Source organism: Vibrio sp. 10N.239.312.C11, assembly GCF_041466065.1.
GTDB lineage: Bacteria > Pseudomonadota > Gammaproteobacteria > Enterobacterales > Vibrionaceae > Vibrio > Vibrio tasmaniensis_A.
The window spans coordinates 1-57671 of record NZ_JBFSRZ010000004.1; the positions used below are offsets into that span (position 1 = coordinate 1).

Sequence of the window (57671 nt, forward strand, 5' to 3'; positions counted from 1 at the left end):
TCGCAATCCGCGAAGGTGGCCGTACAGTTGGTGCTGGTGTTGTAGCTAAAATCTTTGCATAAGATTTGACGAACCACTAGTAAAAAGGGCATCATTTGATGCCCTTTTTCTGCGCTGAAAAAAGAGTTGGGTGTTTTGACATCAATTTTAACTCTTAGCAAAGAATTAAACGGTCTTTTTAACTAAAATGACTGTTAGATGTGTTGTTTTGCAACGCAAAGGAATGTGCCCTGCAACAGCGGGGTTATTGTCGTCTATATTTAAGACTTATCACAGGTTGGTTTTATGAAAGCAAACGCTGAAACTCCTGATAGCTCAGGTGCAGCAGATACAATGAAGTGGGTAGTCGCTTTTGTACTGTTGGCTGCTGCTGTTGTGGGTAATTACCTGTATGGTGAATTGTCTGTTGTAATTCGCGCTGCAGGTGTAGTTGTGCTGATTGCTGCCGCACTAGGCGTTGCAGCAACAACAACTAAAGGTAAAGCTGCGATCGATTTTGCAAAAGAATCTCGTATGGAGATTCGTAAAGTTGTTTGGCCTACTCGCCAAGAAACTATGCAAACTACATTGATCGTTTTAGCTGTATGTATTGTTATGTCTCTAGTGCTTTGGGGAATTGACGGCATTATGGTCCGTTTAGTTTCTCTAGCAACTGGAGTGTAGAGGGTTCTGATTCATGAGTGAAGCTCCAAAAAAACGTTGGTATGTAGTTCAAGCCTTTTCTGGCTATGAAGGTCGTGTATCTCAATCGTTACGCGAACATATTAAAATGCACGACATGGAAGAATTCTTTGGTGACGTTTTAGTACCTACTGAAGAAGTAGTGGAAATGCGTGCAGGTCAACGCCGTAAAAGCGAACGTAAGTTCTTCCCTGGCTACGTATTAGTGCAAATGATCATGAATGATGAATCATGGCACTTAGTACGCAGCATTCCTCGTGTTATGGGCTTCATTGGTGGTACCTCTGATCGTCCTGCACCAATCACTGACAAAGAAGCTGATGCTATCTTGAACCGTCTAGAGAAAGCGAGCGAGTCTCCACGTCCTAAGACAATGTTCGAAGCGGGTGAAGTGGTTCGTGTGAACGATGGTCCGTTTGCTGATTTCAACGGTACAGTTGAAGAAGTAGATTACGAGAAAAGCCGCATTAAGGTATCTGTATCGATCTTTGGTCGTGCAACACCGGTTGAGCTTGAATTTGGTCAAGTTGAAAAGCTGGACTAAAACTCTAACTTTTGAACAAGCTGTGGATAAATACTTCATAAGTTGTTCAAAATAAAAGAGTATAAAAAACCATCTTTTTAGGGTTGTTAAAGGCGCGAATTATGATTATAATTTCGCGCCTTTTTACTTCTATCGAAGTAAGAAAGAGTTAATTGAAATTAAGGGGAGCTTGCCTCAGGGCTAGCGCATGTACCCAAAAATTAGGAAATATCATGGCTAAGAAAGTTGAAGCTTATATCAAACTGCAAGTTGCAGCTGGTATGGCAAACCCAAGTCCACCGGTTGGTCCTGCTCTAGGTCAACACGGCGTGAACATCATGGAATTCTGTAAAGCGTTCAACGCAAAAACAGAATCTGTTGAGAAAGGTCTACCTACTCCAGTAGTAATTACTGTTTACAACGACCGTTCTTTCACGTTCGTAACTAAGACTCCACCTGCTGCTGTTCTTCTTAAGAAAGCTGCTGGCGTTAAGTCTGGTTCAGGTCGTCCAAACACTGAGAAAGTTGGTACTGTAACTGACGCTCAAGTTCAGGAAATCGCAGAAACTAAAGCTGCTGATATGACTGGTGCTGACATCGAAGCAATGAAGCGTTCTATTGCTGGTACTGCTCGTTCAATGGGCCTAGTGGTAGAGGGATAAGATCATGGCAAAACTTACTAAGCGTATGCGCGTAATCCGCGACAAAGTTGAAGTAACTAAAGAATACGAAATCAACGAAGCTGTTGCTCTTCTTAAAGAACTAGCTACTGCTAAATTCGTTGAGTCTGTAGATGTTGCTGTTAACCTAGGCATCGATGCTCGTAAATCTGACCAAAACGTACGTGGCGCAACTGTGCTACCTCACGGTACTGGCCGTGACATCCGCGTTGCTGTGTTCACTCAAGGTGCAAACGCAGAAGCAGCTAAAGCAGCTGGCGCAGATATCGTTGGTATGGAAGATCTTGCTGAGCAAGTGAAAAAAGGCGAAATGAACTTCGACGTTGTTGTTGCTTCTCCTGATGCAATGCGTGTTGTTGGTCAACTAGGTACAATCCTAGGTCCACGCGGCCTTATGCCAAACCCTAAAGTTGGTACTGTAACTCCTAACGTTGCTGAAGCGGTTAAGAACGCTAAAGCTGGTCAGGTTCGTTACCGTAACGACAAGAACGGTATCATCCACACTACTATCGGCAAAGCATCTTTCGAAGCTAACCAGCTTCAAGAGAACCTAGAAGCACTTCTAGTAGCTCTTAAGAAAGCTAAGCCTTCTTCAGCGAAAGGTACTTTCCTGAAGAAAGTAAGCATCTCTACTACAATGGGTGCTGGTGTTACTGTTGATCAAGCTAGTCTTGACACTCAAGCAAACTAATTTGCTTCGGCGCAGATTTAGTGTATACTTCTGCGCCTAATATTTGTGGTTGGGTGATTTTTGAAGCAATTCAGGTCATCCGTCCCAAGACCGTAGGCGCTGTACTCTTCGGAGGTATGGCTTAATAAAACCTACGTAGGCGATGTTGTGGTTTGAAGTGAATTTATTCATTTTTAAATAACATCGTAAACGCTCATTACATTTTGTATGAGTGCTGTAATCACAACCAGAGGTTAATCCAAATGGCTTTAAATCTTCAAGACAAAAAAGCAATTGTTGCTGAAGTCAACGAAGCTGCCAGTGGTGCACTTTCTGCAGTTGTAGCTGATTCTCGTGGCGTTACTGTTGGCGCAATGACTTCTCTACGTAAACAAGCTCGCGAAGCGGGTGTTTACATGAGAGTTGTTCGTAACACACTAGCACGCCGTGCGATTCAGGGTACAGACTACGAGTGTCTAACTGACACTTTCACTGGTCCAACTCTGATCGCATTCTCTAATGAGCACCCAGGTGCTGCAGCGCGTCTTTTCAAAGACTTCGCTAAAGAGAATAAAGATTTCGAGATCAAAGCTGCTGCATTTGAAGGCGCAGTTACTGATGCTGAAGTACTAGCGACACTACCAACTTACGACGAAGCTATCGCACGCCTAATGATGTGCATGAAAGAAGCTTCTGCTGGCAAGCTGGTTCGTACTATCGCTGCTGTTCGCGACCAAAAAGAAGAAGCTGCGGCTTAAGCCTTGCTTTTCACTGGTTGCTATTTAAACTTATTGTTGACTTAAAAGAGAATTGTTATGTCTATTACTAACGAGCAAATCCTAGACGCAGTTGCAGAAATGTCTGTAATGCAAGTTGTTGAGCTTATCGAAGCTATGGAAGAGAAATTCGGTGTTACTGCTGCTGCTGCAGTTGTAGCTGGTGGTGCTTCTGCTGAAGCTGCTGCTGAGCAAACTGAATTCGACGTAATCCTAACTGCTGCTGGCGCTAACAAAGTACAAGTTATCAAAGCTGTACGTGGCGCAACTGGCCTAGGTCTTAAAGAAGCTAAAGGTCTTGTAGACTCAGCTCCTGCAGCGCTTAAAGAAGGCGTTGACAAAGCTGAAGCTGAAGCTCTTAAAGCACAGCTAGAAGAAGCTGGCGCTTCTGTTGAAGTTAAGTAATTATTACTTAATTTCTTAGCCGCAAGGCTAATGGCTGGTGGTTTATTAACCACCGGCCTTTTTGCGCTGTAGGGCTATGACGAAATTTCCGCTGTTTAACCGTCATAATCCAAGCAAAAAAACAGTCATTTTTTCGAAATGATTGTTCACTACAGTAAACAGCTGTTTGTCACCGCCCCCTCTGAAGAGTGTTTTGGGTGGTTTGGGTCACTTATCAGCGAGCTGAGGAACCCCATGGTTTACTCTTATACCGAGAAAAAGCGCATCCGTAAGGATTTTGGTACTCGTCCACAAGTTTTGGACATTCCATACCTGTTATCGATCCAGCTTGATTCTTTCGACAAATTCATCGAACAGGATCCTGAAGGTCAATACGGTCTTGAAGCTGCTTTCCGTTCTGTATTTCCAATTCAGAGCTACAACGGCAATTCTGAGCTGCAATACGTTAGCTACCGTCTTGGTGAGCCAGTTTTTGACGTTAAAGAATGTCAAATCCGCGGTGTTACTTACTCAAAGCCACTACGCGTAAAACTACGTCTAGTTATCTTTGATCGAGATGCACCAGCAGGTACTGTAAAAGACATTAAAGAACAAGAAGTCTACATGGGCGAAATTCCGCTTATGACAGACAATGGTACTTTCGTAATTAATGGTACCGAGAGGGTTATCGTATCCCAGCTGCACCGAAGCCCAGGCGTGTTCTTCGACAGTGATAAGGGTAAGACCCACTCATCAGGTAAAGTTCTTTATAACGCACGTGTAATTCCTTACCGTGGCTCATGGTTAGACTTTGAGTTCGATCCTAAGGATAACTTATTCGTACGTATCGACCGTCGTCGTAAGCTACCAGCATCGATTATCCTTCGTGCACTTGGTAAATCGACTGAAGAGATCCTAGATCTGTTCTTCGACAAAGTGAACTTCGAAGTTAAAGACCAAACTCTACTTATGGAGTTGGTTCCTGATCGTCTACGTGGTGAAACTGCGTCATTCGACATCGAAGCAAACGGCAAAACTTACGTTGAGACTGGTCGTCGTGTAACTGCTCGCCATATCCGTCAACTTGAAAAAGATGGCGTTGAGCACATCGAAGTACCAGTAGAGTACATCGTTGAAAAGATTGCTGCGAAAGATTACATCAACGAAGCAACTGGCGAGATCATCGTTGGCGCAAACCAAGAGATTAGCCTAGAAGCACTTGCTAACCTGTCTCAAGCAGGTCACAAGACTCTAGAAGTGCTGTTCACGAATGACCTAGACCATGGTCCATTCATGTCAGACACTCTACGTGCGGATAGCACAGTAGATCGCATCTCTGCATTGGTAGAAATCTACCGCATGATGCGTCCTGGCGAGCCACCAACGAAAGAAGCTGCAGAATCATTGTTCGAAAGCCTATTCTTCTCTGAAGATCGTTACGACCTATCAACTGTAGGCCGTATGAAATTCAACAGCTCTATCGAGCGTGAAGAAGAAGAAGAGCGCGGTACTCTGGATGAATCAGACATCATCGAAGTGATGAAGAAACTGATTGGTATCCGTAACGGCATTGGTGAAGTGGACGATATCGACCACCTTGGCAACCGTCGTATCCGTTCTGTAGGTGAAATGGCAGAAAACCAATTCCGTGTTGGTCTAGTTCGTGTAGAACGTGCCGTTAAAGAACGTCTAAGCCTTGGTGACCTTGATGCAATCATGCCTCAAGACCTTATCAACGCTAAGCCGATCTCTGCTGCAGTTAAAGAATTCTTTGGCTCTTCACAGCTTTCACAGTTTATGGACCAAAACAACCCATTGTCAGAAGTTACGCACAAGCGTCGTATCTCTGCTTTAGGTCCTGGTGGTCTTACTCGTGAGCGCGCAGGCTTCGAAGTACGTGACGTTCACGTAACTCACTACGGTCGTCTATGTCCGATCGAAACGCCTGAAGGTCCAAACATCGGTCTAATTAACTCGCTATCTGCATTTGCACGTTGTAACGATTACGGTTTCCTAGAAACTCCGTACCGTCGTGTAGTAGATGGTGTAGTAACAGAAGAAGTTGATTACCTGTCTGCAATCCAGGAAGGTCAATTCGTAATCGCGCAAGCAAATACCATTCTTACTGAAGAAGGTACTTTTGCAGATGAGCTAATCACAGCTCGTCAAAAAGGTGAATCTGGTCTTCACCCACGCGATCACGTTGACTACATGGACGTTGCGACAAACCAAGTAGTATCTATCGCTGCTTCGCTTATCCCGTTCCTAGAACACGATGATGCGAACCGTGCATTGATGGGTGCCAACATGCAACGTCAAGCTGTACCAACACTTAGAGCTGATAAGCCTCTAGTAGGTACGGGTATCGAACGTAACATCGCAGTTGACTCTGGTGTTACAGCGGTTGCTAAACGTGGTGGTCAAGTTCAGTCTGTTGACGCTTCTCGTATCGTAGTTAAGGTTAACGAAGATGAATTGGTACCTGGCGAAGCTGGTATCGATATCTACAACCTGACTAAGTACACGCGTTCGAACCAAAACACATGTATTAACCAACGTCCAACTGTACTTCCTGGTGAACCAGTTGCACGCGGCGATGTTCTTGCTGACGGTCCTTCAACAGACCTTGGTGAACTAGCTCTTGGCCAAAACATGCGTATCGCATTCATGCCTTGGAACGGTTACAACTTCGAAGACTCGATCTTAGTATCTGAGCGCGTAGTTCAAGAAGACCGTTTCACGACAATCCACATTCAAGAACTATCTTGTGTGGCTCGTGATACTAAGCTGGGTTCTGAAGAGATCACAGCTGATATTCCAAACGTAGGTGAGTCTGCTCTGTCTAAACTAGACGAGTCAGGTATCGTTTACATTGGTGCTGAAGTTAAGGGTGGCGACATCCTAGTTGGTAAAGTAACCCCTAAAGGTGAAACTCAACTGACTCCTGAAGAGAAGCTACTGCGTGCTATCTTCGGTGAGAAAGCATCTGATGTTAAAGATACTTCTCTACGTGTACCAAACTCTGTTTCGGGCACTATCATCGATGTACAAGTCTTCACTCGCGATGGCGTAGAGAAAGACAAACGTGCACTTGAAATCGAACAGATGCAGCTTAAAGAAGCTAAGAAAGATCTAACTGAAGAGTTCCAAATTCTTGAGGGTGGCCTTCTTAACCGTGTTAAAGCTGTACTTCTGTCTGGTGGTTACTCTGAAGCTAAGCTTGATACTATCGGTCGTAAGCAATGGCTAGAGCAAGTTCTAGAAGACGATGCGCTACAAACACAGCTTGAGCAACTTGCTGAGCAGTGGGATGAGCTAAAAGCAGACTTCGATAAGAAGTTTGAAACTAAGCGTCGTAAAATCACTCAAGGTGATGATCTAGCGCCTGGCGTTCTTAAGATTGTTAAAGTTTACCTAGCGGTTAAACGTCGTATCCAGCCTGGCGATAAGATGGCGGGTCGTCACGGTAACAAAGGTGTAATCTCTAAGATTAACCCTGTTGAAGACATGCCATACGATGAAAAAGGTCAGCCTGTAGACATCGTACTTAACCCACTGGGTGTACCATCGCGTATGAACATCGGTCAAATCCTAGAAGTACACTTAGGTTTGGCTGCGAAAGGTATCGGTGACAAGATCAACCAAATGGTTAAGGAACAACAAGAACTGCATAAGTTCCGTGAGTTCCTACAGAAGGTTTACGATCTTGGCGATACTCGTCAGAAAGTTGATATTGCTGAACTGTCTGATGATCAAGTTCGTACACTGATCAAGAACCTACGTGGCGGTCTACCGATTGCTACACCAGTGTTCGACGGTGCTTCTGAGTCTCTAATCAAAGAACTACTTAAACTGGGTGATCTGCCAGAATCTGGTCAGCTTAAACTGTTTGATGGTCGTACTGGTGATTCGTTTGAGCGTCCTGTAACTGTTGGTTACATGTACATGCTGAAACTGAACCACTTGGTTGATGACAAGATGCATGCTCGTTCAACTGGTTCTTACAGCCTAGTAACTCAGCAACCACTTGGTGGTAAAGCTCAGTTCGGTGGTCAGCGTTTCGGTGAGATGGAAGTATGGGCACTAGAAGCATACGGTGCTGCATATACTCTACAAGAAATGCTAACAGTTAAGTCGGATGACGTTAACGGCCGTACTAAGATGTACAAGAACATCGTAGATGGTAACCATAGCATGGAACCTGGCATGCCAGAGTCGTTCAACGTACTGTTGAAAGAGATTCGCTCGCTAGGTATCAACATCGAGCTAGAAGACGAAGAGTAATCCCTCTTTTTTATAAAGAAGATTGGATTACTTGGTAAAGGGGGCTCACTTTAGTCGGTGAGCTCCTTTAACTCCTTACAGGAGCTGAACGTGAAAGACTTATTAAACTTTCTAAAAGCACAGCATAAGACCGAAGAATTTGATGCAATCAAAATCGGTCTATCTTCACCAGACACGATCCGTTCGTGGTCTTTTGGTGAAGTTAAAAAGCCAGAAACAATTAACTATCGTACGTTCAAACCTGAACGTGATGGTCTGTTCTGTGCACGTATTTTTGGTCCAGTTAAAGACTACGAATGTCTTTGTGGCAAATACAAGCGCCTGAAGCACCGTGGTGTTATCTGTGAGAAGTGTGGCGTTGAAGTTACACAAACTAAAGTTCGTCGTGACCGTATGGGTCACATCGAGCTTGCTTCACCAGTTGCTCACATCTGGTTCCTAAAATCACTACCGTCTCGTATCGGTCTACTAATGGATATCCCTCTGCGTGATATCGAACGTGTTCTTTACTTCGAAATGTACGTAGTAACTGAGCCGGGTATGACTGATCTAGAAAAATCTCAGATGCTTACTGAAGAAGAGTATCTGGATCGTCTAGAAGAGTGGGGTGACGAATTCACTGCTAAGATGGGTGCTGAAGCGATCAAAGATCTGCTTTCAACAATGGACCTTCATCAAGAAGTGGAAGAAATGCGCGAAGAGTTGGAAACAACTAACTCTGAAACTAAGCGTAAGAAAGTTACTAAGCGTTTGAAGCTAGTTGAAGCGTTCATTTCGTCAGGCAACAAGCCTGAGTGGATGATCCTAACTGTACTTCCAGTGCTACCGCCAGATCTACGTCCTCTAGTACCACTAGATGGCGGTCGTTTTGCGACATCTGATCTGAACGACCTTTACCGTCGTGTGATCAACCGTAACAACCGTTTGAAGCGTCTTCTAGAGCTAGCGGCTCCAGACATCATCGTACGTAACGAAAAGCGTATGCTGCAAGAGTCTGTTGATGCCCTTCTAGATAACGGTCGTCGCGGTCGTGCGATCACGGGTTCTAACAAGCGTCCTCTGAAATCTCTTGCTGATATGATCAAGGGTAAACAAGGTCGTTTCCGTCAGAACCTTCTAGGTAAACGTGTAGACTACTCTGGCCGTTCTGTAATCACAGTTGGTCCATACCTTCGTCTACATCAGTGTGGTCTTCCTAAGAAGATGGCACTTGAGCTATTTAAGCCGTTCATCTACAGCAAGCTAGAAACTCGTGGCATGGCTACGACAATCAAAGCTGCTAAGAAAATGGTAGAGCGCGAAGAAGCGATCGTTTGGGATATCCTAGACGAAGTGATCCGTGAACACCCAGTACTGCTTAACCGTGCACCTACACTTCACCGTCTAGGTATCCAAGCGTTTGAACCAGTACTAATCGAAGGTAAAGCGATTCAGCTTCACCCACTAGTGTGTGCGGCATACAACGCCGACTTCGATGGTGACCAAATGGCTGTACACGTGCCTCTAACTCTAGAAGCACAGCTTGAAGCTCGTACCCTAATGATGTCGACGAATAACATTCTGTCGCCAGCATCAGGTGATCCAATCATCGTACCTTCTCAGGACGTTGTATTGGGTCTTTACTACATGACACGTGACAAGATCAACGTGAAAGGTGAAGGTATGTACCTTGCTGGCCCTGCTGAGGCTGAAAAGGCATACCGTACTAAGACTGCTGAGCTACACGCTCGCGTTAAAGTACGTATCACTGAAACTGTAGTAGATGAAGACGGCAATAGCACAACGAATACTGGCCTAGTTGATACGACTGTAGGTCGTGCAATGCTATGGCAGATCGTTCCAGCAGGCCTACCGTACAGCATCGTTAACCAAAAGTTAGGTAAGAAGCAGATCTCTACTCTTCTTAACGAGTGTTACCGTAAGCTTGGTCTAAAAGATACAGTAGTATTTGCTGACCAAATCATGTACGCAGGTTTCGCATACGCGGCCCTTTCTGGTGTTTCTGTAGGTATCAACGATATGGTTGTTCCTCAAGCGAAATACGATGAAATTGAATCTGCTGAAGAAGAAGTTCGTGAAATCCAAGAGCAATTCCAATCAGGTCTTGTTACTGCGGGTGAGCGTTACAACAAAGTTATCGATATCTGGGCATCTACGAATGACCGCGTTGCGAAAGCAATGATGGATAACCTATCTTCTGAAACAGTTATCAACCGTGACGGCGAAGAAGAACAGCAAGAATCGTTCAACAGCATCTACATGATGGCCGACTCGGGCGCACGTGGTTCTGCAGCTCAGATTCGTCAGCTAGCAGGTATGCGTGGTCTGATGGCGCGTCCAGATGGTTCAATCATCGAAACGCCGATCACAGCGAACTTTAAAGAAGGTCTAAACGTCCTTCAGTACTTTATCTCAACGCACGGTGCTCGTAAGGGTCTTGCGGATACAGCACTGAAAACAGCAAACTCGGGTTACCTAACTCGTCGTCTAGTAGACGTTGCTCAAGACGTTGTAGTACACGAACATGACTGTGGCACGCATGAAGGTATCGACATGATGCCTCACATCGAAGGTGGTGACGTTAAAGTTGCACTTTCTGAGCTTGCTCTAGGTCGTGTAGTAGCTGAAGACGTTCTTAAGCCTGGTACTGAAGATGTACTGATTCCACGTAATACTCTGATTGATGAGAAGTGGTGTCAAATCATGGAAGACAACTCAGTAGATAGCATGAAAGTGCGCTCTGTTGTTACCTGTGATGCAGACTTCGGTTGTTGTGCACAGTGTTACGGTCGTGACCTAGCACGTGGTCACCTAGTGAACCAAGGTGAAGCAGTTGGTGTTATCGCTGCACAATCTATCGGTGAACCGGGTACACAGCTAACGATGCGTACGTTCCACATCGGTGGTGCGGCATCTACTGCAGCAGCAGAGAACAGCATCCAAGCTAAGACAACTGGTACTGTGAAACTTCACAATGCTAAGTTCGTAGTTAACAAAGATAAGAAACTGGTTATCACTTCTCGTGCATCTGAGATGACGATTATTGATGAATTCGGCCGTACGAAAGAGAAGCACAAACTTCCTTACGGTTCGATGCTAACCAAAGGCGACAACGCAGCAGTTACTGCTGGTGAAGTTGTAGCTAACTGGGAAGCGCATACCATGCCAATCATCACTGAAGTGGCAGGTCGTATCCAATTCGTAGATATGATCGATGGTATTACAGTTTCTCGTCAAACTGACGATCTAACGGGTCTTTCTTCAAGTGAAGTTACAGACGCAGCAGCTCGCCCAGCAGCAGGTAAAGATATGCGACCAGCTATCAAACTTGTTGATGAGCAAGGTAACGATGTAATGATCCCTGGTACTGATATGCCAGCTCACTACTTCCTACCTGGCAAAGCGATTGTAAACATCGAAGATGGCGCTGAAGTTGGCATTGGTGACACACTATCTCGTATCCCTCAAAAATCGAGCGGAAACAAAGATATCACCGGTGGTCTACCACGCGTAGCTGACCTATTCGAAGCTCGTAAGCCTAAAGAGCCTGCGATCCTTGCTGAGCACACAGGTACTGTGTCTTTCGGTAAAGAAACGAAAGGTAAGCGTCGTCTAGTAATCACTCGTGAAGGCGGTGACGCTTACGAAGAGATGATTCCTAAGCATCGTCAATTGAACGTGTTCGAAGGTGAGAAGATTGAACGTGGTGATGTAATCGCCGACGGTCCTGAAACTCCACACGATATCCTGCGTCTACGTGGTATCCACGCAGTAACTCAGTACATCGCGAACGAAGTTCAAGAAGTTTACCGCTTACAAGGCGTAAAGATTAACGATAAGCACATCGAGACTATCGTTCGTCAAATGCTACGTAAGTGTACAATCACTCATTCTGGTGACTCTCCGTTCCTACCTGGCGAACAAGTTGAGTACCACAATGTTAAGATTGCTAACCGTAAGCTAGAAGCTGAAGGTAAAGAACTAGTACGTTTCGAGCGTGACCTACTAGGTATTACTAAAGCATCTCTTGCAACTGAGTCATTCATCTCAGCTGCATCGTTCCAAGAAACGACTCGCGTACTAACAGAAGCTGCGGTTTCTGGTAAGCGTGATGACCTTCGCGGTCTGAAAGAGAACGTAATTGTTGGTCGTCTGATCCCAGCTGGTACTGGTTTCGCATACCACCAAGAGCGTCAAAAGCAACGTGAAGAAGAGCAAGAAGGTCCTTCAGCTGAACAAGCTACTGATAATCTAGCAGCACTTCTAAACGCTGGTTTCTCTTCAGAAGAGTAAGCTCTACGAGTAGTCTCTAAGAGATAAGAAAAAGGCACCTTCGGGTGCCTTTTTTGTATCTGGCGTATTGGTATTTAGCTATGACTTATAAAGTGATAGGTGTGATTATCTAGCTGGTGGGGTTGGATTTATGTCCTGAAGAGTGCTCTTTGAGGCCAGTAAGATAAAGGGTAGAGATGATTAGGCTGATTAGGGCTGTAACCATATGCTTATGGCTAAAGGTCAGGGCGAGCGAGTAAGCTCTGTCTGAAAGGTTCTGGGTAGTTTGGATAACCTTACAGACAAAACAAAAAGCTTGCACAGAGGCAAGCTTATTAAGGATTCAGCTAACTAAGCGCCTGGTGGAATCGCTAAACTGTCTGCAATAAGCTGGATAAGATTATCTTCTACTTCAAAACGTACTTCGAGTAGTTCACCTACTTTTGACATATCTCCTTCGAAGTTAGGCAACTCATCGTCTGCACTTACTTTAACGTACTTATCATTGAACTCTAGAAGCGGCTCGGTTGTAAGTACGATCTTCGCGTAAGTTGTATCAATCTCGTCATTGGTTTTAAAGCCTGTTGCTTGCCATTTTTTCATGACCATATCGTAGATCTTAAAATGACCCTCTGAGATATAATCGACAACATGATCGCAGAATGAGCTTATTTCTTTAGGAGAAGGGAGTTCAACAACGTTTGATTGCCCATTGCTAGCTGGCTGCAAGGCACCTAGCTTACAATACTCAACGATTAGAGACTGTCGAGTTTCGAGCCAATGATCGATGACCTCATTAGAGCCACCCCATTGTTCTTGTATTTGTTTGAATTTATTTAGCATGACCATGTCCTCATGATCTGATCACAACCTTGTGATCAAGTAATTGCCTAAGCAGGGTCCGTTTTATTGGTAGCTACTAAAAGTAATAGCTTGAAATATTCTCTGCTACAACTCTAGTATGAAATTAGATTGCCAGTAAAATGAACGAACTGCAAGCAATGAGGCATAGGGATGTTAAAAAAAAGTGATAACAAAATGACAGATCAAGCTTATTGGTGCGTCGTTTCTGGTAGTGATATTTGGGTTAATGATGATCAGTTTCCTTTTGGCTCTGCTGAAGAGCTAGGACTGAGTGTTGAGCATGCAATCTGTATTGGTCAGCATCAAGGTCGTAAGGTGTATTGGCTCAACGATTGCGATGTGGAGATTGAACTGAGCATGGTCAGCCTCAGAGATTTGCTTCACTGGTCTGAATCAAGTTTTCTGATCGCAAGCAAAGCTATCCAGTATGGGCACATGACACAAAGTATGCGTTTTTGTCCTCAGTGCGGCGGTCGTAATCATCTCAATCATAATCAGGTGGCGATGCAATGTGGAGACTGCCGAACGCTTCATTACCCTCGTATCTTCCCGTGCATCATTGTCGCTGTACGAAACGACAACAAGATATTACTTGCGCAGCACCCAAGGCATAAAACGGGTATGTACACGGTAATAGCGGGCTTCCTAGAGGTTGGAGAAACCCTAGAGCAGTGTGTGACGCGAGAAGTCAAAGAAGAAACGGGTATCGACGTGAGTAACATTCGTTACTTTGGTAGCCAGCCATGGGCGTTTCCATCGAGTATGATGATGGCCTTTCTTGCTGACTATGCTGGTGGAACGCTCAAACCTGATTACAGTGAACTGTCGGATGCCCAATGGTTTGACGTAACAAGCCTACCTGATGTTGCTCCAGTCGGAACGATTGCAAGACAATTGATTGAGAATACAGTCGATGACGTAAGGAAAGACGGCGTCGCGGAGCAAGAACTAGAACATTAAATTACCTGTGATAGTATTTGGCCTATGGGTGGTCAAACACTAAAAAAAACCCTCCACAAGTGGAGGGGGTAAGTAAGATGTCGTTATGAGATGCTGAGTAGTGACTACTCAGTTGTTATAATTGTAATTTTCGCTAGCGAACAAATTTTTAACATGCTCCTGTAATTGGGTGCAAATTAAGCATGGATTTAAAAGTTAATAACTTGATCTAGGTTGCAAAGCACACAGCTTTTACCCTTCAATCAGTGTTAGAATACTTGCCATCAAAACTAGACAAGATTGAATTGGAATTTAACGGAATGACCGAATTAAAAAACGATCGCTATTTACGCGCACTTTTAAAACAGCCTGTTGATTACACACCGGTATGGATGATGCGCCAAGCTGGCCGCTATCTTCCAGAGTACAAAGCAACGCGCGCTGAAGCGGGCGATTTCATGTCTTTGTGCAAAAACGCTGAACTAGCATCAGAAGTAACACTTCAACCTTTACGTCGTTTCCCGCTTGATGCGGCAATCTTGTTCTCTGACATCCTAACTATCCCAGATGCGATGGGGTTAGGTTTGTACTTCGAAACAGGTGAAGGCCCTAAGTTTGAACGCCCTATCACATGTAAAGCTGACGTAGAAAAGATTGGCCTACCGGATCCTGAAGGTGAACTTCAATACGTAATGAATGCCGTTCGTCAGATCCGTAAAGACCTGAAAGGCGAAGTACCACTGATTGGTTTCTCTGGTAGCCCTTGGACATTGGCGACTTACATGGTTGAAGGCAGCAGCTCGAAGGCGTTTACTAAAATCAAGAAGATGATGTATGCAGAGCCACAAACGCTGCATTTACTTCTAGATAAGCTGGCTGACACTGTTATTGAATACCTGAACGCGCAAATTAAAGCGGGTGCACAATCGGTAATGGTGTTCGACACATGGGGTGGTGTACTTACTCCGCGTGACTACAACCTGTTCTCACTGCAGTACATGCACAAAATTGTCGATGGCCTAATTCGTGAAAATGAAGGTCGCCGTGTACCGGTTACTCTGTTCACTAAGAACGGTGGCATGTGGCTAGAATCTATCGCAGCGACTGGCTGTGATGCAGTTGGGCTAGACTGGACAATCAATATTGCTGATGCAAAAGCACGTATTGGCGATAAAGTGGCTCTACAAGGCAACATGGACCCATCAGTACTTTACGCACAACCTGAGCGTATTCGTGAAGAAGTCGGCACTATCCTTGAAGGTTTTGGTGACGGCGGTACTGGCCACGTATTTAACCTTGGCCATGGTATTCACCTAGATGTGCCACCAGAAAATGCTGGTGTATTTGTGGACGCAGTTCACGACCTATCTAAGCCATACCATAAGTAATTCAGTATGTGTTTTTAGAAAAAGCGCTGTCGAGAAATCGGCAGCGCTTTTTTATTATCTTTCTATCCGCACTCAATATCGGCTAAATCATCGTTGATGTGCAGCTAATTAGGCATTTGGGTCATGGCAGGCCAAATGCTCTGATACGTGCTTCCTGATATAGGGAATGACTTCACTTTCGAACCATGGGTTTTTCTTGAGCCAGATATTATTACGTGGTGAAGGGTGGGGAAGTGGCAAAAATTCTGGAGCCCAAGCCTGCCAGTTACGTACCGTTTCAGTGAGTGTGCTGGTGGCTTTATCTTTTAGATAATAGTTTTGCGCATACTGACCAATCAGTAAGGTCATTTGGATGTTGGGCAGTGATTGCAGTACTTTTTGGTGCCATAGCGCAGCGCACTCCTTTCGAGGCGGTAGATCGCCACTTTTTCCCTTTCCTGGATAGCAAAAGCCCATCGGGACAATCGCGACTTTTTGTTCGTCATAAAACGTATCGCTATCTATCCCTAACCATTCTCTTAATCGTTCGCCACTGGCATCATTCCAAGGGATCGATGACTCATGAACCTTAATACCAGGCGCCTGCCCAATGATAAGCAAGCGCGCGTTTGGATGCGCTTGAATTACCGGGTTAGCACCGTGTGATAGGTGAGGCTCACAAGCTCGGCATTGTCGAACCTCTTTGAGTAACGATGAGGACATCAGTAACCTTTATCAAAATCGATGACATGGTTCAGTTTAAAGCCATCTCGCCATTGTTGGTAATTCTCGGCGAAGATCTTTACCACCTGCCTTGGCTCACTCAGCGCTGCAATGTGCGGGGTGATGGTCACTTGCGGTAATGTCCAGAAAGGGTGCTCCTGCGAGAGGGGCTCACTTTCAAACACATCCAAGAAAGCATGCTCAACCCACTTATTCTTAATCGCAAGCAGCAAGGCTTTTTTATCTAAGCTCTCTCCTCTGCCAACATTGAACAGCAGTACATTCGAGCAGTAACTTAAGGTCGTTTGATTGAGTAATTGATAGGTTTCAGCTGTTGATGGCAAGGTGTTGACCACAATATCCGCTTGCTTAAGGGCAGCCTCTATCTCATTGATGTGGAAAGTGTCTTTGAAGGTTTCTTGCTTTGATGGGATACCTGTCCGGTTGACACCTATGGTGTGAATACCAAAAGCAGCAGCGGTTTTAGCTAAATGACTGCCAATTGACCCCGTTCCTAAAATCACCATGGTTTTGTCAGTTAGGCTGGTATAAAGCTGCGGCTGCCAGTTTCGTTGTACTTGTTGCTGGTGGTAGTGAGGAAAGTGTCTACAGTGGCTGATCGTGTAACCCAACACGTATTCAGCAATCGCAGGGCCGAAGATGCCTTTGACGTTGGTCAGCGTATAATCTTGGCGAAGATCCGGCTGAGTGAGTTTATTGATTCCAGCATAGGTACTTTGCACCCAGTCTAGCTTTTTAAACTCATTAAGTCGCTCCACTATTAAAGGAGGAGCAGCCAGTACGATCTCAGCTAATTCGGGGTTTTGAGTGATTTCGAGGTCAGGTAACCCTTGGTTTAGAATCAGTTGCGTATAGGTATCGTCATGCTCGGTAAGAATATAGAGCTTATTCGTAAAATTGTTCATCGGCTTACCTTTTCCCCCCAGGGTTTATCAAGTACACTTTCGCTGTCTTTTTCTGCAATTATTGAGTGACTATGCTTCAGAATCCACTGCAGGTTCGTCTTGAAAAGTTAGAACCTTGGCAACAAATTACTTTTATGGCGTGTCTATGTGAGCGTATGTATCCTAACTATGCCATGTTTTGTGAGAATACAGAATTTGCGGAAGCTCGAATCTACCGTGATGTTTTGGATAGCATTTGGGAAATCCTAACCGTTAAAACGGCAAAGGTGAACTTTGAGCGTCAACTTGAGAAAGTAGAAGAGCTATTCCCTAGCGCAGATGATTTTGATTTCTATGGTGTTTACCCTGCAATGGACGCATGCCAAGGCTTAGCAACATTAATCCATGGTCTACTTGATCGTGAGCATATGTTGGAAGCGGTAATTAAAGTGAGTCAACAATCGGTGAAGACGGTTGCTGAGCTTGAGTTTGCTCAAGGCGCTGAAGAAGTGACGAACGAAAACCAGAAAGAAAACGAAGCGGTATGTGAAGAGTGGGACGTTCAGTGGGCCATTTTCCGACCTCTACGTGAAACGACTGAGCGTGACTTAGAGCTGATCAAAGACCTACGCCACGAACTGCGTGAAGACCCAGTGAGCAACATTGGTGTTGCGTTATAACGGATGTTGAGTTGTAGCGAATAGAATAAAAAACAAAGGCTCCCTAGGGAGCCTTTGTTGTATCTGACGCTATCAAATTTAGATTAAGCGTCTTTCTTGTCTTCTTTTTGAACCTTGCTTTCATCCGCTGACTTTGAGTCTGAGGTGTCGTTGTCTGCTAGAGTTTTTTCTTCTAGCTCGTCCTCTTCATCGCGGTTTTCGATAACACCGTGTGTCTCTTTCCACGTTTCCCAGCGTTGGAACGCCAGTTCTTGCATGTCTGTGGTTTTATCTGCTTCGTCGACAATCTCTTCACCCACTAGGTGTTCAAAGATATCTTCTAGGGTGATGATGCCCTGAATTGTGCCGTACTCGTCCACAACTAAAGACAGTTGCAGGCGGTTTGCCATCATTTGGTCAAAGGCCTTAGCTAAGCCCATGTTGTTTAGCAAGACGTGGATAGGGCGCATCACTTCACCCAGAGCCTTCTCACCACAACCCGCTTGCTGCAATCTAAACAGCTCTAAGCGGTGGACAAAACCGATGATATTGTCAGTTTGCTCGCTGTAAACCAGTGGGCGTGAGAATGGCGTGTCTTTGTGTTGTTCTAGGAACGTATTAACACTCATTTCTGCATCAACGCGGAATACAACAGGGCGTGGTGTCATGACTTGAGTCACGGGCACATCTTGAATACCTAACAGATTGCTCAGGATTTTTGATTCACCTTCAGCAAATTCACCGCTCTCTTTTGCCAAAATAGCCATTGCAGATAGCTCATCACGCATTTTTGGTGCCTGGTGGCCGCGAGCTAAACGTTTGGTGATTTGCTCTGAGAACCACACAAATGGTGTTAGGAAAAAGACCATCCAGCGAAGCACATTTGATGATGCTGGAGCAAGTTGACGCCAGTAGGTCGCGCCAATGGTTTTTGGAACAATCTCAGACAGAACTAAAATACCCAGAGTTAATACGGCAGAGAATACGCCTAACCATTGGCTACCAAAAACGACTGCTGCTTGTGCACCCGCTGTCGCTGCACCTATGGTGTGCGCGATGGTGTTGAGCGTTAAAATTGACGCCAGTGGGCGGTCAATATCGGTTTTCAGTTTGTCTAATGACTCTGCTGCAGGGTGCCCATTTTGTTTTAGTTGAGCAATGTAGCTCGGACTAATACTCAAAAGTACAGCTTCCAAAACAGAACAAATGAAAGAAACTCCAATAGCAATGGAGACATAAATAGTTAGCAGCAGCATGTTTGCCCTTAAATTAAATTGTACGCTTTAGCAGCGATTCAGCGTGGATTATAGAGAATAAGTAGTGGCTAGGTCATCATTAATTTTGCTCTCAGCCCCTTTTAAACAAGGGCTTGCTCAGTAAAATCAGTAACAAATTGTGAGTTATTACTCATATTATGGCTAAAACTACGGCATTAGAGCTAAAGATCGACGACAAACCTTTGCCAGATGGGGCATTTATGTTTTAGAGTGAATCGAATTCAAAAATACAAAGAAGGGAAACCTAAAATGAACAAGACTCAATTAATCGACTTTATTGCTGAAAAAGCGGACCTTTCTAAAGCACAAGCTAAAGCTGCTCTAGAAGCGACTCTTGGCGGTGTTACAGATGCTCTTAAAGATGGCGATCAAGTTCAGCTAATTGGTTTTGGTACTTTTAAAGTAAACCACCGTGCAGCTCGCACTGGTCGTAACCCAAAAACTGGTGACGAGATCCAAATCGCTGCTGCAAATGTTCCAGCATTTGTTGCAGGTAAAGCGCTGAAAGATTCAGTGAAATAATCTAAACTGTACCGAGGTAGTCGTATTCCACCTCGGTACAGGTTTTTATGAAAAAAGCATTTCTTCTCGTTTCACTATTATCTACATTTCTCATTGGCTGTTCATCAACCAGCCCTCGCAAAAACCTAGAGCAATTTGAAACTCACACCGGCGGCCAAGTCATGGGCGACGCGACAAGTTTCTACTGGGTTACAAACAAGCTAACACAACCTCATACTTCAGCTGACTACGTCACTGTAGGCGATTACGGCTGGTACCAAACGGACTATGCTTGGTCGGAAGGTATACTTCGTGAATTTATTCGTGAAGGTGAGCAACGTAATTCTTCTAATGAGCTGGTTCCGTATAGTGTCCATGTGCGTTTTAATAAGTCAGGCGAAGCTGTATATCAGCAGTATCGTATTGATAGCAAAATTTTGCCTATCCAAGTTAAGCAACTTGAAAGCTACCAGAAAGAAGCCAAGTCGGTTTTAGAAACTACGATGAAGCAGCATGACGAAGGGCTCAGACTGGTTCAGGGTTACTGGAATGGTCGTTCTTTTGAAACGTGTGCTGGTGGTGAGTTTGATCGCTTTGAATTTAATCAGACCTTGCCAAGCTTCGTGATCGATCGATTGGCGTCTGTGGAAAGCTATGCGGCGTTTCTTGGCAGTGATTCACTAGGTAAGATGAGCGTAGAAGAGTTACTGATGCTGGCTGAAGACAGCCATGATTGTGTCGTTAGGCCGTCATTGTTGAAAGAATAGCGATCAACTAAAGGATTGAGGGTATTTGGCTTGCTGTAGGCCAAGTGCTGATTTGTCTGTACAGGTACAGATTCCTAGAGAAATTGAGTGATAAAAAAGGCGCCTATCGAGGCGCCTTTTCTGTCATTTGCTTACTGTTATTGGAAAGTAAGCGAGTAACAAGATTGATTACTGTTCTTGCTCGCGCGCAATCGCACGGTAACCGATGTCATTGCGGTGGAACATACCATTCCAGCTAACTTGCTTCGTCAACGCGTAAGCGCGCTCCTGAGCTTCAGAAACCGTATTACCCAGTGCCGTTGCACAAAGTACACGGCCACCGTTTGTCACAACGTCGCCAGCTTCGTTATTTGTCGTACCCGCGTGGAAAACCTTTTGGCCTTCAACTTCGCTGGTTGGCAGTGAAATAACGTCACCTTTTGCGTAGTCAGCAGGGTAACCGCCAGCAGCAAGAACAACACCGATAGAAGCGCGTGGGTCCCACTTTGATTCTGCTTCGTCTAGCTTCTCATCGATAGCCATTAGGCAAAGTTCAACAAGGTCTGACTCCATACGCATCATGATAGGTTGCGTTTCAGGGTCGCCAAAGCGGCAGTTGTATTCGATAACCTTAGGCGTGCCGTCAGCATCGATCATTAGTCCTGCGTAAAGGAAACCAGTGTAAGGTGCGCCTTCTGCGTCCATACCACGTACCGTTGGGTAGATAACTTCCTCAAGGATGCGGTTATGGATTTCAGGAGTTACCACTGGAGCTGGAGAGTAAGCACCCATGCCGCCAGTATTAGGGCCAGTGTCTTTGTCGCCAACACGTTTGTGATCTTGGCTGGTGGCCATAGGCAGAACGCTAGAACCGTCAACCATTACGATGAAGCTTGCTTCTTCGCCTTCAAGGAACTCTTCGATAACCACGCGACTGCCTGCTTCGCCAAATGCGTTGCCCGCTAGCATGTCTTTGATTGCGTCTTCAGCTTCTTCAAGTGTCATCGCAACGATAACGCCTTTACCCGCCGCAAGGCCGTCAGCTTTTACTACGATTGGAGCACCTTGCTCGCGAACGTAAGCGATAGCTGGCTCGATCTCAGTGAAGTTTGAGTAGTAACCTGTTGGGATATCGTGACGAGCTAGGAAGTCTTTGGTGAATGCTTTAGAGCCTTCAAGCTGTGCTGCCGCTTGAGTTGGGCCGAAGATTGGTAGGCCAACTTCGCGGAATGCATCAACCACACCAATAACCAATGGTGCTTCAGGGCCCACGATAGTCAGTTCGATTTTCTTTTCTTGAGCAAACGCCACTAAACCAGCGATGTCTTCAACACCGATGTTTACGTTTTCAAGTTTAGGTTCAAGCGCAGTACCTGCGTTACCTGGAGCGATGAATACTGTTTCAACATTTGGGTTTTGTGCCGCTTTCCAACCAAGTGCATGCTCACGACCGCCGGCACCGATAATCAATACATTCATGTTTTAAAATCCTTATAGCTGCTTCAGAGCCTTTATTTCTGTGTCAAACATGCTCACTTATGGTCATAAGCTCCGCGTGTTTTCCTTGAACTAAAGTCACTGACTTGCTCTACGTATTTCAAATATCGGAATATTTAAAAAACAAAATTATAAGTTTTGCTCAAAGTAGTTGGTGATGTGGCTAGGCAGCAATTGAGCCCATCCCCGGAAGCATAGCTCGCTATGTGACCGGGGTGGGCGAAAGCAGCTAACGACGCCACAGTGCCAAATACGAAGAGGAAATTAGTGGCGGAAGTGACGCATGCCCGTAAAGATCATCGCCATGCCGTGTTCGTCTGCTGCTGCGATAACTTCGTCATCACGCATAGAGCCGCCCGGTTGGATAACACACTTGATGCCCGCTTCTGCTGCCGCGTCGATACCGTCACGGAATGGGAAGAATGCATCTGATGCCATTACGCAACCTTCAACCTGTAGACCTTCGTCTGCAGCTTTGATACCTGCGATTTTCGCAGAGTAAACGCGGCTCATTTGGCCTGCGCCTACACCAATAGTCATGTCGCCTTTCGAGTAAACGATAGCGTTAGATTTAACGTACTTCGCTACTTTCCAGCAGAATAGAGCATCTTTCAATTCTTCAGCTGTTGGCTGACGCTTAGAAACCACTTTCAGGTCATCTTCAGACACCATGCCTTGGTCGCGGTCTTGAACTAGCAAACCGCCGTTAACGCGTTTCACGTCAAAACCAGTTGTCTTAGTTGTCCACTCACCGCACTCAAGCAGGCGAAGGTTTTTCTTAGCCGCTACGATTGCTACTGCTTCCGCAGAAACAGATGGTGCAATGATAACTTCAACGAATTGACGCTCAGTGATAGCCGTTGCTGTTGCAGCGTCTAGCTCACGGTTGAAAGCGATGATGCCGCCAAATGCAGACGTTGGGTCTGTTTTGAATGCACGGTCGTAAGCTTCTAGGATGTCTTCACCTAATGCAACACCACATGGGTTAGCGTGCTTAACAATTACACATGCTGGCTGGTCGAACTCTTTCACACACTCAAGTGCTGCGTCAGTGTCAGCGATGTTGTTGTAAGAAAGCGCTTTACCTTGGATTTGGCGAGCAGTAGAAACAGATGCTTCTTCAGGGTTTGCTTCAACGTAGAATGCTGCCGCTTGGTGGCTGTTCTCACCGTAGCGCATGTCTTGTTTCTTCTCGAACTGTTGGTTGAACGTGCGAGGGAATTTAGACTCTTCGTCAGCCTTCTTACCTTCTTCATCAAGTAAAGAGGCACCGTAGCTAGGAACCATAGTACCGAAGTAGTTTGCGATCATGCCGTCGTAAGAAGCTGTGTGCTCGAATGCTGCGATAGCGAGGTCGAAGCGAGTCTCTAGCGTTAGAGATTTCTCGTTCGCGTCCATTTCAGCAACAACGCGCTCGTAGTCGTGTGCGTTAACAACGATAGTTACGTCTTTGTGGTTTTTCGCTGCAGAGCGAACCATTGTAGGACCGCCGATGTCGATGTTCTCAACAGCGTCAGCAAGGGTACAACCTTCTTTAGCAACGGTTTCTGCGAATGGGTATAGGTTTACAACAACCATATCGATAGGGTTGATACCGTGAGTTTCCATCACGTCATCATCTTGGCCACGACGGCCTAGAACACCACCATGAACTTTTGGGTGCAGAGTCTTAACACGGCCATCCATCATTTCTGGGAAACCAGTGTAATCAGATACTTCTGTAACAGAGATGCCTTTTTCAGCAAGCAGGCGAGCAGTGCCACCGGTAGATAGGATATCTACACCACGGTTAGCAAGAGCTTGTGCAAATTCAACGATACCAGTTTTGTCTGATACGCTGATTAGAGCGCGGCGAATTGGACGAGCGTTATTCATGCTTCCATCTTCCTCAAATTCATGGGGTTAAAATAAAGATATTTGCCAAAAAAGAACTTGTTTCTATCTTCTTAGCGTGGATTATCTTAGATACCAGTAAGAGATAAAATATTGGCCAGTTTTGGTAAAGACCTTTTGGGTTTGTCTTATGATTAAGCAATAAGATAACCAACTCCAAATTTGATGGCGCAGATTCTAACTAATTTATTACAAAAAAGCTCGCGCAATCGTTTGGCATCTCAAAATTAATTATGAAAAGTGCCATTTCAGCCTGAAAAGTAACGATAAGGTTAATTGTGGAATGGACGGAACAGTAGGAAAAAACATGTTTCAGATCGGTGAATTAGCGAAAAGATGCGGTGTGACAGCCGATACCTTGCGGTTTTATGAAAAAAGTAACCTGATTGCTCCTGCCAGTCGCAGTGACTCAGGATATCGCTTATATGATGAAAACAATCAAAAACAGGTGACCTTTATTCTTAAATCTAAAGCGTTAGGGCTGAGTTTAGATGAAATTAAGGAATTGCTCGAGATTCGCTTGGAAGCAACGCAGCACAGTTGCTCAGAAGTGAAAGCCATCACAACGGCAAAGCTGACACTTATTGATGAAAAAATCAGTGAACTTGGCAGAATACGCACGGCATTAAAGAAGATTAATGATGCTTGCTGCGGTCATGTAGATGACGATGCGAGCCATTGTTCTATCTTAGGTGCTTTGGCGAGCGAAGATAAACAAAGCTCATGCTGTGCTGCTGATGGTAAATAGCTGAGAAGGTCCCCGTTAGGGAGAGAGGTTTACTACGGTTAATAACCCTAGGAAGCTTGCAGTATTTTGGCTCTTAGTTGAGCGTCAATTTTTAAAGTGGGTAGGTTATTATGGTAAAGCGTGACTTGGTTGCGGCCAGTCTGCTTTGAAGAATACATGGCTCTATCAGCTTGAGCCAATAGTTCTTTTATGGTTTTAAGATGTGGTGTGTATTCAGCAACACCGATGCTGACTGTTGGGTAGATGATGTGGCCGTCTACGGTGCATGGTGTTGATTCAATCGTTTTACGAATCGTCTCTGCAACGTAATAAGCTTCAATGGCACTGGTGTGTGTGAGGATGACACCGAATTCTTCGCCACCCAAGCGACCTAGATAATCATCGCAGTCTATTGACTGTTGGCATAAACTCGCGACTTGAACGATTACCTCATCACCAGAAAGGTGGCCAACTTGATCATTGATCTCTTTGAAGTGGTCTATGTCTATCATCAAACACGTTAAGCTTTGCTTAGGCGATTGACTGAACTCTTTTTCCAACCCAAGTAAAAAGGCACGTCTATTTAAAATCCCAGTTAGCTCATCGATTTCAGCGAGTTCTATCAGCTCAGCTTCACGTTGCTGTGCTTTAGTAATATCTCGCTCTTGCCACAGCACGTATTGCTTTTCTGGCGAGAGATACAATGGCTTTAATGTCGATTCAAAATATCGATCGTCTGATTCTGCAGATTCTTCCCCTTGAGCGAAAAGTTGTTCAATAGAAAGCTGAAGTTGCTGACAGGGCGCAAGAGAGTATTGAATGTATTGAATTTCGCGACTGGAATAAGCTTGCTTTGCCGCCTCTAACAGCTGCTTTTCAACCGCGGGAGGCAACAGTTCTGAAACTGTGTGGTGATTTGGATTGTCAAAGTTTTCAACAATACGTCCGGATGTATCCAACAGAAGATGACGATCAGGCAGTTCACGGATCAGTGTGCTAAGCCATTCTTCCCTTTTCATATCAAGCATGTAGCTTCCAGACGATTAGATTAATGGGTCATTATATCGGTAGTGATTACGTTATCAATCGTTACATCTAATTAATTGATTGATAATTGTTCGCTTGTTGCCATATAAACAAAAAAAAGCCGAGTTCAATAAAGAGCTCGGCTTCTAATTCAATAAATTACGAAAGAACGATTAGTTCATGCCGTATTTTTTAAGTTTCTTGCGAAGAGTACCGCGGTTAATACCCATCATGGTTGCTGCGCGAGTTTGGTTACCGCGAGTGTACTGCATGATAGTGTCTAGTAGTGGCTGTTCAACTTCAGCTAATACTAATTCGTATAACTCGCTGACTTCTTGACCGTTTAATTGAGCAAGGTAATTTTTCAATGATGCTTTAACTGAGTCACGTAGTGGCTTCTGCGTGATTTGGTCTTGTGATGTAACTGTAGTTACTGTCAATGCTTCTGAAGTCAGATTTTGTTCGAACATATTCGGTCTAGCTCTTCTCGTAATTATGGTGCAACGTTATCAAAAAAACCTTCTAGCGCTTCAAGCTGCAGATCACCTGCTTCGAATGCGTTGAAGGTACGGCGAAACTCACTCGCTTGTTCATGCTCTTTTAGATACCAACCCACATGCTTACGAGCGATGCGAGGGCCTAAAAACTCTCCATAAAATTCATGTAGAGCGAGCACATGACCAAGCATGATGTCTTTCACTTCCGAAATCGGGAGTGGGTCCATCGTGGTGCCGTTTTCCAAATAGTGTAGGATTTCGTTAAAAATCCAAGGACGTCCTTGGGCAGGTCGACCTATCATTAAAGCATCAGCGCCGGTGTACTCCAGCACAAACTTCGCTTTTTCCGGACTATCGATATCACCGTTAGCGATAACCGGAATAGATACTGCTTGTTTCGCTGCTTTAATGTGTTGGTATTCTGCCTCACCTTTGTACATACAAGCGCGAGTTCTCCCGTGAAGGGCAAGAGCTTGTATGCCGCAGTCTTCGGCTATTTTCGCGATTTGGACACAGTTTCTATTGCCTGTATCCCAGCCTGTGCGCGTTTTCAACGTTACTGGAACGTCGACAGCATTTACCACAGCCTTCAGAATATCTTCAATGAGTTCTGGATGCTGAAGTAGGGCTGAGCCCGCAAGCTTCTTATTCACTTTTTTGGCTGGACAACCCATGTTGATATCGATGATTTGCGCACCGTTAGCAACATTGAATTGAGCAGCCTCGGCCATAAGCTGTGGATCTGCACCAGCGATTTGTACTGAACGAATGCCCGATTCGCCTTCATGTACCATACGCTGCTGAGATTTTGACGTTTTCCAAACTTTCGGATTGGAGGACATCATTTCACTGACTGCCATCCCCGCACCGTAACGAAGACACAACTCACGGAATGGTCTATCCGTTACGCCAGCCATAGGAGCGACGATTAGATTGTTCTTAAGTTGATAATTTCCGATTTTCAAAAATGTCATCACAGTTCTGTACCAGCAAGGGCGCGCATTTTACGCATTTTTTCGCTGCGTGAAAAGACTAATATTTGAGCATTTACAATTTGTTTTCGTAATTCGTTTAAATTTCAGTCAATTAGCGGCCAAAGTCTTACCTAGCCTTGCTTGCGACCAGAGATTCGACACCATTCTTGTTGTTCAATGATCGGATCAATGTGAAGCTCATCACGATAATAAGTTGCAACATCTTCCGCTTGTGTATCTAAAACACCCGACATTGCTAGTACACCATTTGGCTTTACTAGACCTTTAATGATGCCAGAAAGGTCGCGTAATGGACCGGCAAGAATGTTGGCAACAACAACGTCAGCAAGTAAACCTTCTGGTTGATCTTGTGGCAAGAACACCTCTAGTTGCTCAGCAACACCATTACGTTGTGCGTTGTCTTTTGATGCAAGCAGAGCTTGAGGATCAATGTCGATCCCGACAACTTTTGCCGCGCCAAGTTTGATCGCAGCGATCGCAAGAATGCCAGAACCACAACCGAAATCGATCACGGTTTTACCTGTCAGGTCTAGGCCTTCAAGCCACTCAAGACACAATGCTGTTGTTGGGTGAGTACCGGTACCGAATGCAAGACCGGGATCCAGCATTACGTTTACAGCGTCAGGTTCAGGGATATCGCGCCAGCTAGGACAGATCCATAAACGCTCACCAAACTTCATTGGGTGGAAGTTGTCCATCCATTCACGTTCCCAATCCTTGTCTTCAATTTGCTCTACTTTGTGAGCAAAGTCTGCAGGGAACATGTTGCTTGCTTTAATCTGCGCTAGAACGACACCAGTGTCAGTCTCAGCGTCGTAAAGCGCGAGAATGTCAGTATCACCCCAAAGGCGAGTTTCGCCCGGCAGAGGCTCAAATACAGGGGTATCTTGTGCATCCAGGAAAGTTACAGAAAGAGCACCAGTCTCTTCCATTAACATGTCGCCGATTTGTTCGGCATTTTCATTGGTAGCATTAAGCTTGATTTGAATCCAAGGCATGGCTGCATCTTCTATATGAGAAAAATTGGATGGCGAGTCTAGCAGAAAATATGAGCAAATTCACCAAAACCCCACGGAATATAATGGGGATGATGAATTGATTATTGCGAGTATTTACAAAAAAAATGCTCACCGAAGTGAGCATTTATTACTGTTCTACAGAGAACGAATTACGGAAGGCTAGCGTCTATTGTAGACCAAGCTTCTTCTCAAGGTAGTGGATGTTTGACCCACCGTGTTGGAAGTTTTCGTCGTTCATAATAGACAGTTGAAGCTCAGTATTAACGTTAATACCTTCAACAATCATTTCACCCAATGCGTTCTTCATACGAGCGATAGCAACATCACGGTTCTCACCGTAAGTGATCAGCTTGCCGATCATTGAATCGTAATGCGGTGGCACTGTGTAGCCCGTGTAGATGTGAGATTCCCAACGTACACCCATGCCGCCTGGAGCGTGGAAGCGCGTGATCTTACCCGGAGAAGGTAGGAAGCGAACCGGATCTTCCGCATTGATACGACATTCGATTGAGTGGCCGCGCAGCTTAATATCATCCTGTGTGAATGATAGAGGCTGACCAGCAGCAATGCGAAGTTGCTCTTTCACTAGATCGATACCCGTTACCATTTCAGTAATCGTGTGCTCAACCTGGATACGAGTGTTCATTTCGATGAAGTAGAACTCACCGTTTTCGTATAGGAATTCAAATGTACCTGCACCGCGGTAACCAATCTCAAGACATGCACGAGTACAACGTTCGCCAATGTACTTACGCATCTCTTCAGTGATACCTGGAGCTGGCGCTTCTTCCACAACTTTTTGGTGACGACGCTGCATTGAACAGTCACGCTCACCTAGGTGGATAGCATTACCTTGGCCATCTGCAAGCACTTGTACTTCAATGTGACGTGGGTTTTCTAGGAATTTCTCCATGTAAACCATGTCGTTGTTGAAACATGCTTTTGCTTCAGCACGAGTCATCGCGATAGCTTCTGTTAGTTCTGCTTCAGAACGAACAACACGCATACCACGACCGCCGCCGCCGCCAGATGCTTTGATGATAACTGGGAAGCCAATGCGCTTAGCGTGCGCTTTGTTTTTCGCGTCGTCGTCGTCAAGAGGACCATCAGAACCTGGCACACAAGGTACGCCAGCTTTCTTCATTGACGTGATAGCTGACACTTTGTCACCCATCATGCGAATGGTTTCAGCTTTAGGGCCAACAAAGATAAAGCCACTGCGCTCTACCTGTTCTGCAAAGTCTGCATTTTCAGATAGGAAGCCGTAGCCAGGGTGAACAGCTACTGCACCTGTCACTTCAGCTGCGCTGATGATACGAGGGATGTTTAGGTAGCTATCGATACCACGAGCTGGGCCGATACAAATGGTTTCGTCTGCAAGCAGTACGTGCTTAAGGTCACGGTCAGCAGTTGAGTGAACCGCTACCGTTTTAATGCCAAGCTCTTTACATGCACGCAGAATACGTAGTGCAATCTCACCACGGTTCGCGATTACTAATTTATCTAACATAATGAGTGCTCTCTATTATTCGATAATTACTAGAGCTTGGTCGAATTCTACTGGTTGACCGTCTTCAACTAGGATAGCTGTTACAACACCAGATTTATCAGCTTCGATTTGGTTCATCATCTTCATTGCTTCAACGATACATAGCGTTTCGCCAGCCGTTACAGATTGACCAACTTTAACGAATGGTTTTGCATCTGGGCTTGGAGCGCCGTAGAAAGTACCAACCATTGGAGAAAGAACTTGGTGACCAGCTGGAACTGCAGGAGCCGCAGCTTCTGCTGCTACAGGTGCCGCCGCAGGAGCTGCTGCCGCTACAGGTGCTGGAGCAGCTGCATATTGAACAGGTGCTACAGGTGCAGTGCTGTTACGACTGATTCGTACTGACTCTTCACCTTCAGAGATTTCTAGCTCAGAAATACCAGACTCTTCAACCAATTCGATTAGCTTTTTGATTTTGCGAATATCCATTGTTTCTTTCTCTTTATCTGTTAATTGAACTTACTCTATGACTGAGTAGGTTAGTAATAGTTCGTTGTTTATGTTTACTTTGAGTTGAGCTTGCTGAGCGCAGCGGTCAAAGCAAATTGATAACCTTGGGCACCTAAGCCACAAATCACACCTTCTGCTTTATCAGATAGGTAAGAGTGGTGACGGAATGGTTCACGCGCGTGAACATTCGATAGATGAACCTCAATAAATGGGATGGCAACGCCAAGTAGTGCATCACGCAGTGCCACACTGGTATGTGTAAAGGCTGCTGGGTTGATAATAATAAAATCAACATTTTGATAAGCACTATGGATAGCTTCAATCAGTTCATACTCACGATTTGACTGTAAGTGAGATAGCTCAACATCGTGTGCTTTCGCTTGCTCGGTCAGTGAGCTAACAATCTGGTCAAGTGTTTGAGAACCGTAGTGTGCAGGCTCTCTAAGGCCTAACAGGTTAAGGTTTGGGCCATTTAAAACTAGAATGCGAAACTTTGTAGACATCGTGGGGCTATCTTCCTTTATCGTGTTTACGAACTTGAATGTTGCCATTTTATTGAAAATTTGCGGTTAATTTCTAGTGAGAAAAACCCAAATTTAAAAATTAGAACCAGATTATAGCTAATTCAGCGCAAATCGCAGCAATTTACTGGTCTAATCTCCTATTGATACAGCTTGGAATTGTTACCAACTTAACAAAAAAGCGTCTTAGCCTTAATTTGGGGCGGGATATTTGAGATCAAGATCAGCCATAAAAAAACCGCCACATAGGTGACGGTTTAGAAAGTGCTGTTTTAAACAGTGATTAGTTGCTTATGCCAGTTCGGCTTTCTCGGCAATCAGCTTATCAACCACGCTTGGGTCGGCCAGTGTCGAGGTATCACCTAGGTTACCTGTATCGCCAGTCGCGATTTTACGCAGGATACGACGCATGATTTTACCCGAACGAGTTTTTGGTAGAGAGTCAGTCCAGTGCAGTACATCTGGCGTTGCAATTGGGCCAATCTCTTTACGTACCCAGTCTTTCACTTCTTTATGAAGCTCTGCAGTTGGGAACTCACCATCATTTAGCGTGATGTAAGCGTAAATCGCTTGGCCTTTAATATCATGAGGGATACCCACAATCGCGGCTTCTGCAATCTTATCGAACGCGACTAGAGCCGATTCAATCTCAGCGGTACCCATACGGTGACCTGATACGTTAAGCACGTCATCGACACGACCCGTAATCCAGTAGTAACCGTCTTCATCGCGGCGAGCGCCGTCACTGGTGAAGTACATGCCTTTAAAGGTCGAGAAGTAAGTCTGTTCGAAGCGGTCATGATCGCCATGAACGGTACGCATTTGTCCTGGCCAAGAGTCAAGAATCACTAGGTTGCCGTCTGTTGCGCCCTCAATGATGTTACCCATGTTATCAACCAGCGCCGGTTGCACACCGAAGAATGGACGAGTTGCCGAGCCCGGTTTTAGGTCAGTTGCGCCTGGTAGCGGTGCAATTAAGATACCGCCCGTTTCTGTTTGCCACCATGTGTCAACAATTGGAGACTGCTCATTACCGATTGTTTTGTAGTACCACTCCCACGCCTCTGGGTTGATAGGTTCACCCACTGAGCCCATGATTCTTAGGCTGTCACGAGACGTGCCTTCAACGGCTTCGTTGCCTTTCGCCATCAATGCACGAATAGCCGTTGGCGCAGTATAAAGAATATTAACTTGGTGCTTATCGACCACTTCACTCATGCGGCTGGTGTTCGGGTAATTTGGGACGCCTTCAAACAGAATCGTTTTTGCGCCATTAGCAAGCGGCCCGTAAACAAGGTATGTGTGGCCAGTAATCCAACCCACATCCGCTGTACACCAGAAAGTTTCGCCTTCTTGGTAATCGAATACGTATTTGAAGGTCATCGCTGCATAAACAAGGTAGCCACCTGTGGTGTGCATAACGCCTTTAGGTTTACCTGTTGAGCCTGATGTATAAAGGATGAATAGTGGATCTTCTGCGTTCATCTCTTCTGGTGGGCAATCTGCAGATACATTAGCAATAGCATCGTGCCACCACACATCGCGGTGTTCGTGCCATGCAACCTCACCGCCAGTGCGTTTGAATACCACAACCTTCTCGATGTTTTTCACTTCAGGGTTCGTCAGTGCTTCATCGACATTCTTCTTCAGTGGAACCGCACGGCCGCCACGCACGCCTTCATCGGCAGTGATAACGACTTTAGAATTTGAATCGATAATACGACCAGATAGTGCTTCTGGTGAGAAACCACCGAATACTACCGTGTGAACCGCGCCGATACGGGTACATGCCAGCATGGCTACTGCTGCTTCTGGGACCATTGGCATGTATAAACAAACCACATCACCTTTGCGTACGCCTTGCTCTTTTAGAGCATTTGAAAACAGGCACACTTCTTTATGCAGTTCATTAAAAGTTAGAGTCTTATCATCTGCCGGGTCATCGCCTTCCCAGATGATAGCGACTTCATCACCGCGCTCAGCAAGGTGGCGGTCGATACAGTTAGCCGAAACGTTAAGCGTGCCATCTTCAAACCAGCGAATATCAATGTGGCCAGGGTCGAAAGAGGTGTTTTTTACTTGTGTGAAAGGTTTGATCCAATCAACGATTTTTCCGTGTTCACCCCAAAAGCCTTCAGGGTCAGAAACAGATTGCTGGTACATGGCTAGGTAAGTGTCATTATCCGCGTGTGTGGTTGATTTAATATTTTCTTTTACCGGATAAACGTGGGCTTCACTCATTGCATCTCTCCTTGTGCCTACATTCCTAATGAACTGGCAACTTCCTTTGTGTTCAGTTTCTAGGTCTATTACAGAACCGTCTTTGTGTTATCACTCTCGGCTAGGACGGCGATTTCCACAATTAGACTTTAGGATGAGACGCCGCTTTTCACTTACAAAATAGCGAGTTAAGTTCATTTTTGAGATGTTGCTCTCTATGTAGAAAGCCCGTGGTTGAATTAAGAATAAGAAGAGTTGAAGCGAGGCTGGTCACCGTGCTTTAGGCGTATAAAGATCAGCGCAGCGGAGATAGCATCTTGTAATGCATCATGTTTATTGACCGGTATCGGTAAATCGAGCTGGCGACAGATGGCGTCCATGCTGAGATCAAAATAGGCATTGGGCAGCTGTCTTTCGAGTTTGTCTTGATAGAGTTGGCTCACTTCGACTAATCGGTTAGGTAGTGGAAATCCAAGCTGTTTTAAACAGGCGCGGTCGAGAATTTTTTTATCATAACGGATGTGATAGCCGACTAAAGGACGATTTCCAATGAAGTTCAGTAGCTCGATTAAAGCCTGTTTTTCTTCGATGCCGTGTTTTAGATCTTGATGACGAATGCGGTGGATTTTTATTGAATTGCAATCGAGCGATTGCGGGGCGCGCAACCGGACTTCAAAAGGTTGGCTGGTAATGATTCGGTTACCGATGATCTTGGTCGCGGCAATAGTGACTAATTCTGCCTGATTGGGGTCTAGGCTGGTGGTTTCACAATCGAGCGATACATATTCATGATCAATAGGCGCAGTAAACAGAGGCTGATAGAGAGAGCCTTTGAGCTTGTGATGCCAGTAATAGCGAACCAACCTATTCATCGTTCAATGCCTAATCCCGTATCTGATAGTGGTAGCCGAGCCATTGCTTGAACTTCTTCACCACGTGCAGGCTATGTCGAAGCAGATCCCTGTCTGCTCGTTCCATTAGTTTGACGTTAATCTTGTTGCTGCTGTGCTGCTGAGAAAGCCTTTGGGCTAAACGCCACTTAAAGAATTGCTTGAGTGCTTCACTGAGATTATCGGCAGTAGTTTGCTCTAATACTTTCTTGCTGACCAGCTGCTCAATGCGTTCGAAGGTGTTGTTTACCGTGACACCATGCTCTAGGCAAAGCGCTCTCACACCATGCACGATAGGGAAAATACCGCCTTGTTTGATATCGAGCCCTGACTTGGATTGCTTCACATTACCAAACAGGGTCAGGGGAACTGAGAAGTTAAGGGCAGGGCGGCAGAACTCCGTCAGAATCAATTCTTGTCCGAGCATTAAATCACTGAGGTGCTGCTTTACAGGTTTTAATAACTCTCTATTACCCGCTACTGCGTGTGCATCTGCCATGATCGCAATATCCATCACGGTGTCTGGCGTGGCTTTTTTTACCCAATGGGTAAGGGTTTGTTTCCACTCTTGTTCTGAATGCACCCATTTCGGATTGTTGACCATTACGTTGCCCGGGCACAGTGGGTAACCCAATTGTTGAAGGGTATGAGTGAGGTCGTTCATGGCACTTTGGCATTGATGCCACTCCAAACCATCTTGAATTATTAGCGCGTTGTCTTGATCGGTTTTGAGAATTTGTTCCCCACGGCCTTCGGAACCCAACACGATTAGGCAGCAATGATTATGCAGTGCAGGTGGGATCACCAACTCAAAAGCCTTCTCTATGATCTGTTCGTTGACCGCAGAAATCAGTTCCATGATAAAGCGTGTGCGAATCCCATTACTGAGCAAGCTCTCGACCAGTTGACGTTGTTTGTTGGATGCCATTGCCAATTCTTCAACGCAGGTGGCGCGCGCAATACGCAAAGTAAGAACGTGGGAGTGTGTGGAGAATGCGCTGAGGATCTGTGTCATATCCACCATGCCGACCGCATTTTCACCATCACAAACCATCAACCTTTTTACTCGATTTCTGGTCATGGTAATCATGGCGTTAAATAAGAAATCGCCTTGGTTCACGTGCATCACCGGAAACGTTGCGATCTCACCAACAGGCGCATCCAGTGGGAAATTATCGAGCATCACAGCATGCAATAAATTGGTTCGAGTGACGATTCCATACGGTAAGGAGCATGATGATCCAAAAGCTTTTGGATCATCATGTTCTAAATAAACCAGAGCCGAGTCCAACCCTTGTTCTTTAAGGGTTTGAGTGACTTGGTTGATCGGTTGGTTTGGTTCAAGTATCAGTGGTGGGTGGTAAATAGAGTCATCCACCTTGGTCAATATAAACTCGGCAAGATTCTGTTGCTGCTGGGCGGCTTCTATCAAAGCTTTTCGTGTTGATAGGTTGCTATCAAAGTAGGCTGCGAATTGGCCATTGGCGTGGTAAAGCTCAAGAAAAATATCGGTGGGCAGCAGATAACTTAATGTATCTTCGAGTGCGATATATTGGTGTTTGGTGTGAGGTTCAAACTGGCTACGGACATCAAAAATATCGTCATTGGCATAGTGTGCGTAAATCTCGCCATCACTGCTCGCGCGCTCTTCAACAGCCCCTTTGATCAAAATATGCAGGTGTCGGCTCGGCCTTTCAGCTTCCAGTATCACTTCTTGAGAGCGGTAATACACCACGTCTAATGAAGAGCGAAGCTTCAACTGTTCGGCGTCGGACAGGCTATCGAAGGGTGGGTGCTGCATATTAAATTTGTCAGGCATAAGCATCACAAGAAGAAGTGGGAGTCTTTAATCAGTCTGACAAATTACCAGCGAAGCTCCAGACGACTTTAGTCTAAATGCGAGCATGGGTATTGATGAGCGTGAAATCTCTTGTTGAAATGCGATATTCAGACCCATTGAATATGGGAATACTATCCCAGTAATAATTCCCTTTTTCATCGTATGCGAGATAGGCATAATTGGTGCTGCCTTTTTCCGCACACTTTATAGGTCATTTATGTTTAGCCCTTCACCCTATGGCTGGATCTCTCAGTATTTTCTTGGTTTCTTTTTTGCGTATGGCGTGTATTTGCCATTTTGGGCGTTGTGGTTTGAAGACCAAGGCGTGTCTGCTGGTGATATTGGCGTATTGATTGGTATCGGCTTTGCGACTCGTTGTGTGGCTAACCTAGTGATTACGCCGCGTATCCATAAAGTGGAACACTTGATGCCAGCGCTACGCTGTTTGAGTTTCGCTGCGTTGCTGTTTGTTGGCTTCCACTTCTTCATTGGTGGCAGCTTTCTACTGATGTTGTTGGCAACGATACTGTTTAACCTCTGTTGTGGGCCGATCATTCCTCTTTCTGATGCGATGGCTAACCATTACAGTCGTTTGAAAATGCTCGACTACGGCCGAACTCGCCTTTGGGGTTCAATTGCTTTTATTGCAGGTTCAACCGTGGTGGGTTATTTAGTCGCACAGTTCGGCACTGATATGATTTTGTATACAGCGCTTGCTGGTGTGCTGTTGTCGTTAATGTTAGCGATGAGAAACCCTAACGTGATGCCGGTAACGCAATCTGAGCAACAAGCGCCGCGACCAAAACTAGGTGAACTGCTGCGTGAGTCGTCAGTGGTAAAATTTTTAGCCTTGATGGCGCTGCTGCAAGGCAGTCATGCGGCTTACTACAGTTTTAGTGCGATTTATTGGAAAGAAGCGGGTCACTCAGAAGCGATCATCGGTTACTTGTGGAGCCTAGGTGTTGTTGCTGAGGTGGCCGTATTTGCTCTGAGTAAGCGATTATTCTCAGGCTGGTCACTGCGTACTTTGTTTGTTGTCGCAGCTATTGGGGTGATGGCGCGTTGGGGTATTACCGCATCAACAACGGCGATTTTTGCACTGGTTATGGTGCAGTTGCTGCACGGTGTGACTTTTGCGATGGCACACATCGCCGCGATTCAATACATCCAATCTGAAGAGCAAAACAAGATGGTTGCGCTACAAGCCCTGTATAACGCGATTCCATTGGGTGCCTTTATAGCACTGATGACTACCTTAAGTGGTTGGGGTTATGAGCTTTGGGGCGCAAATATCTTCTGGGGTATGGCTGCAATGGGTGCACTTGCTCTGTTCATTAAGTTGGATGAAAGAAGTTCAGTGGTTGAGATTAATCAATCAGATTCGGAACAGTCAGAATCTCACAGCAAATGCTGATAATTAGAGTCTAAAGCACAGAATTTAAGCGATGCGATTGAGTTAATCACCCATCCTTAGTTAAATGAAACCTCTCCCTTATGGAGAGGTTTTTTTATGGATGAAGAAAGGGTTTTCAATGCAAGGATGGGTAGTAATTCCAGTCTCTTTAGCCTACTTGGGCGTGTTATTTCTGATCGCTTGGTATGGAGACAGGCAGGTTCGTTGGCTATCGCGTTGGCGCCCGTGGATCTATAGCCTTTCGATTGCCGTGTATTGTACCTCTTGGACCTTCTATGGAACGGTCGGGCAGGCGAGCAATAACCCTTGGTCCTTTTTACCCATTTATCTCGCCCCGATTCTGGTCTTTACACTAGGCTGGCGGATCTTGGCGCGGCTGATCCTGATTGCGAAGCGGGAGCACATCACCTCCATTGCCGACTTTATCGCGGCTCGTTATGGAAAATCTCAGGGCTTAGCGGTGGCGGTGACGGTTATCGCCGTAGTCGGTATCCTTCCTTATATCGCTCTGCAGCTGCGTGGTATCACCATGGGGTTGGATATTGTTGCACCCAACCTAGCGGCTGACTTTGGTTATCAGGACTATCACGTCTCTTGGTTCGTGGTCGGTGCTTTGGCTATTTTTACCATGTTGTTTGGTACAAGACACATTGATAACACTGAACATCACCGTGGCATGATGATGGCGGTGGCGTTTGAATCCATCGTTAAGCTCGCCGCATTCTTGATTGTTGGCTTGTTCATCATGTATCTGGCGATGAGCAGCGACAAAATCGACCTGCTTGATGTGGCGGCTTCCACCTACGAATCACCGAATATTCCGACCTTAATAATTCATACCGTGTTAACCATGTTGGCGATTGTCTGTTTGCCGCGCCAGTTCCATACCATGGTGGTAGAAAACGAACGTCCTCAAGACCTTCATACCGCTCGCTGGTTGTTTCCGCTTTACCTGATTTTGATGGGACTGTTCGTGCTGCCAATTGCTTGGGCAGGACAAGGGCTACTTACTGGCATGCCAGCGGATACCTACGTGATCAGTGTGCCAATGGCAGAAGGCGCTAATCACATTGCTTTGCTGGCTTTCCTTGGTGGAACTTCGGCTGCGAGCGGCATGGTAATTGTTTCGACCATCGCCTTGGCGATCATGGTGTCGAATGATTTAGTAATGCCACTGTTACTGCGCCGTATGCGCCTAACCCAAAGAACCCATCGACATTTTTCTGGTCTGTTATTGGTGATTCGCCGCGGACTAATTTTACTTCTGTTATTGGGTGCTTGGCTGTTTTATCAAGCGCTCGATACCATTCATTCACTGTCAGCGATTGGCTTTCTTTCGTTTGCTGCGATTGCTCAATTCGCGCCAGCACTTATTGGTGGTTTGTACTGGCGCCCGGGTAACCGCAAGGGCGTGTATGTCGGTTTAATGGTTGGCTCCTTGATTTGGCTGATTACCCTAATGAGCCAAACCAGCATGTTGGCGGGCGATAGTGAAAGTAACCTTTTACTGTGGATTATTACGCCACCAGAGTTGCTCAACAGTTGGGATATCAGCAGCTCAAACTGGGGAATTGTGCTGAGTATTGTGCTCAATACCTTGTGCTATGCCATGGTTTCGATGACGACTCGCCCAAGCCTAAGTGAGCGCTTACAATCGGCGGCATTTGTTGGCACGCCACTGCCTGAGAACGAGAATATCAGCCTCTATCAGAATCGCGTGACAGTCGCTGAATTAGAGATGCTGGCGTCGCGTTTTGTAGGCCGTAAGCGTGCCAAAAGTGCCTTACACAGCTACTGGCAACAACACGGTCAGCCGCTGCTTCCTAATCAACAAGCGCCTGCAAGTCTGATTCGACACGCAGAGCGCGTGCTCGCAGGTGTATTTGGTGCTTCGTCTGCTAAGTTAGTACTTACTTCCGCTTTGCAGGGAAGAAACATGCAGCTTGAAGAAGTCGCGACCATCGTTGATGAAGCTTCGGAACTGTACGACTTCAGCCGTGGTTTACTGCAAGGAGCGATTGAACATATTGGCCAAGGCATCGCAGTAATAGATAAACAAATGAGGCTGGTGGCGTGGAATCAACGTTACTTAGAGCTGTTTGAATTTCCTGCGGGTTTGATTCAGGTTGGGCGACCCATTTCCGATGTGATTCGCCATAATGCCGAACAGGGTTTGTGTGGTCCGGGTGACCCAGAAGATCACGTTCGTCGCCGTGTTTATCACCTTGAGCAAGGCACTCGACACACCTCTTCTCGTATTCGTCCTGATGGCCGAGTAATTGAGGTGCAAGGTAACCCAATGCCAAGTGGTGGCTTTGTGATGAGCTTTACCGATATCACGGTATTCAGACAAGCAGAGCAAGCGCTAAAAGATGCTAACGAAAGCTTGGAATCGAGAGTTCATGAACGAACTCAAGAGCTCGAAAAACTGAATCATCGCTTGGTAAAAGCCACGCAGATTTCGGATCAAGAGTCACAATCTAAGAGTCGTTTTCTAGCCGCGGTAAGCCACGATTTGATGCAGCCGCTCAATGCCGCACGTCTATTTGCTTCGTCACTTTCTGAGGTAGCAAAAGAGCAAGAGGTGAAGCAACTTTCATCTCACATCGAGAGTGCGCTTGGCGCCGCAGAAGATTTGATTGGAGACTTGCTGGATATCTCTCGATTGGAGTCAGGAAAGTTAGAAACCAACATTCACGCGATTGCCGTGCACGATGTGCTAACCAACTTAAATGCGGAATTTAGTGCCTTAGCGAGACAGCAGAAAATTGAGTTTAAGATGATCCCATCGTCATTGTTTATTCACTCAGACCCTAAGCTGTTGAGGCGTGTGATTCAGAACTTTTTGACCAATGCGTTCCGCTATAACCCGGAAGGGAAAGTGGTACTGGGTGCGAGAAGAGTGAATGGACAGGTTCGAATCGATGTGTGGGATAACGGAACCGGTATCGATGAAGACAAGCAACAGGAGATCTTCGAAGAGTTTACTCGTGGTAGCCAAGTGCGCGCTGATCAGGGGTTGGGGCTAGGATTAGCCATCTCCAAAGGCATTGCTCATGTGCTTGGTCACCAAATTTCGATGCGTTCATGGCCGGGTCAAGGCAGTGTCTTTTCCATCACCTTGGCTCGAGCGGAAAAAGTGGCTCCGGTTGTACAAGCTTCGACGCCAATGGCGACCAGCGACATCGAGCACCTCAAGATATTGTGTGTCGACAATGAACGAGAAATCTTAGTCGGCATGGAAAACCTGATTGGACGTTGGGGCTGTGAGGTTAAGACTGCGGTTGATCTGGTCGAAAGCTTGCAGTGCCTAGATGAGGGTTGGCAGCCGGATGTCATTTTCTCGGATTACCGTTTGGATAATGGCCGAACCGGGCTCGAAGTATTGCAGCAGTGTCGCTTGCGCCTTGGAGACTCTTTTGAAGGGGTCATCATCAGTGCCGATAGAACCGATGACATGTTGGCAGCGATAAAGGCCAACAGCTTTAGCTTTATTGCCAAGCCAGTGAAACCCTTAAAACTCAGAGCGGTATTGAATCGGGTGAGTTAGTTTAATTAACTCTTAGATATTAAAAAGGCCTCAGCAGAGGCCTTTTTCGATCTGTTCGCTCGGTTATGGATGACCGATTTACTTTAACCCGCGATACCGCCTTGAGTGAGTGTGGTTGGATCAAGCAGCTTGCTGAGCTCTTCTCGGCTTAGATCGGTTTCTCTTTCTGCTACATCCAGAATTGGTAAGCCTTCTTTGTAAGCTTTCTTGGCAATATCAGCCGCCTTCAAGTAGCCAATCACAGGGTTAAGTGCGGTCACTAGGATTGGGTTCTTTGACAAGGCTAAATCGAGGTTATCTTGGCGTACCGTGAAGGTCGCGATGGCTTTGTCCGCTAAAGCGACTGAGCTGTTTGCCAACAACTCAATGCTTTCTAGAACGTTATGAGCAATCACTGGCAGCATCACATTGAGTTGGAAGTTACCTGATTGTCCAGCTACGGTAATGGTGGTGTCGTTGCCAATGATTTGCGCCGCCGCCATAGCTGCTGCTTCTGGAATTACAGGGTTTACCTTGCCAGGCATGATAGACGAGCCCGGCTGCAGAGCCTGCAATTCAATTTCCCCTAAGCCAGCCAACGGCCCAGAGTTCATCCAGCGAAGATCGTTTGAGATCTTCATGATCGCAACTGCTGCAGTTTTGAGCTGACCAGAGAGCGCAACGATCGCGTCTTGACTGCTGAGGTTAAAAAAGAAGTTTTCACTGGAGCTGAAACTGATCTTTGTCGATTGAGACAGGTTACTCGCAAACTTATCGGCAAAGCGTGGGTCGGCATTGATCCCCGTACCAACCGCTGTGCCACCTTGAGCAAGCGCCTTGACTGCTGGCAAGCTGCTTTCTATCGCTTGCTTGGCATGTTCAATCTGAAATTTCCAACCACCAAGCTCTTGAGCAAAGGTAATCGGCATTGCATCCATTAGATGGGTACGGCCAGTTTTGACTACCTCAGCAAGTTCATGCTGTTTTACGGTAAGTGCCGCAGAAAGGTGGGTAAGTGCAGGCAGTAGCTTATTTTCTGCCATCAAAGCGACACTGACTTGAATTGCTGTTGGCACGACATCGTTACTGCTTTGCCCCATGTTTACGTGATCATTCGGGTTCACGTCTCCTTGCAGGCTTCTTGAAGCGAGTGTCGCAATCACTTCGTTGGCATTCATGTTGGAGCTTGTACCAGAACCGGTTTGGTAAACATCAATAGGGAATTGCTCGAGGTGTTTACCCTCTATGATCTCTTGGCTAGCTTCGGCTATCGCGTTGGCAATATCACCTTCTAATAAACCTAACTGAGCGTTGGTATCGGCGGCGGCCTGCTTAATCAGCGCCAGTGCTTGAATGAAACTGGCTGGCATCTTGTGCGAACTAAACGCGAAGTTATCCACGGCACGTTGAGTTTGTGCTTGATATAGCGCATCAGCAGGAACTTTCACTTCGCCCATGCTGTCTTTTTCTATCCGAAATTGTAGGGTCATCTTCTATCCTTGTTAGCCAAGTGGGGCTTGGACTTGTTGTAGTGTTTGGCTGAGATTCAAAAAACGCGCTTGGCCTTGAGGCTGCTGGCAGTAGTGGCGTTTCAAATAAAATAGTGGTGAGTGAATAGAGTCTAGGCAGATATGACGAAAGGCGAAACTGCGTTCTGGAGACTCAATCGCTTCTATCAAATGGAAGAAAACTTGGCGCAGGTACAGCTCGCACAACAAGATGTTTTCTTGGGCGGCATGCTTTTCATAGTAAGCGGAAAGCGTTAGTGCACACTCGATGTAGTCTCGAATCACAAACGGCTCATGGCCTTGAACTTGCTCTAATGAAGCAAAGCGATCTTGTGCTTTGTAAAACCTCGAATAGAGACTCTGCTGTTCTTTCATCATTATTTGCATCTCTTTAATAGATGTTAATGATAATTATTATCAAATGAGGTTTTAAAAACAACCCTTTGTTTATCTTTTTATAAAATGGAGGGGAAAAGAAAAAGCCGATACATGACGTATCGGCTTTCTTGAGTCAGTACCTAATCCCTACAATGTAAGTGCTGATTCTTTTTTGCTAAACATCTTTGTTTCGTGGTAGTGCTTAGTGGTCGTGAGCTTCACCAGCACCTTTCGGGTAACGAATGTTCTCAACCATCTCTTGTACATCTTCAGGAACTTCAGCGGTCACTTTGTTCACTGCAATTGATACTACGAAGTTTAGACACATACCTAGCGTACCGATGCCTTCTGGGCTGATACCAAACCACCAGTTTTCCGGTGTGCTTGCTGCTGGGTTAATGAACTTGAAGTAGATGATGTAGCTTGCTGTGAAGGCAATACCTGACAACATACCTGCAATTGCGCCTTCCTTGTTCATCTTCTTGTAGAAGATACCTAGGATGATCGCTGGGAAGAAGGATGCTGCGGCTAAGCCGAAGGCAAACGCTACTACCTGTGCTACAAAGCCTGGTGGGTTAATACCCAAGTAACCTGCACCTACAATCGCGATCATGGCAGCTAAACGAGCGGCTAACAGCTCCTGCTTGTCGGTCATGTTTGGTCTGAAGCCTTTCTTCAACAAGTCATGTGAAATCGACGTTGAGATGACCAATAGTAGACCCGCGGCTGTTGATAGTGCGGCTGCTAGGCCACCGGCTGCAAGTAGTGCTACAACCCAGTTTGGTAGTTTTGCTAGCTCTGGAGAAGCCAGTACGATGATGTCACGGTTAATCTTCATTTCGTTGCGTTCGTCGCCCGAGTAGAACATTTTGCCATCGCCGTTCTTATCTTCCCAACCAACTAGGCCAGTGCTTTCCCAGTTTTTGTACCAGCTTGGTGCTTCTGCTGCTGCGACACCTTGCATGTCTGGGCCATTAATCGTTTCGATCATATTTACACGAGCGAAGGCTGCAACGCCTGGCGCTGTTGTGTATAGCAATGAGATGAACAGTAGTGCCCAACCCGCTGAGATACGAGCATCACGTACTTTTGGTACCGTGAAGAAACGAATGATTACGTGTGGAAGACCGGCAGTACCTACCATTAGAGCTGCACAGATGAAGAATACATCTACCATGCTCTTGTTACCTTCGGTATAGGCGGTAAATCCGAGCTCTTCGGTTAGTCCATCCAGTTTATCAAGTAGGTATACATCTGTACCTGATAGAGTCGATCCCATACCAACTTGTGGAAGTGGGTTACCTGTCATCATGATTGAGGTAAAGATTGCTGGAACAAGGAAGGCGAAAATGAGGACACAGAATTGAGCTACCTGCGTATAAGTGATGCCTTTCATACCACCAAGCACCGCGTAGAAGAACACAATACCCATACCAATGATGATGCCTAGGTTAATATCAACTTCTAGGAAACGAGAGAATACAACGCCAACACCACGCATCTGGCCTGCAACGTACGTAAATGATACGAAGATTGCACAGAATACCGCTACCATACGTGCTGTTTTCGAGTAGTAACGTTCACCGATGAAATCAGGAACCGTAAACTGACCGAACTTACGTAGGTAAGGTGCTAAACATAGCGCAAGTAGTACATAACCACCTGTCCAACCCATTAGGTAAACCGCACCGTCGTAACCAACGAATGAGATGATACCAGCCATTGAGATGAATGATGCTGCCGACATCCAGTCAGCGGCTGTTGCCATGCCATTTGCTACTGGGTGTACGCCGCCGCCAGCAACGTAGAATTCACTCGTTGTTCCAGCACGAGCCCAGATTGCGATGCCGATATAGACTGCGAAAGTAATACCGACGAGAATAAACGTCCAAGTTTGAATATCCATGTTCTAGCCTCTAGTCTTCCTGTACGTTGTATTTTTTGTCCAGCTTATTCATGCGAACAACGTAAATAAATATCAACGCCACGAAGGTATAAATTGAACCTTGTTGAGCGAACCAAAAACCTAGCTTAAACCCGCCAAATTGAATGGTATTTAGGACATCCACAAATAAGATGCCAGCGCCATAAGACACCACAAACCAGACAGCGAGTAGTGTTCCCATTATTCCCAAGTTTTCCTTCCAGTAGGCTTGAGCATGTTCCGTAGATTCGAACGCCATTGCCTTCTCCTTTAATTCCGTTTTCGTAGAAACCGTTTCTGTAGAAATTGCCGTGTTAACGTAATGTTACGATTTAGAATGTAGCAAGGATAAGTCAAGGGATCTGTGCAACTTTAGTCGGGATGGTATTAGCGCTAATGTACTGAAATATGGGAGCTAGGAGACATAACCATAGAAAAATGTGATGTTACAGTATTGTTAAATTAGCCAAAGGTCTAACAAAGAGGGATGAATTAGAGTGCTAGTCATAAAATTTAACAACTAAATGACCGAGAAACTGTATTTAGCCCTGCTTATGACACGAAGCGAAACATAAGTTTGTTATAGTAACTACGGCACTTTCACCGACCGTGCCTTGCTAAACGGCAAAAGATCAACAGGCTTAAAGCTCGGATTTTATTCTTTGGGGGAACGAATTGGACGCAATAACCATTAACCACTTATTCTTGACTGGTGCCGTACTCATCGCCATCAGCGTACTTTTCTCACAAGTGTCCTCTCGCTTGGGCGTTCCGATTCTTTTGATCTTTTTGTTCGTTGGTATGTTAGCGGGTGAAGATGGACCCGGTAATATTCATTTCGATGATTACTCACTGACCTATTTGGTGAGTAACCTTGCGCTTGCCGTGATTCTGTTGGATGGCGGTATGCGAACCAAGGTGGCGAGCTTCAAGGTCGCTTTCTGGCCTTCGCTCTCGCTGGCGACGATAGGTGTCGCATGTACAGCAACCTTAACCGGATTAATGGCGGCTTGGCTGTTTGACTTGTCATTAATGCAGGGCATCTTGGTCGGGGCGATTGTTGGTTCAACCGATGCGGCAGCGGTATTCTCTTTGCTGAAAGGACAGAGTTTCAATGAGCGTGTGGGTTCAACTCTAGAGATCGAATCCGGTACCAATGACCCAATGGCTGTTTTCCTGACAGTGACTTTAATTGCGCTACTGGGCACCCCAGATGCGAGATGGGAATGAACTTCCTACTCAAAAGCTTCGCGATGCAGTTTGGTATCGGCACCCTTGTTGGTATTGGTGGCGGTTGGGTTCTATGGAGTCTAATTAACCGAGTGCAGCTGGCCGATGGCCTTTACTCGATTCTGGTGCTCAGCGGGGGCGTGGCTCTGTTTGCGTTCTCTAACATGCTTGGCGGTAGTGGCATCTTATCGATTTACCTCGTAGGTCTGTTCATTGGTAATCGTCCAACGCGTTCTCGACACTCTATTCTTAATGTCCTAGACGGTATGACGTGGCTAAGTCAGATCGTGATGTTCTTGGTGTTGGGTTTATTGGTGACACCATCGACCTTAATGGACATTGCACTTCCTGCGTTAGCACTGGCTTTCGGTATGATTTTGTTTGCTCGCCCGTTGTCGGTTTGGTTGGGTTTGCTGCCGTTCAGAAGCTTTACCACCAAGGAGCGCTGGTTTGTCTCTTGGGTCGGTTTACGTGGTGCAGTGCCGATCATTTTGGCGGTTTTTCCGATGATGGCTGGCCTGCCAAATGCCCAACTTTACTTCAACATCGCCTTCTTCGTGGTTATGGTTTCGCTGATTGTTCAGGGCGGTAGCTTGATGAAAGTTGCGAGGTTGGCTCAGGTGACCTTACCACCGACACCGACACCGATTTCTCGTACCGGCATGGAGATTTATCCGACCAGTGAGTGGGAGATGTTTGTCTACAAGCTGAAAGAGGAAAAGTGGTGTGTTGGTGAACCGCTTAAGCGTTTGTCTATGCCTGAAGGGACGCGAATTACGGCGCTGTTTAGAAAAGATGCTTTGCTTCACCCATCGGGCAGCACTGTGTTAGAGGCGAACGATATTCTCTGTGTGCTTGGCCAAGATAAAGACCTAGATAGCCTAAGTGCGCTATTCAGTGAGGCTCCTCTAGCTGAAGAGTCCGCTCGATTCTTTGGTGATTTCTTCCTGGATGTCGAACTATCGATTGCAGCGGTCAGTGATTGTTATGGTATCGAACTGGGCTCGGAAGAAGAGCGAGAAATGACGCTAAAACAATTGGCAGAGCGAGAGCTTGGTGCACACCCTGTATTGGGTGATAGCTTTATGTGGTATGACATTACTTGGGTGGTCGCAGAGATAGATGATCATAAAGTCGTCAGGTTGGGTTTATGTTTGCCAAAGACGACTTTAGAAGAGGATATAAGTGAAGTTTAGTTGTGGACTTCTTGTAGCAAGATAACCGCCTGAGTTCGGTTTTTCACATCCAGTTTACGGAAGATGGCTGTCATATGTGCTTTGATAGTCGCTTCCGAAACATTCAATTCATAGGCGATTTGCTTGTTTAGCAAGCCGTCTGAAAGCATCCCTAGCACCTTGTATTGCTGAGGTGTCAGTGTGGAAAGCTTTTCCGCAAGGTCGCTACAGGCTGCATTATTGGTGATAAGCCCTTCAGGAAAGAACGGGTCGCCATTCAGCACTTGATTCAGTGCACTGACCAATTCACGCATATCACTCGACTTAGGAATGAAACCAAACGCACCGTGGCTTTTCACTTGAGTGACAACGCTGGCATCCTCGCTGGCTGATATCACCACGATCGGTAAATCTGGATATTCAGCACGCAGTTGAATTAAGCCCGACATCCCGTTTGCTCCCGGCATTTTAAGGTCGAGAAGTAACAGGTCTGGTTCATCTTCTTTTTTTAGTAGAGTCAGTAAGGCATCGAGAGAATCAGCCTCAAGCAGGTTCGCACCGCTGATAGCCATATGAACTGACTGAAACAGGGCGTTGCGAAAGAGAGGGTGGTCATCAGCAATGATGATGGTATAGGTCGAGTCCATGACGTTCATACTTTTAACAATTTAGTTAATATTTATTATCATCCTGATTGAGTATGTGGACAATATTTATGCATTAAAAGTCTGAACCATATCGACTTTTATCCCCAGAATAAGAAAGCGTTACTCTGAATAACAAAAAAGCCGCACAGCCATCTCGTTACGGAGGGGCGGTGCGGCTTTCGTTAGTGCTTGTATTTAGACGAATGTCGTCGCTATAGCTGGTGGTCTTGCATGTGTTTTAAGAATACATCGGCAGGCATAAAGCCCGTCACACGAGCATTTGGAACATGGTTACCCTTGCCGTCCCAGAACTCAATGGTTGGTAAGCCGAGTACCTGCAATTGTTTAAGCAGTTCAATATCTTGAGGCATGTTTCTCGTTACGTCAGCCTGAAGCAGGACGAAATCAGAAAGCTTGTTCTCAACATCTGCTTGGTAGAAGGTGTACTTCTCAAACTCTTTACATGCCACACACCAATCGGCGTAGAAATCGAGCATCACTGGTTTGCCGAGTTTCTTGGCTTCGATGAGCTGGATTTCTAACTCTTCAACCGTGTTGACGCGTGCAAATTGGATTTGTTGCTCAACCACAACGCTCTTTTCTGCGAACCAGTAATTCAATGCAGGTTGCGCTGAAGCGAATAGGCCAAGCATCGCGATGATACCTACAGCGCTCTGTTTCCAACCACCGAATGGCAGTGCATTCTTGCTGTGGTAAAGCCAACCAAAGGCGATGAACCCAAGACCAGACCAAAGTACCGTTGCCCACAATTCAGGAATAATTCGCTCTAGCAGGAAGATAGGCGCTGCCAGCAAGATAAAGCCGAATACGATCTTCACCTTGTCCATCCAGCTACCTGCTTTTGGTAGTAGCTTATTACCAAACATCGCAACCAAAATCAGCGGTATACCCATACCCATCGCTAACGCATACAGAGCGAACGCCCCGGTTAATAGGTCGCCACTTTGAGCCACGTACAGTAACGCGCCTGACAGTGGCGCAGTGGTACAAGGTGAACACACCAAGCCAGAGATAGCGCCCATTGCGAACACGCCCAAGGTATTGCCACCTTGTTGCTTGTTACTTTGGTTGTTAAGCCAAGTTTGGATGCTGCTTGGTAGTTGTAGGTTATAAACGCCGAACATCGACATCGCCAACGTCACGAACAGAACACTCAGCGCGATTAATACATAAGGGTGCTGCATCGCAGCTTGGAACTGCATGCCTGCTGAAGCAACCACTAAACCCAATAAGGTGTAGGTCAGCGCCATGCCTTGCACGTAGATGAAGGACAGCATCAGCGCACGACCTTGGCTGAGCTTGCCGCCACCTAGCACAATACCCGTTAGAATCGGATACATAGGCAGAACACACGGCGTAAAGGCTAAGCCAACACCGAGTGCGAGGAATAATAATGGCGTCCACCAACTGTCACCCAGCTTATCGGCTAAGCCTGCTTCTTTTGAAACTGGAGCATTGGTTTGTTGAGTGGTATTGCTTGCTGCGTCAGCGGTAGGAGAAGAGGCTTGTACTGAATTGTCAGCTTCACCAGAAGAACCTTGTAAAGCACCACTGTTTTGATCATCACTGCTTTTCATATCCGCAGAACTCGTCGCAGTAAACGGTTCAATGTCGATTACTCGGATCTCTGGAGGGTAACAGAAACCAGCATCTGCACAGCCTTGATACTTAACGATCAGCTGTGAGCTATCTTGGTAACTCTGTAGAGGAACTTGCACGAATAATGGCTGAGTATAGATGCTCACCTCACCGAAGAATTCATCTTGGTGTGGTTGGCCATTTTCCATTTCAACATTGCCGATAGTGAGATTTTGGCCAGTGAACGAGAGGCTATGTTGATAGAGGTAGTAGCCCTTTTTTACTTGCCAGTCGAGAAGGACCTTGCCGTCTTGCTGGTAGTAATTGAAAGGGAAAGCTTGGTCTACAGGGACAAAACCGTTGTTATTGCCTCCGAAGCTTGGCTCGGCGTTGTCGTTTCCAAAAAGCGCCCACGCAGGCTGGGTGAACAGGGAAACACAAACAAAAAGTAATGTGGCAAGTCGTCGCATACTATTTAGTCATCAAAATGGAGTTGAAGGTATCTTAACTCAATCAGACCGTAATAGTTTGTGATTAGTTTCATCGGTAGACAAATATCCCCTAAGGCGGGTGGGCTATTTTCTGGGGCAGTCGAGAGAGTGTCAGTCGCTCAACATGAGTTGTCAGCTTTTGCCAATAAGACATTTAAGCCACTCCTAAGCGTGCTCTTACTACTTGTTCGCAAGCATCTATATTCGTGGTGTCTTTCGGAATAATTAACACCGTGTCATTGCCGCCAACCGTACCGATAATCTCGGTATGTGGGTCGATATCAACCAATCTTGCGACCAACTGTGCGCAACCAGGGTTTGTTTTTACGATCACCATTGCTTGGTTGTGAGTAATTAATTCGATTTGTGATGAGATTGACGCATCGACACGTACCGGTGCGCTTTCTACGGTGATGCAGTAAACCTTTTTGCCACAGGCGTTCTGGATTTTGACAACACCGAGTTGTGACAAAATACGAGACACAGTCGACTGGCTAATGCCTGTATAACCAATGTCGACGAGTTTCTCTCGCAGCTGGTTCTGGGTCGAGAAGCTTTGCTGTTGTAGTAAGCGTTTGCACGCTGCAGTCAGTGTTTTATCTTCAGCTGAATACAAGCAACCGTGCTCAGTGATTTGGTTCATGAACAACTCCTTAAAGCCAACGTGTGGGTATCGCTTGTCCATAGCGCAGAACGCACTCCCAAAGCCGTAGAGTACGATTGTTAGTTAGGGCTTACCGATGAATCCCGAAATAAATAGGAAGGGTATGCGTGATGTATGATCTTCTATTCATCCAGTCTACCACTAAAGAATAGTTATCTTTTTGAAGGCGATCACCAAACAAAATTCTGGTTATTTGCTTTTTTTGTGGAATTTTATTCTTTGGGTAAGTGGATATTTATTCCAGGTTGGGAATAAATATCCATGTAGTTTGAGCTGTTTCTTTTACGAAGGTAAGAGCGCTAAGGGCTAGCGGATTTCACTCATGATCTCGCGAGAGAATACTTTTTCACAATAGTGACATTTTAGTTGGACGTTTTCGTGTTTTAGCTGCACTTTAAAGCTACTTTCAACGGGTTCACCGTGCGAAATACAGTTGCTATTCGGGCAAGAGTACACACTGTTGATTTGGTCTGGCAGTACTAATGTTAGCTTATTAACCACCTTGTACTCTTCAATCTGATTTACCGTCGCTTGCGGCGCATACAGAGCCAATTGGTTGGCTTGTTCCTTGGTCAGAAAGATGTTCTCAATCTTGATCAGATCTTTATGACCAAGCGCAGATGATGGCAGATTCAATCCCATGGTGATGCGTTGTTCTGTTTTGTGTAGCTTAAACAGTTTAAGGATTTTGATACCAAGATGAGCAGGGATGTGGTCAATCACGCTGCCGTTACGGATCGCTTCTACTTGTAGCTGAGTTTGTTTAACCATGACTGTTTCTCCTGCTTATAAAGTGTCGTTAAGAACTAGGGCCAATAGGGCTTCGCGAGCGTATACACCGTTTTCAGCTTGTTCAAAGTAGTAAGCGTGTGGCGTTTTATCTACGTCGGTTGTGATTTCATCGACGCGTGGTAATGGGTGAAGCACCTTCATGTTCTGGCGTGCATCTTTCAAGGTATCGGCCGTTAGAATGTAAGCCGACTTCATGTGCGCGTATTCTGACGCATCAAAGCGCTCTTTCTGTACGCGAGTCATGTACAGGACATCCAGTTCAGGCACCACTTCTTCAATGCTGCTGTGGGTGCTGTATTGGATGCCCATCTCTTCCAATTCTTCACAGATGTAATCAGGCATCGCTAACACTTCTGGCGCGATAAAGAAGAAACGCACGTTATTGAATTTTGATAGTGCTTGCGTCAAAGAGTGTACGGTACGGCCATATTTTAGGTCGCCGACGAACGCCACATTGAGGTTATCGAGCGTGCCTTGCGTTTCGTAAATCGAGAACAGATCCAATAAGGTTTGCGTTGGGTGTTGGTTTGCACCGTCGCCACCATTCACAATTGGCACACCGTTAGAAAATTCAGAGGCCAAACGTGCTGCGCCTTCTTGTGGGTGACGCATCACAAAGGCATCCACGTAAGATGAAATAACTTGAACGGAATCGGCAAGTGTTTCGCCTTTTTTCGCCAGCGATGTGTTGCCGCCATTATCAAAGCCGATGACTGTGCCGCCAAGGCGTTGAACTGCGGTTTCAAATGAGAGGCGAGTTCGAGTTGAAGGCTCAAAGAAGCAGCTCGCAACGACTTTATTTTTCAGCAGCTCAGGGTTTGGTTCTGCTTTGAGTCTTGCTGCAGTATCGACGATAAGCTCCAATTCATCACGAGATAGCTCTGGAATGGAGATGATGTGCTTGTTAAATAACGAATGCGCCATAACGGGTCTTCCTTTTTCTATGCATACAGTCAAATTGCGGACAAAAAAAAGCCCCCTAAAAATAGGAGGCTTCGAAATGATCAATAGAGCAAAATAAAAATGACACCAACGCCGTTCTAAGGCGTATTGGCTGACAATCATGTGCGAAAAAATTGCGGTTCATTTTTTGCTCTCTTAAGACAAATTGCGGAGGATTATACTCAGATAAAAAGGCCATGCAATACTTTCTGTAAAGTATTCATTTAATGGATTTTTATGCGAGATTATGTCCATTTTCAACTCCCATTTAAGTCTTTGTTGGGGCTGAGACTTACAGGGTTTTCCAGGAAATTATCTCTTCAACCGCATGAAAAAAAATGCGAGTTTTATTCAAGGTCAAAATCCCAAGAACGCCACCCGCATTTCCCTGTCATTGCACTTAACTTATCAACGTATTTCGAACAAGTGAGTGCCTAGCTTCTTAATTTTTAACGTCTTAACTGATTAGTTTCTTAGGTAATTAGCTGCCTAATGTCGCAACCATTACTGCTTTGATGGTGTGCATGCGGTTTTCTGCTTCATCGAATACGATAGAGTATTCAGACTCAACCACTTCATCCGTCACTTCTACGCCATCTTTAAGCTGCGGATATTCAGCAGCAAGCTGTTTGCCGACAGTTGTATCTTCGCCGTGGAAAGCAGGTAGGCAGTGCATGAATTTCACATGTGGGTTGCCTGTTGCTTTGATCATGTCCATGTTGACTTGGTAAGGCATCATTAGGTTGATACGCTCAGCCCATGCTTCTTTCGCTTCGCCCATTGATACCCAAACGTCGGTGTATAGGAAGTCACAACCTTGCACGCCTTCTTGAACATCTTCTGTTAGCGTGATTTTGCCGCCAGTGTGTTCTGCGATTTCACGACATTGAGCCAATAGCTCTTCTTCTGGCCAGAATTGTTTTGGAGCAACAAGGCGAATGTCCATGCCCATTTTCGCAGCACCAACCATCAGAGAGTTGCCCATGTTGTTGCGAGCATCACCTAGGTAAGCAAACTTGATTTCATGCAATTGCTTGCCACGGCCGTATTCCGTCATAGTTAGGAAGTCAGCTAGGATTTGTGTTGGGTGGAATTCGTCAGTCAGGCCATTCCATACAGGAACGCCAGCGTAAGCGCCTAGCTCTTCAACGATTTCTTGACCAAAGCCGCGGTATTCGATGCCATCGTACATACGGCCTAAAACGCGAGCGGTGTCTTTCATTGATTCTTTGTGGCCAATTTGAGAGCCAGATGGGCCTAAGTAAGACACGCGAGCACCTTGGTCGAATGCTGCTACTTCGAATGCACAGCGAGTACGAGTTGAGGTTTTTTCAAAGATAAGCGCAATGTTTTTGCCAGTCAGTGTTGGCTGTTCGTAACCGTTGTACTTCGCTTTTTTTAGCTCCATAGAAAGATCTAACAAGTGTTGAATTTCGCGTGGAGTGAAATCTAGTAGTTTTAGGAAGTTACGATTGCGTAGGTTAAAAGCCATGATGTATTCCTTCTTAGATTTAGGCGCTTTCTTGTTACAGGGAAATAAAATTCAAGAAAGCGCGATTCAATTTTTAGTTAAAGTTGTTCGGTTTTGTTTGTTTCGTTTGATTCTGTTTTCGCAAGCTTTAAAAGCTTTCAAGACTTAAGGTTCTCAAGCTTTAAGTTTTTCAAGATGATAAAGCTCGCTAGTGCATTAACCTTTGGTGATATTGGTGCCCGCTTGGCCTTGCAGGATTTGCAAACCATCTTCGAGTGCGCCGATACCCACTACTTTGCCGCCTTGCTGAATGAACTCGCACGATGCTTCAATTTTTGGCCCCATTGAGCCTGCATCAAATGTAAACTTCGCCAATTCACTTGGTGTAGTACTGCGCAGTGCGTGTTGAGTCGGTTTGCCCCAATCAAGATAAACAGCGTCAGCATCGGTCAGAATAAGTAGTGCATCCGCATCCAATTGTTTCGCCAAGAAAGCCGCTGACATGTCTTTGTCGATAACCGCTTCAACGCCGACTAATTTGCCATTTTCTTTTTTCACTGGGATGCCACCACCGCCAGTACAAATTACGAGGTGACCTGCATCGATAAGTTGAGTGATCGCTTCGTGTTCAACAATGCCAGTAGGGCGTGGGCTTGGCACTACTCGACGGAAATGTTGACCGTCTGGTTTTACGATCCAGTGGAATTTCTCCGCTAACTCACGCGCTTCTGCTTCTTCGTAGATCGGGCCAATTGGCTTAGTTGGATCTGCGAATGCAGGATCGTTTGGATCAACGGTCATTTGCGTCAACATGCATGAGATGTTGCGGTCAGGCAGGTAGTTTTTGAACTCTTGCATCAGCATGTAGCCGATCATGCCTTGAGTCTCACTGCCCAATACATCCAATGGATACGGGTTTACTTTTTTGTACTCCAAACCTTGCAGAGCAAGTAAGCCAACTTGTGGACCATTACCGTGCACTAGAACCACGTTGTACACTTTCGCGATTTCAGAGATGGTTTTAACAGCCGTTTCAATATTACGGCGTTGAACATCGGCTTCTAACGGCTCACCGCGACGAAGTAGGGCATTACCGCCGAGTGCAACAACAACAGTTTGCTTAGTCATAATTGTGTTCTCTCATTTTGGCCAAGTTGAGATTATTTAAGATCGTTCAACTTGGCCGTTTCGTCTTAGTGATTAGATACCATCACGCTCAATTGGGCAGCTCATGCAGCGTGCACCACCGCGACCGCGACCAAGTTCGTCTCCTGGAATCGGAAGAACCGTGATGCCTGCTTTGTCGTATTTTTCGTTGGTGTATGTGTTGCCTTCGTAGCCAATAACGACGCCAGGTTTAACCGTTAGAACGTTGTTTGCATCGTTCCACTGCTCACGTTCTGCATGGAAGTTGTCGCCACCCGTTGTGATTAGGTTTAGCTTGTCTACGCCAAGTGCTTTTTCGATAGCTGTTACGAAGTAGCCTTCTTCTTTCACTTTTACTGCGCCTGACTCATCGCCAGTTAGGTTCCAGCACTGTACGTCTTTACTTACCACTTCAGGGTAAACAGAGAACGTATCTTCGTTCATGTGAGTCATCACGGTGTCTAAGTGCATGCAAGAACGGTGTTTTGGTAGCTGCATTGCGATAACTTGTGTCGCTTGACCGTGTTTGAATAGGCTAGACGCTAAGTGTTCAACACCTTGTGCTGTTGTACGCTCAGACATACCGATAAGAACCGCGCCACGGCCGAGAACAAGAACGTCACCACCTTCGATTGTTGAGTTGTCGTAGTTGATGTTTTCTTCATCACCGAAGTATTTAATGAAGTCTTCGCCTGCGAATGTTGGGTGCCAGCGGTAAATAGCGCGAACGTGGTTTGTTTCACGTTGACGAGCAGGTTTCGCCATCGGGTTGATAGATACGCCACCGTATACCCAGCAAGATGTGTCACGAGTAAATAGGTGGTTTGGTAGAGGTTCGATAATGAAGTCAGTTGGTGCGTGCATGCCTTGCATCATTGAAGATGATTTCATTGGCATTTCAGCGTAAGACAGACCGCCCGTTAGGATTTTTGCTAGCTCTAAGTTTGGTAAGTCGCCCAAGTAGCAGCGCACATCATTGGCGAATGTTTTACCCAAACGGTAATCAGATACCTGGCAGCTTAGTAGCCAGTCTTTCGCTTCTGGCACTGCTAGTGTGTCTGCTAGTAGGTCAGTAAGAAGAAGAACTTCAACACCCTGATCACGTAGCGTTTTAGTAAATGCGTCATGCTCTTTACCTGCGCGCTCAACAGCCAGTACGTCATCAAATAGTAAATCGTGACAGTTAGAGGGTGTTAGGTGAGTCAGTGCGCGTCTTGGGCGGTGAACTAGAACGCGGCGCAATTGACCTATTTCAGAACCTACATAGAACTTACTCATGATCGTCTCTCTCTTATATATTTGAATTACTTTTATCGCTAAGAGTAATTATTTATTTTCAGTGGAGAATAATGAATTATTTTATTCATATCTCTTGTCTGGAATTAATATTACGCCTGCTAGTCAGGTATTCTTAGAGATCTATCACAAATCGTTTTTTATCCCGCAGCCCTTTAAAATTAAGGGTTTTAACAAACTTTATGCACTTTTAGTCATGACGATTACATTCTAAATAGTTAGCTGTTAGGGAACTTTATGCACGATTTTTTGATGAACCTTCCTAGAATCAAAATTGTTAGGGATTATATGCATAATAGTTTTATTGATAAGAATGTACTTAGCTTGGAAGTATGCAAAGTTTCTATTTAGATATTTAATTTTGGATGTGAAATTAATTATTTATTAACAAAATAAATGCGAATAAAGCTGTTGTGGTCACACTTTATAATTGGTTTTTTTAAGCCGGTTTTCTATAAAAATAGCTTTTGTTTCCCCTTTGGTTATTACAAGGTGAATAACTTTAAATATAATTAACGTTAATAAATGACTAAATATCTTTATAAACATAATGGAGAGGAATGGATTATTTTTTATTAGCCTTAACATCAATATTAAAACGTTGATTTACGCTTTGTCGAAGGTGTCCTTGGATTGTTTAAGGTTGGCTGATGAGGTTGGCTATAGAGAGGCTTAAAATAGAGTGTGTGCAGCTCGTGAGGTTGTTTTGGGGACTGGCTCTGAGGGAGATAGCAATAAAAAAGCCGCTAAGAAAGCGGCTTTGAACGAGAAGGTGGTGTGTAGGTTTTAGATAAGCGCACCAATACTTAGTACAACGATGCAGAACACCATCAAGATTCCGATTAATGGCATCACCCATTTAACCCAGCGCACGTAAGGGACACGAGCAATCGCCAAGCCGCCCATTACCACTGCAGAGGTTGGAGTGATTAAGTTGACCAAGCCAGATGCTGATTGGTAAGCGGTGATAACAAGGTCACGACCTACGCCAGCAAAATCGGCTAATGGCGCCATGATTGGCATAGTCAGCACTGCTAGACCAGAGGTCGAAGGTACTAAGAATGACAGTAGAATTTCTAAGAAGAACATCACGTTAATGAAGACAACTGAAGAAAGGCCAGTCACCATTTGTTCTGCTGAGAAAAGAATAGTGTCGGTGATCATACCGCGGTCCATTACGACTACGATACCACGTGCGATACCTATGATAAGCGCAACGCCCAGTAGGTCTCGAGCACCGTCAATGAAGCTAGTAGTGAACTCTTCCTCGCTCATGCGAGACACAATACCGACAATAATAGTCGCTGCTAAGAACATCGCGGAGATCTCTGCCATCCACCATCCAGCAACGGATACACCGTAAATCATGACAGCGAAAGAGCCACCAAAAATAGCCAGGATCAGTTTGCGAGTCGCGGTGAACTCCAGTTTTTCACCACTTGCGTTGCCAAGGAAGTGCGCTTTGTTCTCTTCGTATTTGTCGTAAACAATCGATGTTGTTGGATCGGTTTGTACCATTCTTGCGTAGCGCATGACGTAGGCGACACAGATACCCCAACCAATAATCAGCATTCCGATACGCAGCGCGATACCGTCGGTAAATGGAATACCAGAGGCGTTGGCAGCAATAACGGTCGCGAATGGGTTAATGGTAGAGCCTAGCACCCCAATGCCTGCGCCAAGCAATACCGTCGCAGCCGCAACTAGAGGGTCAAAGCGGGCTGCCATCATTACTGGTACTAGTAATGTATAGAATGGCAGTGATTCTTCCGCCATGCCGTAGACAGTACCACCTGCGGCAAACAGTGCCATCAGTATTGGTATCATCAACTCTTCTCGCCCTTCTAAGCGGGCGGTAACGCGCTCGATGCCAGCATCAATGGCACCCGTTTTGGTTACTAGTCCTAAGAAGCCACCAATGATTAAGATGAACAGCGAAACGTCGATAGCCGCTGCTTCATAGCTATTGTGGTCGTAGAAGCCATCAATAGGCGCTAGCAGTACATCAATCACGCCTTGAGGGTTACCTTCTACCGCTTGATAGGTTCCGGTTACGGGTACTTCTCGGCCTAGCTCTTCATTCATGGCAC

At 45.7% G+C, this 57671-nt stretch carries 45 protein-coding genes and 1 pseudogene (1 of these 46 running past the window's edge); 17 read left to right on the plus strand and 29 right to left on the minus strand.

Annotated features, from left to right (window positions below; all coding sequences use genetic code 11):
- The first annotated feature begins 285 nt into the window (after positions 1 to 285).
- From secE to rpoC, 8 genes are all read left to right on the plus strand, one after another.
- Positions 286 to 663 carry a preprotein translocase subunit SecE gene (gene secE / locus AB6D07_RS02825; protein ID WP_017096511.1) on the plus strand — a complete coding sequence of 126 codons (378 nt, stop codon included), beginning with the start codon at positions 286 to 288 and terminating at the stop codon, positions 661 to 663.
- Between the two features lie 13 nt (positions 664 to 676).
- On the plus strand, positions 677 to 1225 hold the full coding sequence (gene nusG, locus AB6D07_RS02830) for a transcription termination/antitermination protein NusG (RefSeq protein ID WP_012605006.1): 549 nt from the start codon (positions 677 to 679) through the stop codon (positions 1223 to 1225).
- 212 nt (positions 1226 to 1437) lie between these two features.
- Positions 1438 to 1866 (plus strand): 50S ribosomal protein L11, encoded by a 429-nt coding sequence (gene rplK, locus AB6D07_RS02835; protein ID WP_010435555.1) that lies wholly within the window; start codon positions 1438 to 1440, stop codon positions 1864 to 1866.
- 4 nt (positions 1867 to 1870) lie between these two features.
- Entirely contained in the window at positions 1871 to 2575 is a 705-nt protein-coding gene (gene rplA, locus AB6D07_RS02840; protein WP_012605004.1) for a 50S ribosomal protein L1, read from the plus strand.
- A 242-nt stretch (positions 2576 to 2817) separates the two neighbouring features.
- Positions 2818 to 3312 (plus strand): 50S ribosomal protein L10, encoded by a 495-nt coding sequence (gene rplJ, locus AB6D07_RS02845; protein WP_009844673.1) that lies wholly within the window; start codon positions 2818 to 2820, stop codon positions 3310 to 3312.
- Positions 3313 to 3369: 57 nt separating this feature from the next.
- Positions 3370 to 3735 (plus strand): 50S ribosomal protein L7/L12, encoded by a 366-nt coding sequence (rplL, locus tag AB6D07_RS02850; RefSeq protein ID WP_009844674.1) that lies wholly within the window; start codon positions 3370 to 3372, stop codon positions 3733 to 3735.
- A 234-nt stretch (positions 3736 to 3969) separates the two neighbouring features.
- Positions 3970 to 7998: a DNA-directed RNA polymerase subunit beta gene (gene rpoB, locus AB6D07_RS02855; RefSeq protein WP_009844675.1), complete on the plus strand. Its 4029-nt coding sequence runs from the start codon at positions 3970 to 3972 to the stop codon at positions 7996 to 7998.
- 90 nt (positions 7999 to 8088) lie between these two features.
- On the plus strand, positions 8089 to 12291 hold the full coding sequence (rpoC, locus tag AB6D07_RS02860; RefSeq protein WP_009844676.1) for a DNA-directed RNA polymerase subunit beta': 4203 nt from the start codon (positions 8089 to 8091) through the stop codon (positions 12289 to 12291).
- Positions 12292 to 12621: 330 nt separating this feature from the next.
- Here rpoC and AB6D07_RS02865 read toward each other — a convergent pair whose 3' ends face one another.
- Positions 12622 to 13119 carry an Rsd/AlgQ family anti-sigma factor gene (locus AB6D07_RS02865; protein ID WP_012604999.1) on the minus strand — a complete coding sequence of 166 codons (498 nt, stop codon included), beginning with the start codon at positions 13117 to 13119 and terminating at the stop codon, positions 12622 to 12624.
- 165 nt (positions 13120 to 13284) lie between these two features.
- Here AB6D07_RS02865 and nudC point away from each other — a divergent pair, with 165 nt between their 5' ends.
- A complete protein-coding gene (gene nudC, locus AB6D07_RS02870; protein WP_017103311.1) occupies positions 13285 to 14094 on the plus strand; it encodes an NAD(+) diphosphatase in 810 nt (269 codons plus the stop codon).
- A 299-nt stretch (positions 14095 to 14393) separates the two neighbouring features.
- Positions 14394 to 15461, plus strand: coding sequence for a uroporphyrinogen decarboxylase (gene hemE / locus AB6D07_RS02875; RefSeq protein ID WP_004729761.1), 1068 nt, complete (start codon positions 14394 to 14396; stop codon positions 15459 to 15461).
- Between the two features lie 108 nt (positions 15462 to 15569).
- Here hemE and AB6D07_RS02880 read toward each other — a convergent pair whose 3' ends face one another.
- Together AB6D07_RS02880 and AB6D07_RS02885 are read right to left on the minus strand one after the other, a co-directional pair.
- Positions 15570 to 16163, minus strand: coding sequence for a uracil-DNA glycosylase family protein (locus AB6D07_RS02880; RefSeq protein ID WP_017103310.1), 594 nt, complete (start codon positions 16161 to 16163; stop codon positions 15570 to 15572).
- Entirely contained in the window at positions 16163 to 17089 is a 927-nt protein-coding gene (locus AB6D07_RS02885; RefSeq protein WP_012604995.1) for a D-2-hydroxyacid dehydrogenase, read from the minus strand. Before AB6D07_RS02885 ends, AB6D07_RS02880 begins: the two co-directional genes overlap by 1 nt.
- 71 nt (positions 17090 to 17160) lie before the next feature.
- Between AB6D07_RS02885 and AB6D07_RS02890 the strand changes: the two genes are divergently transcribed.
- Positions 17161 to 17748: a YjaG family protein gene (locus AB6D07_RS02890; RefSeq protein ID WP_017055908.1), complete on the plus strand. Its 588-nt coding sequence runs from the start codon at positions 17161 to 17163 to the stop codon at positions 17746 to 17748.
- A gap of 83 nt (positions 17749 to 17831) precedes the next feature.
- Here AB6D07_RS02890 and AB6D07_RS02895 read toward each other — a convergent pair whose 3' ends face one another.
- The gene (locus tag AB6D07_RS02895; RefSeq protein WP_009844683.1) at positions 17832 to 18983 is read right to left on the minus strand and encodes a CNNM domain-containing protein; all 1152 of its coding nucleotides are present in this window, start codon (positions 18981 to 18983) and stop codon (positions 17832 to 17834) included.
- Positions 18984 to 19253: 270 nt separating this feature from the next.
- On the opposite strand from AB6D07_RS02895, the gene hupA reads away from it, so the two are divergent.
- Together hupA and AB6D07_RS02905 are read left to right on the plus strand one after the other, a co-directional pair.
- The gene (gene hupA / locus AB6D07_RS02900) at positions 19254 to 19526 is read left to right on the plus strand and encodes a nucleoid-associated protein HU-alpha (protein WP_004729753.1); all 273 of its coding nucleotides are present in this window, start codon (positions 19254 to 19256) and stop codon (positions 19524 to 19526) included.
- 47 nt (positions 19527 to 19573) lie between these two features.
- Positions 19574 to 20272 carry a DUF1481 domain-containing protein gene (locus AB6D07_RS02905; RefSeq protein WP_009844684.1) on the plus strand — a complete coding sequence of 233 codons (699 nt, stop codon included), beginning with the start codon at positions 19574 to 19576 and terminating at the stop codon, positions 20270 to 20272.
- Positions 20273 to 20440: 168 nt separating this feature from the next.
- Here the strand turns inward: AB6D07_RS02905 and purD are convergent, their stop codons facing one another.
- Together purD and purH are read right to left on the minus strand one after the other, a co-directional pair.
- Positions 20441 to 21730, minus strand: a complete 1290-nt coding sequence (purD, locus tag AB6D07_RS02910) for a phosphoribosylamine--glycine ligase (protein WP_017103309.1) — start codon at positions 21728 to 21730, stop codon at positions 20441 to 20443.
- Positions 21731 to 22012: 282 nt separating this feature from the next.
- Positions 22013 to 23623: a bifunctional phosphoribosylaminoimidazolecarboxamide formyltransferase/IMP cyclohydrolase gene (gene purH / locus AB6D07_RS02915; protein WP_009844686.1), complete on the minus strand. Its 1611-nt coding sequence runs from the start codon at positions 23621 to 23623 to the stop codon at positions 22013 to 22015.
- A 325-nt stretch (positions 23624 to 23948) separates the two neighbouring features.
- Between purH and zntR the strand changes: the two genes are divergently transcribed.
- A complete protein-coding gene (gene zntR, locus AB6D07_RS02920) occupies positions 23949 to 24389 on the plus strand; it encodes a Zn(2+)-responsive transcriptional regulator (protein ID WP_009844687.1) in 441 nt (146 codons plus the stop codon).
- Positions 24390 to 24436: 47 nt separating this feature from the next.
- On the opposite strand, the gene AB6D07_RS02925 is transcribed toward zntR, so the two are convergent.
- The 10 genes from AB6D07_RS02925 to AB6D07_RS02970 form a co-directional block, all read right to left on the minus strand.
- On the minus strand, positions 24437 to 25396 hold the full coding sequence (locus AB6D07_RS02925) for a GGDEF domain-containing protein (protein ID WP_017096520.1): 960 nt from the start codon (positions 25394 to 25396) through the stop codon (positions 24437 to 24439).
- Between the two features lie 171 nt (positions 25397 to 25567).
- Entirely contained in the window at positions 25568 to 25864 is a 297-nt protein-coding gene (fis, locus tag AB6D07_RS02930) for a DNA-binding transcriptional regulator Fis (RefSeq protein WP_004729744.1), read from the minus strand.
- 23 nt (positions 25865 to 25887) lie between these two features.
- Positions 25888 to 26856 carry a tRNA dihydrouridine synthase DusB gene (dusB, locus tag AB6D07_RS02935; protein WP_032500707.1) on the minus strand — a complete coding sequence of 323 codons (969 nt, stop codon included), beginning with the start codon at positions 26854 to 26856 and terminating at the stop codon, positions 25888 to 25890.
- Positions 26857 to 26996: 140 nt separating this feature from the next.
- On the minus strand, positions 26997 to 27884 hold the full coding sequence (gene prmA, locus AB6D07_RS02940; RefSeq protein WP_012604987.1) for a 50S ribosomal protein L11 methyltransferase: 888 nt from the start codon (positions 27882 to 27884) through the stop codon (positions 26997 to 26999).
- A 187-nt stretch (positions 27885 to 28071) separates the two neighbouring features.
- Positions 28072 to 29415 carry an acetyl-CoA carboxylase biotin carboxylase subunit gene (gene accC, locus AB6D07_RS02945; RefSeq protein ID WP_017103306.1) on the minus strand — a complete coding sequence of 448 codons (1344 nt, stop codon included), beginning with the start codon at positions 29413 to 29415 and terminating at the stop codon, positions 28072 to 28074.
- A gap of 15 nt (positions 29416 to 29430) precedes the next feature.
- Complete coding sequence (gene accB / locus AB6D07_RS02950; protein WP_017062707.1) at positions 29431 to 29883, minus strand: acetyl-CoA carboxylase biotin carboxyl carrier protein; 453 nt, start codon at positions 29881 to 29883, stop codon at positions 29431 to 29433.
- 74 nt (positions 29884 to 29957) lie between these two features.
- Positions 29958 to 30407 carry a type II 3-dehydroquinate dehydratase gene (aroQ, locus tag AB6D07_RS02955; RefSeq protein ID WP_029222975.1) on the minus strand — a complete coding sequence of 150 codons (450 nt, stop codon included), beginning with the start codon at positions 30405 to 30407 and terminating at the stop codon, positions 29958 to 29960.
- A 309-nt stretch (positions 30408 to 30716) separates the two neighbouring features.
- Positions 30717 to 32666 (minus strand): acetate--CoA ligase, encoded by a 1950-nt coding sequence (gene acs / locus AB6D07_RS02960; RefSeq protein ID WP_372091277.1) that lies wholly within the window; start codon positions 32664 to 32666, stop codon positions 30717 to 30719.
- Positions 32667 to 32884: 218 nt separating this feature from the next.
- A complete protein-coding gene (locus AB6D07_RS02965; protein WP_017103304.1) occupies positions 32885 to 33517 on the minus strand; it encodes a 3'-5' exonuclease in 633 nt (210 codons plus the stop codon).
- A 10-nt stretch (positions 33518 to 33527) separates the two neighbouring features.
- Entirely contained in the window at positions 33528 to 35360 is a 1833-nt protein-coding gene (locus tag AB6D07_RS02970) for a DUF294 nucleotidyltransferase-like domain-containing protein (RefSeq protein ID WP_069592250.1), read from the minus strand.
- A gap of 232 nt (positions 35361 to 35592) precedes the next feature.
- Between AB6D07_RS02970 and AB6D07_RS02975 the strand changes: the two genes are divergently transcribed.
- Positions 35593 to 36789, plus strand: coding sequence for a 3-phenylpropionate MFS transporter (locus AB6D07_RS02975; RefSeq protein WP_017103640.1), 1197 nt, complete (start codon positions 35593 to 35595; stop codon positions 36787 to 36789).
- 118 nt (positions 36790 to 36907) lie between these two features.
- A complete protein-coding gene (locus AB6D07_RS02980) occupies positions 36908 to 40339 on the plus strand; it encodes a PAS domain-containing hybrid sensor histidine kinase/response regulator (protein WP_032500773.1) in 3432 nt (1143 codons plus the stop codon).
- An 83-nt stretch (positions 40340 to 40422) separates the two neighbouring features.
- Here AB6D07_RS02980 and AB6D07_RS02985 read toward each other — a convergent pair whose 3' ends face one another.
- The 4 genes from AB6D07_RS02985 to AB6D07_RS03000 all read right to left on the minus strand — a co-directional run bounded on the left by AB6D07_RS02985 (position 40423) and on the right by AB6D07_RS03000 (position 44387).
- Positions 40423 to 41808 carry a lyase family protein gene (locus AB6D07_RS02985; protein WP_017103638.1) on the minus strand — a complete coding sequence of 462 codons (1386 nt, stop codon included), beginning with the start codon at positions 41806 to 41808 and terminating at the stop codon, positions 40423 to 40425.
- A gap of 12 nt (positions 41809 to 41820) precedes the next feature.
- Positions 41821 to 42204, minus strand: coding sequence for a hypothetical protein (locus AB6D07_RS02990; RefSeq protein WP_017096527.1), 384 nt, complete (start codon positions 42202 to 42204; stop codon positions 41821 to 41823).
- A gap of 202 nt (positions 42205 to 42406) precedes the next feature.
- Positions 42407 to 44110, minus strand: a complete 1704-nt coding sequence (locus tag AB6D07_RS02995; protein ID WP_009844700.1) for a sodium:solute symporter family protein — start codon at positions 44108 to 44110, stop codon at positions 42407 to 42409.
- 10 nt (positions 44111 to 44120) lie between these two features.
- Positions 44121 to 44387, minus strand: a complete 267-nt coding sequence (locus tag AB6D07_RS03000) for a DUF4212 domain-containing protein (RefSeq protein ID WP_009844701.1) — start codon at positions 44385 to 44387, stop codon at positions 44121 to 44123.
- Between the two features lie 416 nt (positions 44388 to 44803).
- On the opposite strand from AB6D07_RS03000, the pseudogene AB6D07_RS03005 reads away from it, so the two are divergent.
- Positions 44804 to 46554, plus strand: a pseudogene (locus tag AB6D07_RS03005) (potassium/proton antiporter).
- On the opposite strand, the gene AB6D07_RS03010 reads toward AB6D07_RS03005, so the two are convergent.
- The 9 genes from AB6D07_RS03010 to AB6D07_RS03050 all read right to left on the minus strand — a co-directional run.
- The gene (locus AB6D07_RS03010; RefSeq protein ID WP_012604978.1) at positions 46551 to 47180 is read right to left on the minus strand and encodes a response regulator transcription factor; all 630 of its coding nucleotides are present in this window, start codon (positions 47178 to 47180) and stop codon (positions 46551 to 46553) included. The pseudogene AB6D07_RS03005 and the gene AB6D07_RS03010 sit on opposite strands and share 4 nt — an antisense overlap.
- A gap of 212 nt (positions 47181 to 47392) precedes the next feature.
- Entirely contained in the window at positions 47393 to 49249 is a 1857-nt protein-coding gene (locus AB6D07_RS03015) for a protein-disulfide reductase DsbD (protein WP_372091279.1), read from the minus strand.
- A gap of 175 nt (positions 49250 to 49424) precedes the next feature.
- Positions 49425 to 49913 carry an arginine repressor gene (locus tag AB6D07_RS03020; protein ID WP_009844705.1) on the minus strand — a complete coding sequence of 163 codons (489 nt, stop codon included), beginning with the start codon at positions 49911 to 49913 and terminating at the stop codon, positions 49425 to 49427.
- A 327-nt stretch (positions 49914 to 50240) separates the two neighbouring features.
- Positions 50241 to 50705 carry an aspartate carbamoyltransferase regulatory subunit gene (gene pyrI / locus AB6D07_RS03025; RefSeq protein ID WP_009844706.1) on the minus strand — a complete coding sequence of 155 codons (465 nt, stop codon included), beginning with the start codon at positions 50703 to 50705 and terminating at the stop codon, positions 50241 to 50243.
- A gap of 15 nt (positions 50706 to 50720) precedes the next feature.
- Positions 50721 to 51650, minus strand: a complete 930-nt coding sequence (gene pyrB, locus AB6D07_RS03030) for an aspartate carbamoyltransferase (RefSeq protein WP_004729720.1) — start codon at positions 51648 to 51650, stop codon at positions 50721 to 50723.
- 499 nt (positions 51651 to 52149) lie between these two features.
- Complete coding sequence (locus AB6D07_RS03035; RefSeq protein WP_009844707.1) at positions 52150 to 53160, minus strand: ornithine carbamoyltransferase; 1011 nt, start codon at positions 53158 to 53160, stop codon at positions 52150 to 52152.
- A gap of 195 nt (positions 53161 to 53355) precedes the next feature.
- A complete protein-coding gene (gene arcC, locus AB6D07_RS03040; RefSeq protein ID WP_009844708.1) occupies positions 53356 to 54267 on the minus strand; it encodes a carbamate kinase in 912 nt (303 codons plus the stop codon).
- 72 nt (positions 54268 to 54339) lie between these two features.
- Positions 54340 to 55563, minus strand: a complete 1224-nt coding sequence (gene arcA / locus AB6D07_RS03045; RefSeq protein WP_009844709.1) for an arginine deiminase — start codon at positions 55561 to 55563, stop codon at positions 54340 to 54342.
- Between the two features lie 804 nt (positions 55564 to 56367).
- Positions 56368 to 57671, minus strand: the 3' portion of a protein-coding gene (locus AB6D07_RS03050; RefSeq protein ID WP_017103635.1) for a YfcC family protein. Its footprint extends 145 nt past the window's final position; 1304 of the gene's 1449 nt are visible here — the last part of the coding sequence; the start codon falls outside the window, past its right edge — the gene reads right to left on this strand; it ends in the stop codon at positions 56368 to 56370.

Coding starts and splice junctions, on each gene's coding strand:
- secE (WP_017096511.1), top strand. CDS start 286: ATGAAAGCAAACGCTGAAACTCCTGATAGCTCAGGTGCAGCAGATACA.
- nusG (WP_012605006.1), top strand. CDS start 677: ATGAGTGAAGCTCCAAAAAAACGTTGGTATGTAGTTCAAGCCTTTTCT.
- rplK (WP_010435555.1), top strand. CDS start 1,438: ATGGCTAAGAAAGTTGAAGCTTATATCAAACTGCAAGTTGCAGCTGGT.
- rplA (WP_012605004.1), top strand. CDS start 1,871: ATGGCAAAACTTACTAAGCGTATGCGCGTAATCCGCGACAAAGTTGAA.
- rplJ (WP_009844673.1), top strand. CDS start 2,818: ATGGCTTTAAATCTTCAAGACAAAAAAGCAATTGTTGCTGAAGTCAAC.
- rplL (WP_009844674.1), top strand. CDS start 3,370: ATGTCTATTACTAACGAGCAAATCCTAGACGCAGTTGCAGAAATGTCT.
- rpoB (WP_009844675.1), top strand. CDS start 3,970: ATGGTTTACTCTTATACCGAGAAAAAGCGCATCCGTAAGGATTTTGGT.
- AB6D07_RS02865 (WP_012604999.1), bottom strand. CDS start 13,119: ATGGTCATGCTAAATAAATTCAAACAAATACAAGAACAATGGGGTGGC.
- nudC (WP_017103311.1), top strand. CDS start 13,285: ATGTTAAAAAAAAGTGATAACAAAATGACAGATCAAGCTTATTGGTGC.
- hemE (WP_004729761.1), top strand. CDS start 14,394: ATGACCGAATTAAAAAACGATCGCTATTTACGCGCACTTTTAAAACAG.
- AB6D07_RS02880 (WP_017103310.1), bottom strand. CDS start 16,163: ATGTCCTCATCGTTACTCAAAGAGGTTCGACAATGCCGAGCTTGTGAG.
- AB6D07_RS02885 (WP_012604995.1), bottom strand. CDS start 17,089: ATGAACAATTTTACGAATAAGCTCTATATTCTTACCGAGCATGACGAT.
- AB6D07_RS02890 (WP_017055908.1), top strand. CDS start 17,161: ATGCTTCAGAATCCACTGCAGGTTCGTCTTGAAAAGTTAGAACCTTGG.
- AB6D07_RS02895 (WP_009844683.1), bottom strand. CDS start 18,983: ATGCTGCTGCTAACTATTTATGTCTCCATTGCTATTGGAGTTTCTTTC.
- hupA (WP_004729753.1), top strand. CDS start 19,254: ATGAACAAGACTCAATTAATCGACTTTATTGCTGAAAAAGCGGACCTT.
- AB6D07_RS02905 (WP_009844684.1), top strand. CDS start 19,574: ATGAAAAAAGCATTTCTTCTCGTTTCACTATTATCTACATTTCTCATT.
- purD (WP_017103309.1), bottom strand. CDS start 21,730: ATGAATGTATTGATTATCGGTGCCGGCGGTCGTGAGCATGCACTTGGT.
- purH (WP_009844686.1), bottom strand. CDS start 23,623: ATGAATAACGCTCGTCCAATTCGCCGCGCTCTAATCAGCGTATCAGAC.
- zntR (WP_009844687.1), top strand. CDS start 23,949: ATGTTTCAGATCGGTGAATTAGCGAAAAGATGCGGTGTGACAGCCGAT.
- AB6D07_RS02925 (WP_017096520.1), bottom strand. CDS start 25,396: ATGCTTGATATGAAAAGGGAAGAATGGCTTAGCACACTGATCCGTGAA.
- fis (WP_004729744.1), bottom strand. CDS start 25,864: ATGTTCGAACAAAATCTGACTTCAGAAGCATTGACAGTAACTACAGTT.
- prmA (WP_012604987.1), bottom strand. CDS start 27,884: ATGCCTTGGATTCAAATCAAGCTTAATGCTACCAATGAAAATGCCGAA.
- accC (WP_017103306.1), bottom strand. CDS start 29,415: ATGTTAGATAAATTAGTAATCGCGAACCGTGGTGAGATTGCACTACGT.
- accB (WP_017062707.1), bottom strand. CDS start 29,883: ATGGATATTCGCAAAATCAAAAAGCTAATCGAATTGGTTGAAGAGTCT.
- aroQ (WP_029222975.1), bottom strand. CDS start 30,407: ATGTCTACAAAGTTTCGCATTCTAGTTTTAAATGGCCCAAACCTTAAC.
- acs (WP_372091277.1), bottom strand. CDS start 32,666: ATGAGTGAAGCCCACGTTTATCCGGTAAAAGAAAATATTAAATCAACC.
- AB6D07_RS02965 (WP_017103304.1), bottom strand. CDS start 33,517: ATGAATAGGTTGGTTCGCTATTACTGGCATCACAAGCTCAAAGGCTCT.
- AB6D07_RS02970 (WP_069592250.1), bottom strand. CDS start 35,360: ATGCTTATGCCTGACAAATTTAATATGCAGCACCCACCCTTCGATAGC.
- AB6D07_RS02975 (WP_017103640.1), top strand. CDS start 35,593: ATGTTTAGCCCTTCACCCTATGGCTGGATCTCTCAGTATTTTCTTGGT.
- AB6D07_RS02980 (WP_032500773.1), top strand. CDS start 36,908: ATGCAAGGATGGGTAGTAATTCCAGTCTCTTTAGCCTACTTGGGCGTG.
- AB6D07_RS02985 (WP_017103638.1), bottom strand. CDS start 41,808: ATGACCCTACAATTTCGGATAGAAAAAGACAGCATGGGCGAAGTGAAA.
- AB6D07_RS02990 (WP_017096527.1), bottom strand. CDS start 42,204: ATGATGAAAGAACAGCAGAGTCTCTATTCGAGGTTTTACAAAGCACAA.
- AB6D07_RS02995 (WP_009844700.1), bottom strand. CDS start 44,110: ATGGATATTCAAACTTGGACGTTTATTCTCGTCGGTATTACTTTCGCA.
- AB6D07_RS03000 (WP_009844701.1), bottom strand. CDS start 44,387: ATGGCGTTCGAATCTACGGAACATGCTCAAGCCTACTGGAAGGAAAAC.
- AB6D07_RS03010 (WP_012604978.1), bottom strand. CDS start 47,180: ATGGACTCGACCTATACCATCATCATTGCTGATGACCACCCTCTCTTT.
- AB6D07_RS03015 (WP_372091279.1), bottom strand. CDS start 49,249: ATGCGACGACTTGCCACATTACTTTTTGTTTGTGTTTCCCTGTTCACC.
- AB6D07_RS03020 (WP_009844705.1), bottom strand. CDS start 49,913: ATGAACCAAATCACTGAGCACGGTTGCTTGTATTCAGCTGAAGATAAA.
- pyrI (WP_009844706.1), bottom strand. CDS start 50,705: ATGGTTAAACAAACTCAGCTACAAGTAGAAGCGATCCGTAACGGCAGC.
- pyrB (WP_004729720.1), bottom strand. CDS start 51,650: ATGGCGCATTCGTTATTTAACAAGCACATCATCTCCATTCCAGAGCTA.
- AB6D07_RS03035 (WP_009844707.1), bottom strand. CDS start 53,160: ATGGCTTTTAACCTACGCAATCGTAACTTCCTAAAACTACTAGATTTC.
- arcC (WP_009844708.1), bottom strand. CDS start 54,267: ATGACTAAGCAAACTGTTGTTGTTGCACTCGGCGGTAATGCCCTACTT.
- arcA (WP_009844709.1), bottom strand. CDS start 55,563: ATGAGTAAGTTCTATGTAGGTTCTGAAATAGGTCAATTGCGCCGCGTT.